The organism is Nitratireductor arenosus, assembly GCF_009742725.1.
GTDB classification, from domain to species: domain Bacteria; phylum Pseudomonadota; class Alphaproteobacteria; order Rhizobiales; family Rhizobiaceae; genus Mangrovimarina; species Mangrovimarina arenosa.
Genome location: NZ_WPHG01000004.1, coordinates 1 through 51545 on the forward strand (window position 1 = coordinate 1; position 51545 = coordinate 51545).

Genomic DNA, 51545 nt, shown 5'->3' on the forward strand with positions numbered 1-51545 from the left:
ACGGCAGAAAGCCGATTGCACTCTCCATTCTTGCCTCCCATGCTTTCCGTTAAGCATATAGGAGTTCGAGCCCCGGCGCGACAACCGCGTTCGCGGCGTCAGATTTCAAACTGAGACACTACCGGATCGCGCGGCCACTTGTTTCGCCCACCGAAAATCTGCTATTATAACGTGCATTCACGCCGACAGACACGCGCAAGCTTCTGTTTTGCTTCAGGTTCCATAGAAGGATCGTCGGCAGGGCATCCGTCGCTTCGGACGGCGGGACACTCAGACACGGTTGGGGCAAGTCCGGATTGAGCAGGGAGGAAATCATGCTCGCGGCGACACGCACAGACCAGATACGCTACCTGACTGCCCAATTGCGGGAAATGCGTAAAATCGCGCAATCTGCAAATCTCGAAATGACAGCCTACCTGATCGACATGGCCTGCGTCGAAACGCAGGACGCTATGCATGCAGAGGAAGACGCCAATAGGCAGGGCAATGGGAGTGCGACATCAATGCACCTCGTGCCGAAGAACTAGACAGCGGCGCTCGACCTCCTGCCGGACGGCGCTGGCAAACCGCTTGTTGCCGTCGCGCGCTTCCATTCGCCGCGCGTGATCGAGCGCGCGGCAAGGTTCGTCGCGACCATAGGCCTGCATGACGATATCCGCAGTGCGATTGATCTCGTCCAGATCGAGAGGCCCCACCATGATACCACTCCACCTTATCCATGCATGAGTAGACGGTAAAATAGCTGAAACATCAACATCGGCTTTGCTCCATTGGCGTGCTACGGCAGGGCTCGCCACGACCGAATTTCGCGGATAGTCTTCAGGAATGTGCAACCTTTATTCGATCGACAAGGGGCCGCAGGCCGTATTGGAGTTCACCCGGGCGATGATCAACCGGGCCGGCAATATGGAGCCTGGCCGGGTCTATCCGAACCAGTACGGCCCGATCGTGCGGGCCGGCGCCGATGGAAAGCGCGAGCTCGTGATGGCGCGCTGGGGCATGCCGTCGCCGCAATTCGCCCTCAAGGGCAAGGCATACGATTACGGCGTCACCAATGTCCGCAACACGGCTTCGCCCCACTGGCGGCGATGGCTCGGCCCGGAGAGCCGATGCGTGGTGCCGGTCACCCGCTTTGCCGAGCCTTCGCCGGTCAAGATCGACGGCAAGACGCCGAACGTCTGGTTCGCGCGTGACGAGGACGAGCCGCTGATCGTGTTCGCGGGGGTGTGGACGCCGTGGTCCGGCAAGCGCAAGGCCAAGGAAGACCCCGCAGACCATGAGCTTTTTGCCTTCCTGACAACCGAGCCCAACGCGATCGTCGGCCCGGTGCACAAAAAAGCGATGCCGGTGATCCTGACCGAGCCGGAGGAAATCGACGTGTGGATGCGCGCCCCCTGGGATGAGGCGAAAAAGCTGCAACGGCCGCTCGACGACGACAAATTGATGGTCGTCGAGGATCCGCGCGAGGCCGCATGACAATCCGCCCGCCTCGCCACGATAGCGACAGTCGCGACCGCTGGCTCGAATGCCAGGAGGCAATGGAGGCGGCGATTCAGGGCGTCATGGACGAAGCGGTCGCCGCTGGCTGGAGCGAGGCGGAGGTTGTGACGGCCGTGATGGAGCTCGCCAATTGCTGGGCATTCGCTCAGGCCGCCCGTCGCGACGTCGATGCTTCTATCGAGGCGGCGATGCTCGATGAACTCGAAAGCGGCACGAAACACTAGGTGGCCGTAGCGCAAATCTGAATCGAAAAAGCCCCGCCGGCACGTGGCCGACGGGGCTCGGATGCGGATCAGGTCCGCCGCGATTTTGGGATAACGACCGCCCGCCTGTCGGTCTATGGCGGGATCGCGCTACTGGACGCGCCGCCAGGCGGACAGCACAGCATCGTCATGGCCCTCGCATGCAGACTGATAGACCTCCTCGAACGCCGCGGCGATGCGTCCGACCAGTTCTGCTCCGCCATCGGTCAGCTTTAGCCGCTCGAAATATTCCGTGACGACCTGGTTCGCCGTCTCCTCGAACCGTAGGAGAGCAAGCCGGAATATCTGCCGTTCTTCCTCAGTCATCGCGCGCCCTCCTGACTGCCGGCACGCTACAGGCTGATCTCACAGCCTGCCAAGTCGCTATGGCGGCGGCCGGCCGGTCCAATAGGTGTAGAAGCCGACTATCCAGCCGGCCAGCGTGACGACACCGATGCCGACCCTGATCAGCCAACGGCCGAGCGTGCCCGCCCCCTGTGCCTGCGATCTGAGCTTGACGACATCGTCGGTGACCGACTGCATCTGATCGACCTTGTGCTTGGTCGTTTCGGTTTCACCCTCGAGGTGCGAAAGCCGATTGCTGACCTCGTCCAGGCGGCGATGGACCACGGCGCGGCTGTCGTCGGCGCGCTTCAAGCGGTCGTCGATGCCTTTCAGCTCGCCCAGGATTTGACCAAGCGTTCGCTCTACGCTCGCATCCGACATGCCGGTCAGTCCCGCGTCTGGCGCCCGTGACGGGCACACTCCGACCGGGTATAGACACCGCCGCCGCACAAGCCGGATATCGTGAGATCGATTTTCATCTGGTCGTCACCCGTCGCGCCGCGCGCGCCGATCAGGTCTGTCCCGACAACGCGCCGCAGCCCGTCACGGTCCACAGGAACCGGATTCGAAGTCGTACAGCCCGCCAGAAGCAACACAGCGACGATACTCAGTACGCCAGTCCTCAGCATTTTCGGCTGCATCGTCATTCTCCTGAGTGATCCGTTCCACGATTCTCGCCTGCTCTGCCGTGCGGCCGGCGCGATAGGCTGCGGTATGAGACCACGCCAGCCCCGCCAGAACGGCCAGGCCGACGCCGATCTTGACCCAAGTGCCGCGGCCGAACATCACTGCTTCCTCCGCTTGCGAATGGCGAGTAGCGCCACAGCCGCCGCGACGAGCACGCCGAAGCCAATCAGAAGCGGCCACGCCACGGTGCTGTCGTCGCGCGCCAAGGGCGGCTCGGCCGGGGCCGGTTCGGCGACCGGCGGTTTCGGATCGGGCAGCGGCGCCGGCGATTGCAGGCCAGCCAAGCAAAGCGCGAGTTCAGCCTTGCGGCGGTTGACCAACCCCTTGATGACTTTACCGCCAGCCTTGTTCCAGCGCGGTAGTTGACGGCAGGCCGCATCGAGATCGCCGGCATTCGCCAGTCGCGCCAGCGTCGATCGACAGAAGGCGCCGATGCCGACATTGTAGGTGAACGACACAAAGGACACGTACGTCTTTTCCGGGATCGCGTCGGGGGCTTTGAGGCACTTGCGCATGCCGGCTTCGTGCTCGGTCAGTGACCCGATGAACAGGGAATCGCACTGCTCTTTGGTGAACCTCATCCCCGGCTTGATGCTCTTGGTCTCGCCATAACAGGCGGTCCAGACGCCGACGACATCCTGATAGGCGTAGAGCCGCAGCCCTTCCCAGCCGCCGGTGAACTGGATCGCGAGCAGACCCGCGCCAGTAATCGCGCCGCCGATGCCGGCGACGAGGCGTGAACGCTTGGCCATCATTCCTCTCCAACCGTGTCTTGAGCGATGAAACGGGCGATCAGCGCCGCAGCGGTGGTCAGGCCCGAGAGCGCCGCGAAGGTCAGCGGCGGCACCGGCAGCACGCCCTGCAGAAGCGGCAAGGCGATCTCTGCCCCCGACAGCAGCGCAGCAAGAAGCATCAGGCGCACGCTCCACGCATGGCGGAGCACGCGGCGCCAGTTGGCGACGAGCGTCATCATCTTTCCTTTCGGATTGTCGAGAAATGCGATAGGCTGAGCGGATGCTGGATTACATCCGAAACGCGCTCCTGTTCGGCCTCACGATTGCGGTGGGCTACGAATTACTCACCCGCATCCCGCCGCCGCCCGAAAAAACAAGGGTCGAGCGCATGGCAGATATCGAGGCCTATTGCGAAGAAGTAAGGACCGGAATCCTTCGGACCTCGATTGTACAGCCAATGTGTGATTAAGCCGGGATATACTCCACGACCGCGTACCCGGTCATTTCCTCGTCGCTGACATTCGGCTCCGTCACCACCATGTTGAAGAACCGCGCGGCCTTGTTGGTGGGCTTCGTGACGGTGACGTTGGTGTGAACCGATCCCAGCGCAAGCGTGCCGCTATCCTCCGCGACAGACGTGGTGGAGCCACCGAAGCCGTATGTGATATTCCCGGTGAAGCCGGTGACGTAAAGTCGCTTGATCCTGACCCCAAACATTGTCGTTGCAGGGATTGAAAAAATCGTCTCGGTGGTGTTTTGCTCGACGCGCTTGTTGATCGACACGGCGATAGTCTCGGTCGGTCCGACGACGCCGGCAATCTCCGACCAATAGCGCCCATCGAGCATGTAATTTCGCGAGGGTGTCAGGCCGTCGCCTGCGGTCGTGTGGGCATCCGTCCCGACCGAAGGGGTGAACATGATGCAGTCGGCACCAATCTCCGAAATTCGAGTTTGCAGGAGGCGCGCGCTGGTTTCATAAGATGATGTTGAAACCGGGGTGTAATAGTCGTTGGTCCCGGCCATCATCAAGACGCGCCGGGGCGAATGCGCCTCGACATCGGCGGCAAAGCGGCCCAGAAGATCGCTCATCTTATTCCCGCCGACACCTTCCTGGATCAGTTTAGACGTGGGCTTTCTGGCAAGAATGCGGTCGGTGATGTGGCCGAAAGCCACCCATGAATCGCCGAGAGCGACGGTCAGCAGATTGCCGTAGTCCGGCGTCTGCTCTTCCACCGAGAGGATTTCGATTAACGCCACGGCGAAGCCGACGCCGATAGCCTGCGCTCCGATGCTGACCTGCAAAGTAGACAAATGCTTTGCGTTAAACGCCAGTTCAAAAACGGTCGGGTGGCGATGGGTTTTTTCCAGAAGGCTGATCGCAGAACCGCCCTGCAATACAGTGACTCGCGTTTTCGCACTATCAGCCGAGCCCGACTCGGTATTCGGTGTCATGACGACCCGGCAGACGTAATTGCCCGCTGGCAGGCTGAATGTCGGCGTTTTCATCCCGTCCAGTGCAATAGTCGCGACGAACTTCCGGGCGGCCTTCGTGGTCGAGCCCGGGTTGTCATACGACAGCGCGGACAGCGCGCTTTCAGTCGGCGAGCCCACCGGAATATAGTCGTCGCCCGTGACCCATCGATGCGCCAGGCGGTATCGCTTGCCGACATTTCGCAGCATGAAATCTGCGATGGCGTAGTAGCCCCATTTATTGGGGTGGGCCTGATCATTGTAGAAATTCGAGACATGCGCGCCGCTCGCGACCGCTGCTTCGAGTGGGCCTTTGAGATTGAGCGTCAGCGACGAGATCGACTTGATGACGGCGGTGTAACACAATCCGTCCGTACCAAGATACACAATGAGCTGGTTTTCGTAGAACTCAGCGGCAGCGGCGACGACCAACGCATAGGCGCCGGCTGAGGCTGACGCGCTCGTCGTGGTCGCATAAATGCCGCCATCTTCGGGGTCTGCGGAGTTCCAACCCGTGCCTTTCAGCACGCCATAATGCATGTCCACGATGGCCGGGAAAGCCGGAAGGACCAAGGGACGGTTCGGGACGACATCATACCATTGCGACCCGCTTGGATCGAGGCTGACCTCGATGTTCGCCCCGTTGCCGTCATCCGACCCTGCCTGCTCCATGACGAACAGATTTTCGTCGCCGGCCTCATCCCATCCAGACACCGCCACAAAGTCAGGGGCGACAGTCGGATTGTACGCTCCTACGGTCGCGATATCCGCAAAGACGTTCGGGACGACGCTCGACACGGCTGCCTGTGCGGCATCGCGCGCGGCCTCGGCATCGTCTCGCGCTGCTTCCGAAGCCGCCTGCGCCGCTTCGGCTGCCGCCTGGATAGCAGTACTCGCCTGATCGGAGAGCATCTGGAAGGTGGAACCGTCCTTGTAACCCGCGACCGCGGTTCCACCGACAAGCCCGCCAATCGCCGGGTTGTTGCCGGCCGCCGTCTTGATCGTCAGCGCACTGCCGCCGTTGAACGATACCGTGACCGGTGTGCCCGTATTGGTCAGATTGATCGGCAGGACGATCAGTTGGCTTTCGTTGATCGGCAAAGCGGTCGTTGCAGCGATGGCATTGGCCGAGCCGCCAGCATCTGTAGCGCGGATAAACGAGTACCCCGGTACGTCGCCGACGCGCGACCACGAGCCGGCGCCGCTCGCACCGCTTTTGACGTAAAGGCCGTCATTCGACGTGCTATCGCCAATCACCAGCGCGGCCGTACTCGCGTCATGGGCAAGATCGGCGTCGAGCGCGGCCTTGGTTTCGTAGATGAGGAAATTGCCAGCCGCTACCGCTGCATCAATGATGCGCTCTAGCTCAGTGCCCCACGTCTGGGCCTCGCCATTGACGACGCCGCGCGGCGTGCCACCGGCATCTTGGGGCGCAAAGATAGACGCTGCCAGTTTTGTAAAAACGGACATTCAAAGTCTCCGAATTTTCAGGGTAGTGGGGTCGGCTTACGAGCCGTCGTTTTCGATATTCGCGGTCGGCGTTCCGGCCGTGTCATCGGACGTGTAAGTGGTCACGCGGTAGTAAAGCGGCAGGTCTTCAACGGCGAAATCTGTGTCTTCGAAATTGTACGTCTGGCCGGGGCGTACCTTGATGTCCGACCCCTTTTGGACCCATCCGCCGGAACCCGTGTCCGAGCGCTCGACCCGCACGTATGACGCCCGGAGTTCCGGCACCTCGATATCGAAAGAAAAGCTCGGCATTACGGCCCGCCTCCCCCGCCAGCGTCGTAGACAATGTTGGAAATCGTTACCGGGCCGCAGGCCGTGTTATCGACGCCAAGGCCGGGAGTGTCGTCTATCTCCAAGGCCGCGCCATAATCGGACGGCTCGCCGCTGCCGCTGTTGTATGCCATGTAGCGAAAATCGAGCGGATCGCCCGCAAGGTCTTCCACCAGCCATCCGACCCTTGAGCCCGGATAGCAGTTCATCACCTGCCACCTCTCGGGCCGGTTGGGATACGCCGTGTACTCCCGCATGATCGGCGCATAGCGATCCGCGCCGCTCACAGTGCCCAAAGCAACGCGGACCTCCTTCGAGGCATCGGGATAGGTGATCTGCAAGGCTTCCGTCGGTGCGCTCGGCGTGGCAATCTCCGAATTGATCGGGATCGGCGGGACTTCCGGGGCGGGATCGGCGTAATCCGCCGCCTCCATGGCCTCAAGCGACGGGATGACCTTGAACGGGATCGTCACCTTGCCCGTTTTGCCATTGGCCACCGGAGCGCCGATCTCGCATCGCTGCGCAACGCCGCCTATCGTGATGTCCGCGTAAAGCAGGCGCAACGCCGCCCAGCCGGACATTTTCGTGACGATCTCGCCAACGTCCGCACACTCCATCGCGAATTTACGCCGACCAATCCTTTGAGCCTGATAGGCCGAAGGGCATAGACCCAATTCAAGGTCCAATGCCTTCTCGCCATAGGCGTCTATTTCGTCCTCGTTCCGCGACCAGTCGGCACCAGAATATGACCCACCCGAGATTTCATGCAGCGGGATTTCAGCGATCTTATAGCGGCGCTCCGACGAGTAATATTTGATGTTGACGATGTTCGGACGCTCGACCGCATCGGGGCCGGGTTTCCACGAAACCGAATAGATATCATCGTCGGTGAACGCGATTTCCGCTTCCGGTTCATCGTCAACAAGCTGGAACCAGTATTTATCGTCGGCCGACTTCCTGCGCTGCGCTCCGATGCTTTCCAGAAGGTCAATCAGGATATCGCCACGCGCGCCCTCAGCCGCCCATACGCCACCGGCCCTACTGCGCTGTTCCGTCCCGCCCGGTACCGTTACGGCGGCTTCGGCTCGGGTTGCCTCCGATGCAATCAGCGTCCAGTCGTAATCGGCCTGCGCTCGACCATACAGCCGCGCGTCCACCGCAACGGCATTCAGGATGCCATTCTGTGTCCATTCCCATGTGGATTTATCAGCGAAACGCTGCGAGCCGGACCCGCCATTGGTACTGTCCTGTCGCGGATCGTAGACAGGCGGCATTCGCATGAGCTTGATAAGCTCAAGCTCCGGGCCATTGGAAAACAGCTTCTGGTATTCCTCCGGGTCGTCCGCGATACCCGGAGAACTGATGATCATCAGCGTTTGCGCAATGCCAGGAACCGTATGATCGGAGGTCCAGAGCGTCGGGAATGCAGCGGTCAAATCCGACCATGCCGTGTCGGTGTCCGAGCCGTCCTTTTCTTTCAGCGTGACGCGCGAATTGACCGCGCTGATAATCCCGGTGCCGCCGTCGAAAGTCGGCGGGTCGCCAAACGGGGGCGTAAGGACTTTCCCGTCCGTATGAACCACAGCCTCTTGGCCGTTGATGTAATACGCCTCCACATAGTCGATTTCGCCGCGCACATGACCGAAAAGGCGATAGATCGTCTTGCCGCTCGAATTGCCGTAAAGCAGCACAGTCGGCGCTTCGGCCCGGCCAATGCCGTTGAACTCGCTGACTTCTTCGGCGCGGATCGTGGATTTCTGATCGCCGGGACGCGGCAGCTTTCGCCGGCCAAGAGCGGATGACAGCAGGCCCGCACCAATCGATGCAGCGGCAAGAACCGTAGACCCGATTGTAGCTGCCGAAACCGCTGGCAAAAGCGCGCCAAGACCGGTATTGAGAAAGCCCGTGATGATGAGCGACCCGAGCGATACGGGATCGGCCCACGCATGGACCGTCATGGCCAGCAGCGAAGCGCCAGCCAAAAGCAGTTTTTTGAGCATGGACTAAATTCGCCAGACAGCCGCGACACGCATGGGCGGGACCACGGCTATGCCGGTCTCAGCCTTGACGTATCCGAATTGGTGATTTGCAAAGATGATGCCGCGCCGGCAGTCCGACATATCCAGAATGCCGACATCGCCGCACGACACGTCTTCGATATCGATTTCATAGGCCCGCGTTTCGGCCAGAGCGGCCCGCCAGAGCGCGACAAGCCCGCCCGCCTTGGCAATGAGCCTCGCCGCCTCGCCGCGCGTCTCGTAGGCCGGCAGAGGGACTTTCTGCCCCGTCGCAACTTCGACCCAAAGCGCCGGCCATGCCGAACAATCCGACACGCCCCATACGCTCTCCTTGTCCTGCCATTCCTCGATGAAAGACATGAACAGGTCGCGGCGCTTCACTTGCGAATTTCCTTGATGTCCACGCCCATGAAATCGAGGCCCTTCACGTCCGCGCCGAAACGCTTGCGAATGCCGGCCGGCGACCATTTCTCAGCGGTGGAGAAGTTCTTGGCCTGATCTTCGCCTTCGATGGTGATCTGGATGGCCCTTTGAGCACCGCCACCTTTCTTGGCGACCTCAACGATGGTCGGCGCAGTCATGCGGCCGGCCATGACCTTCTTCCACATCACCACTTCAAAGGTGCCGGCCTTGAACAGCGCAAAGTAAACGTTCGCGGCCTTGCCCTCCAAGGTCCGCGCCGTGGATCGCATTTCTGCCAGGAACTCCGGCTGCGCGCCTGAAATGACGATACCGACCGCCGCCGCCTGACCAAGCCGTTGATCGTGGATCGCCTCAACGGCAACCATCTGCCGGCCATTGGGAGACGACACGCCCTTCCATGTTTCGCCGTTGACCGTTACCTCCCCGAGGCCGCCATGAAACCGCAGTATTCCGAGCGTCGGATGGTCAAGATCGACATGGATCGACTGAGCCGCGTGCGGGCTTCGCAGGATCGCAAGATCGGCGGACGAAAACAGATTGGCCATCGTCAGTCCGTGAAATACGTGCGAACGTCGTAGTCGAAGACCTCGAACAAGGTCACGGACGCCCCTGTGATCGCAAAGGCGTCACGCGGTGCCGAGCCGGCGTCTTCGCTCTCCATCCGCATTGCAAGAGTGGGGCGAAGCGTGGCGTGGTCGTCGGTCGTGATCGCCTTGCGCAGCGGAGGCCAGACGCGATACGTGCCCGGCACGATGACTTCGGTGATCATGTACATGCCGAGATGGAACGGCTGGAAACCGATCAGGTCGCCATAATCGAGGCCGTGGCCCCATGACGTTCCCGCCAACGAAACTTGCGTGGCATCCCGAGACGCATTCGATGCAACCGCGACGATAGGCGGAGAAGACGCCCAGTTCTTCCCGTTCGACCACGGCTGACCGTTCGACCACGGTTGACCTGCCCGCCATTCGTCAATCGTCGCATCAACGCCCATCTGTGCAAGCGACAGGCCATCCCAATCGCAGAACGGTACTCTCGTTGCATTCGCCCCGCCGTGCATGGACGTGATCCAGCCGCGATAACGCCTCGCCAGTTGGCCGCGAAGGTTTGGAAAGCCGAACTGGAATTTCCAACCGCCGAACGCCGATGACACGGTTTGGGTATACCCGCCCAACGTCGTGTTCGCCTCGGCGCCATCGGTGCGCGGGCCGGACAACGGAACGCGGCTGTTCGCCCGCAGCCCGTTCGGCCACCATACCAGTCGAGCCATTAGACGCCCCGCACCTGCTGAGTATGGATGATCGCCTTGACCTGACGGGGAAGATCACGCTTGAGGCCGCGAACCTCGTCGGTCAGTCTCGCGAGAGCCGGCGCATCGGCGTTGCGCGCATCGATGTTGATAGGCATGTTGAGCGACATGCCTTGCGCACCGGTGGCCTTCGGAAGGCGAAGGTCAACCGGGATGCGCCGCCCATCGGGAAGCGGAACCGCAGCCTCCGGGCCGGCCTCTCCGAAAATCGCCGCGGTGCGCGACACGCCGCCACCGGCATAGCGTTTCAATGGAGGGCCGTGCGGCCTGCCCCGCGATGCAATACCGCCATCGGCAAACCCGAAAATCCCGCCAAGAAGATTGCCGAAACCGCCACCGCCGAAGACCGACGAGAGCGCGATATCAAGGAGCTTATCAGCAACCCGGCTTAGCGCATTCGACAGCGCGTCGGCCGCCGATGCCCCGCTTTGCAGGTCACGAATGAACCCGCCGACGAAATCCTGACCGATGTCGCTGATTTCCTCCATCGTCTCTTTCGAGCGGCGGAGCGCGTCTTCCTCTTGCGCGATCTGCTCGACCAGTTCGGCGATCTTGGCCTTCTGTTCTTCGGTCGCAGCGGAACCGGCGCGGCGGAGCATGTTGGCCTTTTCGCGCTCAAGATCAGTCGCGCCGATCAGGTCAAGCTCGCGCTGAAGCTCGGAAATCAGTGCGGTAACGGCATCAGCTTCGCGGAGCACGGCCGCTGCGGAGGCATTTCGTGAACCACCACCACCTCCACCGCCGCCTCCACCCGATGGCCGGGTCGGGAGGACTGTCTTCTTAGCCGTGCCTCGCAATCCGGCGCGGGACGCCTCTTGGGCAAGCGCATTGGGATCGCCCGGAGTGCCGACAACATAGCTCCGCTGCGCTTCCGAGTTCATTACCTGAATCTGGCCGCGAAGCTGTGCGATCCGATCTTCGACCACACCTATCGCGGCCAGGGCCTCGGTATTGTCGAAGCCGAGTTCCGTGTTCTTCTCGATTGTCTGCTGAAGCTGAACAATGCGGCGCTCTAGGCTGTCGATCTCCTGTTCGACCGCATCAACCGTTTCTGGTGCATCCGAAAACAGATAGTCGGCCAGCCTGACCACCGGCAGATTGCTCAGGAAATCGCGGGCCTTGTCATCCAGCGTTTCGATGATCGGGATGACAGTGAGGATCGCGGACTTGGCCGAAATCTCGAAACGACGCCACGCCTTGGCCCACTCGTCATCAAGTTCTTCGGCCTTGCGGATCAGCTTTTCATCGATAGTGCCGCCGGCTTCTTCGGCATGACGCGCCATCTCATCAAAGCCGAGCGCCCCGTTCTTCAGTGCGTTGACGAACGCCGCACCGCCTCGACCGAAAGCCTCGGTGGCAAGCGTCATTTTTTCCTGCTCGGACGCCGCGTTTTGCACCAAGTCAGCATAAACCCGAAGCAGTTCCTCGGTCGATTTGAACCGACCGTTCACATCGCGGATCGAGACACCGTTGGCTTCAAGAATTTCGAACAGGCGCCCGGTGCCCATCGACGCTTCGCCGACGCGCTTGGCAAACTGTTCCATGCCCTTGGTGAATTCCGATTGGCTCACCCCGGCCAATTCGAACCCAAATCGCAGTTCCTGGAACGCCTTCGCCGACAGGCCAACGCGATCCATCTCCTTGCCCATCTGGGAAAGCTCGGAGACAACGCCCTTGATGTTGTTGACCAGCCCCACCGCGCCACCGGCAAAGATCGCGCCCGCAAACGCCCCGGCAAACGAACGGCCAATCCCCGCCGCGCTCGCCGAGACGCTCTTGTTCATCTTCTGGAAGCGCGTCTCGATCTGCCGGGCGCGACGATCTGCCGTCTGATTGGCCTTGGCCAACTGCCGTTCGAAGGTCCGCTGCGTCGCCTCAAGGCGGACCACCAATCTTTCAACGTCGACCGCCATTAGAACCCCGCAATACCCATCTCGGCCAACCGATCTTCGGAAATATCGCCGCCCTTCGGCTTGGCGCCGTTGGCAAGGAGATGGCCGTCAGCAGCAGCCATGAATTCCCACAGCGTCATGGTCCCGATAGGCTGGTGGATTATTCCGGCCCATCGGTAGAAGCTGGAGAAGCGCCATCGTCCGCGCGGGAGAGGTTCCGGCTCGTCGCCTCCCCCGCTTCCGATTCCCCCACCGGATCATCCTCAACGCCGTAAAGTGCCGCTGCCAGAACGGCATGGGCCGTCATGACGGAAGCGCCCAAAGGCTCGTCTTCGACGTGCTTCTTGACCATCTTGCGGGCCTCGGCCTTGTCCATGCCGCCGCCTTCGAGCCCGAGTCGGATAGGCTGGACCACGTCATCGACGGTCCATTGCCCGGTGGACAATCGTTTCAGCACGAATGCCGGGCCGGCATCGCATCGCTCCTGGAGCGCGCGAAGAAGTTCGATGGTGAGCAGAAAGGAGTTTTCCCCGCCGGCCCATGTCAGTTCCACGCCCTTGGACATTACGAACCCTTGGCGGTGCGGGTCGGAACGCCGTCGAACTGGATTTCGATCTCGGCAGTGACCCGCTGCCCCTTCTCGCGCGAGTTGCTCAGGCTCGCCAAGAGGGCGGGCCCACTCTCAATCGTGGTGTCGCCAGTCGAACCATCGGCGACAACCTTGGCGTTGCGGACGCGAACATTCAGGGTCGATCCGCCATACCACCAGTCCAGCATCTTTTCGTGGCTCTGGAGAGCCCAAACGCCGGTGCCGGAAATCGAAACCTCCTGAGACCGAACCTCCCGCTCAATGGCGAGCGGGAGCCCCTCGTTGTCGCAATACGGGATTTCCGAAGTGTCGATATTCGAGGTACGAGTGATGGTCGCCTGGATCATGCCGCATACGGCGGTGTAAGTGCCCGACGCGCCGACAGGATCGAACTCGACCTCGACAATCAGTTCTTCGAATTTAGCAGTGGTGGCTCGTGCCATTTTGGTTTCTCCGTGCGGGAATAGGCCGGTGAAGCACCAGCCGAATTGAGGGCTCCTTGCCCGTCTCAGGTGATGGGCGTTATCCCGCCCGCTTGGCGCGCTTGTAGGCGCGTTTCTGTTCCGGCTTCGGGCTTTCCACCCGCTCTGCCGCGCCGGCCTTCACGGCCGCGTCAATGACCCTGCCGGGAAACTCTTGTGGGGTGTGGCTCGGCCTGATCTCGATGCACACGGCGCGCTCCGGGCGGAAATCGAAATCGAACGTTTTGGTAAACCGGGCCCAAGGCATCAGCTTTCCTCCACCATGCATTCGACCGTCACAACGCCGTGCGCCGTGATGTTGTCGGGGTCCTTGAAAAACCGGAGGCCCGTCACGCGCATTTCAACCAGCGCATTGACCGTCATCTCACCGGCATATTCGTGCAGTGCAGCCTTGACCGCATCGGCAAGCGACTTCACTTCCTTCATGCGGCCCTGTTGGCGGGACCAGCAATCGAGTTGAACCGTCTCGATCCGACCCGTCATGCATTCGGCATCGTCCTCAACCACATCGGAGGGGCCGAACGTGACATACGGGAAATCCACGTTGCCCGGCACGTTGTCATATATCCGGTCTCCACAGACAGAATGGACGCCGGCATCCTCCACCAGGCGATCATAGATCAGGGATTGCAGTTCGTTCGACGCGCTCACTTCGCACCTTCCTTCAAGCCCTTCTTGATGGCCCTGTTGATGCGACCCTTGGCGCGGCGTTTATTCGCTCGATACGAGACAAAGAAAAATGGCGAAGGAAGCAACTTCACTGTCCCGAACTCCACCCACCGGGCATAGAACGCCTCGCTGTTGCCGGCAAAGATCGTGATGCTTTCGCCGCCCACGCTACTGGACTTCGCGAGCGTGACCGATCCTTTCGGGGCTTTTCCCCACGTCCAGCCTATGCTCGCCTTCAGATCGCCGCTATCGACCGGGACCAGACCCTTGGCCATAGCCACGATTTCATCGGCGCTCTTTTCCATCGCCGCCCGAACCGCGCGCCTCACGCGATCCGGGATGGTGCGGGTCAGCTTTCTTTCAAGCGACCTCAGACCCTTGACCATTACGCCGAGCGGGCGATGATGCCGATCTGATACGTCGCGGCCGCGCCCGAGGAATTGGTGACCCGCAGAATATCGGCCGTGGTCGCGGTGACCGTCCCGATACCTGCCGCGTCACCAGCACCGATCACGAAGAACCCGCCCGGCTTGATCGGGCCGACGGTCGGCGTCGTACCGCTCAGGAATCCAAGGAACGGCGCGGAACTGCCGCCAATGGTCAGGTCGGTGGTGTTTGCCGGTGTCCCGGCCTTCGGCGCATTGATGATGAAGATCGCCACGACTTCCGCCATGGTGATTGTCGATCCGAATGCATCAGAAAGCACGCCGGCAAGATCGATATCGTCATCCGCCCCGGTCGCTACGGTGCGCTCGTCGAAGAACGCGATATCGGCCTTGTTCGCCGTGGTCCCGTCCGTCAGGGCGAGCGCCTTTTCCATCTTCGGATTGAAGTTCGGCCCGCCGAAATCGTTTCCGCCCGTCTGCGAAGCGGTGAGGCGAAGCAGGATATCCGCTGTCAGTGCCATATCGTTCTCCTATGTGGCCACGCCGCTTTCGGCGAGAAACTGCACGAATTGCCGGTCCTTGGTGATTTCTCGGGACCGGATGTTGAAAATCTCCCCGGAGCGCTTGTCCACGATCCGCCACGCGGCATCGACGCCGCGCGTTTGAGAGGAAGACCGAACCGTGACGACGGTCGGCTGCCGCCCGGAAAGACGGGCCGCTTGAACAGGCTCGGAACCCCGAAGGCGTTGGTAGCCGGCGCGATAGACGAAACGTTCGGCCCAACCGTCTTCCGTCCCGCCCTGCCCATCGGAACCACTGACCGGTTCCTGAAACCCAATCCGCTCAATCAGATCGCCGGCGCCCATCAGAAGAACACCCGCCGATATGGGGTAATCAGCCGGTCGACCGACATTGGAACGCTCTGTACGCCCTTTTCCTCTGCCGCTTCCCGGTTTTCATACCAATGCGCGGCAAGCTGCATGATCGCGACCTTGATGGGAGCCGGCACGTCCGTCGCATTGGCCCCGAAGCCTGCCGTGAAGGTGACACGCACCGCATCGGATCGGTCAGTATCGAGGGCTGGTGAAGTGAATGCCTGGCGGTAGCGAACCAGTGAGCCTGTCGCGATCTCGACCAGTTCATAATGGGAGCTCGGCAAGGTCTGGTCCGCGCCATCGGCGTCGGTATACGCAACAGCCACAGCCGAGACATCGCCGAAGGGAAGTACAATCTGGCAGGCCGGCCAGCACGGCAAATCGATGCGCCAGTCCTGATTGATGATGGCCCGCCCGAGTATCCCCGTCCTGCCGTCCAGATGGCCGACCGCGGCAGCGAGGTACGATTGCAGGATTTCGTCATCATCGACAAAATCCACGCGCGCCGCCGCTTTGAACTCGGCAAGCGACACCGGATCGCTGGAAGGTGCGGAGACGCGGACAGGCTTCATCATGGGATCAGACCGTGACGAAATGGAAAGTGCCGGCCTTGGACGCGCCGCCATTCGCGATGACGATCTTGATCCGGCCAGCCACTGCAATCATGTCGTTGACCGCAACGCCGCCAGATGCATAGAGCGCGGCGACACCTGCCGTAGAATGCGTGGCCTGACGCGGCGCGACGGTTGCCGATGCGTTGACGTCGTTTTGGGTCCACAACGTCTCGCCGGTATCCTCAAGCGTGATCGCGAAATCAACGCCATCGGCGAAGTCGGTTTTGACGTAACGGATCCGCGACAGAAGCCCGTTGACCTGATCGGAATAGGCCGTAGCGCTCCCATCCGACGCGGTGGCGACCGCCACCGAATATCGCTGGACGTGCATGGCCTAACTCGACGCCACGATGCCGGCGTTGCGCAGCGCGGCAAGGATGCTGTTGACGGCCGTCTCAATGGCGTCGTCGTCGTTCGCGTAGGTGCCGGTCACCGTGATATCGGAGATGGCCGTGGCTTGCGTCCCGTTCGCGGGGGTAATGGTGCCCGCCACACGAATCTTGGAGCCGGCCGGCGCGACCAGATCGCCCGTGTTCTGCTCGAAATAAACACCGCCTTGCTGAGACATGGTGCTCTCCTGTCAGATTGAGGAAGGTGAGGACGGGCCGAAGCCCGCCCCATCAGTTCGACACGTAGGCCGTATCGCTGATCGTGGCGCCCTGCGTCACCGGAGTGCGGTAGGGCTTGAGGATGGCAATGACCTCGCCATAGGCGATGTTGGCCGCAGAAGACTTGCGGGTGGCCTGCACATACCGCTTGGCCGGCCGGCGAAGCTCAGCCACGAGGCCAGTACCGTTCAGGTCATCGTTGGTTGCGGAAGTCGCCGTAGCTGCCGCCCCGGTCACCGCCGTCATGTCGTCGTCGGAATCGGCGTCCGACTGCTGGATTTCGAGCGTGGCGACGCCGGTGGCAACGCTGTCCGTGATGGTGGTGTAGAACGTCACGGACTCGTAGCCCGTCATGTCGATGCGGATCGAGTTGCTGTCGATGGACGAACCGGCCGAAACCGCCGCGCCCATGTACCGAAATTCGAGATTGTCAGAAAGACCGCGCATGGCCCTTTTCCTTTCGTGAATGGGGATGAGGCGGCGGCCAAAACCGCCGCCGTTTCGCTTAGCTCGCCGCGATCTTCATGAGCTTGATGCTCTCGAAATTCGCCACGCCGCCGCCCACGCGCTTGGTGGTATAGAAATGCACGTAGGGCTTGTTGGTGAACGGGTCGCGAAGGACACGGATGCCCTGCCGATCCACGATCAGGTAGGAGCGGCGGAAGTCGGCGAACGCGATGGGGAACGCGTCCGTGTTGACATCCGGCATGTTGTCGTCGGTCGAGACCGGATAGCCGAAGATCGACGCCGGCTGGCCGACGCTCATTCCCGGCTGCCACAGATACTGACCCTGCCCGTCCTTCCATTTGCGAATGGTCGCCACGGTCAGGTCGTTCATGAGCCATCGCGCGTTCTGGCGATAGCCAGCCCGCAGGGCATGAACCATGTCGATCAGCTTGTCGGCCGGGTTCGACGAGGCGAAGGCGGAAGCGGCGCCCGACGCGATGTAGCCGATCTTGCCCCAGGCATAGGAAGCGTTGGCCACCTTGTCATAGGACAGGATGCCGCGAGGCTTCAGGATGCCGTTGCCCGAGACGAACGCCGCGCCTTCCTGATCGGCGAACTCCATCTGGACCTCGCTCGCCAGCCATCCGCCGATATCGATGGTGGCGTCATCGAGCACCGTCTGGGTAGCCGCAGGATTGGCGTAGATTTCGAATACCGGGAACTCAAGCGCCGAAAGCGTCGGGCCGGTGGTTTCGGGACGCGACTGCTCCTCGCCGACCCAGCCGGACGACGCGCCCTGCATATTGATCAGCTTTTTGTACATCTGCGCCGAAATCGTGATCGACGTGGACAGGGACCGGAGCGTGGAGACAGTGCGAAGAAGCTCGTTGATGCCCTGCTCGGTCTGGTCCGGGACCACGTAACCGCCATCCTCGTCATGGCTGGATCGCAGCGCCGCCTTGACCTCCAGATCGCGCAGGCCGGCTTCGGCGCCCTTGCGGAAAAACTGGTTGAACGCCTTGGCGTGCTCGGCGCGGGCCGGGTCATGATCGCCCTGCGACCCGCCGACCTTCACGGCGGCAAGTGCCGCGTTGACCTCATCCAGCGACTTCTGGAGATTGGTGATTTCCGCATTGATGCGGTCCACCTTCTCGGTCTGCACTACATCGGCGAACTTCGCCTCGATCCCCTTCAGCTCAGTTTCCCGCTCGGCCTTGAAGTCCTCGAAAGTCTTCTGCAGCTCGGCGAGAATTTTGGCGGCGTTGCCGGAATCCGCGCGCACGCCGACCAGCCCGCGGGCGCGGGTGTTGAGTGCCATGGTCATGGCTTTCTCCTGTTCAGGTTTTGATGGTTTCGATCAGCCGCTGGATCGCGGCTATGTCTACGCCTGCATCACGCGCGGCGGGGTTGCGGCTTGCATCACGCGGGGCCGCACTGGTGACGCCCATCTCCGAAAGCATTTCGGAACGGACCTCACGAGAAAATCCGGCTCTTGCCAGAGCCGCTTCGGTCTGTCGCCGGGCCATAAGCGCCCGGTCCATGTTCTTCGCGTCGCCCGAGGGCGGTTCAATGCCCTCGTCCAGAACATCGGCGAACCCGCGATCGATGGCTTCGGTCGGCCCCATGAACGTTTCCGCGTCCATCAGGGCCTCGATACCCTTGCGATTCATGCCGGTGCGGGCCTCGTAGATATCGACAATCGCACTGTCGAAGCCGTCGAACATCGCCGCGACTTCGCGCATTTCATGCTTGTTGCCGATCACCATGCCCCACGCGTTGTGGACCATCATGAACGTGCCGAGCCCCATCTTGATCTCATCACCGGCCATGGCAATGATCGACGCGGCGGAAGCGGCCCAGCCCATGACCTTCACGGTCACTTTTGCCGGATGCTCTCGCAGAAGGTTGTAGATGGCGATGCCTTCGAACATGTCGCCGCCCGGCGAATTGAGCTTCACGACGACATCGTTCTTGCCGATCTTCTGAAGCGCGGCGCGGATTCGGTTCGCGGTCACACCTCCACCGGTCCAGAAATCCTCGCCGATGAAATCGTACATCGAGATTGTGTTTTCCTCGCCATCGTCGGCGGCAAACGGGGTTTCGGCCCACCTCGCCAGCACGTCCGAAGGCGCGTCGAACTGGAAATTCTTCGGCCTCTGGAATGTCTTGGCCTCAGGAAGGTTACGCAGGCTCATCGCCATCTCCTTTGTCGGCGTCCTTGCCGCCTGCCGTGTTCGGCGGGTCGTAGTAGATATCCCCGCCCTCTCGCGGGTTTTCATCCTCAAGGGCGCGGACCTCGTTCGGGCTGTACACGCCCCATTGGAGCATCGAGACGTAGAAGCCCTGCCGGGCTTTCATGTCGGCGCGCACCAGAGCGTTCCGGTTAAACCGCGCGTAAATGTCCGGCTCGTCGACCAGATCGCGGTTGATCGTCTCTTCCCAGATCGTCAGATCGTCTTCGGCGCTGAAGGTCACAAAGCCTTGCGTTTGCGCCTCGATACCCGTCCCCCAGCTCGTCGACTTTTCGGTATCGCCGATCATGTGAGGCGGAACGCCGAAGAACATCGCGATGTCGGTGCGCGAGAATTTGCGGCTCTCGATCCACTGCGCGTCTTCGGCCGTCATGGAAAGGTTGGCCGGTGCCATGCCCTCCTCAAGGATCAGTGCTTTGCCGTCGCTCTCCCCACCGGCCCGGTATTCGTCGAGGCTCGCCTTGAGGAACTTCAGCCCTTCCGGCCCGAGCTTGCCTGGATGCGAAAGCGCCATCGACGGGCGCGCCCCGTTCCTGAATACCGCTGCACCGTGATTTTCCATGGCAAGGGAAAGGCCGATGGTCTCCCGCGCATAGGCGATCACCGAAACGCCGGTCACGCCATTGAGCGTCAGCCCCACGAGATGGAACACCTCGTCCTGTGCCAGTTCGATCTTCTGCCGATCCTTCCTCGTGTAGGTGTACCTGATCGACAGATCGTCCCTCTGCTCAACCGTCACGTGGTCCGGGTGGAGCGGGATCAGTTCCTTCACGACGCCACGCGACCGCACGATCATGGCGTAGGCATTTCCGCGAAGCAGAAGATGGGCTTCCATCATCCGCTTGAACTGCGCCGGGGTCTGCCAACGGTTCGGCCGGCGCCGGAAAATCTCCCACAACGGATTGCCGGACGCGTCTTCTCGCGTCCTGTCGTCGACCCTGCGCTTGATGTGGAGCGGCAGATTGGCGACGACACCGGACCTGATGCGGACGCATGCATAGACGGCCGCGACACGCATGGCTCGGTTCGGCGTAACCGGAACGCCAGAGCCCGACACTTCCCCCGCCAGCATAGCGGCTGCCAGCTCGTCAGGCGTATTGATGACAACGCCGCCGCCCTTGCTCTGGTAGGACGCGCGCGGCTGACTGGCCGAGGACGACGCCCCGAACCATCGGTTCCAAAATGCCATATCGCTTCCTAAAGGACGAGGACGCCGCGTTCGCTGTAGACGGACGGGCCTCGGGACTCCATTTCGCTCGTGGCCGATCCGACCGCCATTGCGATAGTCACCATGCCGTCTATCCGCCCTCGCGACTGCTTCTTGTCGAACCACTTGTTCTTCTGCGCGTCGTGGTTGAGAAACGTATTAGCGGCGCAGATCGTCGTCATACGGTTGCGCTCGATCGTCAACGTGCCCTTCAAGATGTGATCTTCAAGATGCCGGATCGACACCGGCATGCAGAGCATCTTGTCTTCGAAGACCACCTTGCCGCCCTGACCGTGACGGATGATCTTGAGACCCTGACCTTCCGGCTCGTCATCGCCCTCGAACAGCCAGACCGCGAAACCGATATCGTCGCACGCCCGGATGAAGTCCTGGATGAACGCGGAATCCACGACCAATTGAACAACATCATGGCTGGCGCAAAGCTGCTTCACCCGATCCGCGACGAACGTGAAATCAATCGTCGTGCTCGGGGTGATTTCCAACTGTCCAGCTTCCGCGATCTCGCGGTAGTTCACCTTGTCCGCGACGGCCCGTTCCGCCAATCCGTACTGGCAGGTCCAGTACCAGGTTTTCACCGCAAGGCTTTCGCCTTCCCAGCAACCCGACAGCGCGGTCAGATCGTTCTTTTGCGACAGGTCGAGTGACAGATGCAGGCGCCGGCCGCGCATCTCGTTTTCGTCGACGGCGCCTTGTGTGCTTTCCCATGCGTCTTCCGAAATCCAGAACCCGGCCGTTCCGACAGGGATACCGAAATAGAGACGCTTCGTCGTCAGCGCGGTCGAAAGCATCTGCTTCGAGGTCTCTACCTCCTTGCGGACATTCTCAATCGGATACGTGATGCCGAGCGCCGGGAGCGACTTCACCCAGCACGATTCATCGTTGAAAGGATCGTCGGTCTTGTCCGTCCGCGCGATGTAGGCGAACGCCCCGTCGTCGGTATATTCGCCCTTTAGAACCTTCTGAAAATATTCGCTGTACTCGGTGCCCACGATCTGATCGATGGACGGCGTATTCGTTCCAAGCACCATCATCGGATCGCCGCTCATTTTCGCAATGGCGGCGCGCCAAATCTGAATGCCCTTCGTGGTCTTCATCTCGTGAACTTCATCACCGAGCACCAGCGTCGGCTTCGGACCCGATATCGCGTCGGAGTTCGCTACCGGCTCGAATTTCGATGACGATGCCGGGTGCTCGATCTTCCATGCGTTGTCGCCAACGCCGCGAATGATCACCCGGCCAGAACTTTCCAGCGTCTCGCCGCCCTTGCCTGGGATCGCAGCCCGGCACATCGCAACTGCGTCCCGGAACATGACCTTGGCCGTGTCCCGGTTTTCCCCGATGCAATAAACCTCAGCGCGAGACTTCTTCCGGCCAACCGTTTCGTATATGCCGAGCCCGGCCATTAAAGGCGATTTGGCCTGCCCTTTGCCCGTTTCCATCCACACGAAACGGAAGCGCCGAAGCCCGTTCTTGTCTCGCCATCCGTAGATAGACCCGACCACGAATACGTGCCACGGCAGGAGGTGGAACGGCTGGTCTTCCTTCGCCCCTTCCGTAATCGTCAGGACAGCCGGGAAGAAATCAATCGCTCGCTCTGCCTGCTCGACATCCCATTTCAGACCGCGCTTTTGGCCGTACTTGATATCTGAAAGGTGACGACGCGCAGCGAGCCTGACGAACTCCCCAGCAACGATTTTTCCCGCCACGACATCCTGCGCATAGCCCGTCGTGCGGTCAGTCGAGATAGTCATCTGCTTTCGTTGGATTTGCCGGCGCAGGCTTTTCCGACACGTCGCTATGCCTCAGATCGAGCCGAAGCTGGTCCTCGAATTTCGCCATCCGGTCATTGAGTTTTTCACAAGCAGACCAGTTGAAGTTGAAAACGTCTCCGCCGTTCGGTCCGGTCTTCACCGGCCCCTCCGATGCAGCGATAGGGTAGAGCACGGCATATTCCGCACACGCTCGGGCATATCGATCCGCGATCTTCAGGCGCGTCTCGGTTATCAGCCCCTTTTCATCAAGCTCGCCGACAACCTCGTGCCAGACCGCTTTGGCCTCCGCCTCTTTCTCCGCATCGCCTCTGAAAATGTCCGCGTATCGCGGTTGACGGGGCTTGTTCATGTTATGTTATAACACCCGTACCCTAGTTCGAAACTGCTCTCAGTGAATTTGGAGTGGGGGCGCGGGTCTATTCCGGAAAGGCCCCAGACTTTCAGATACCCCCCCTTGGCGGCTCTAGCGCTCACCAAGACGGACGAACCCTATCGGCTGTCGGTCGACCGTGCGGAATACCTTCCTGCCGTCGTGGCCCAGAAGTCCTGTATCGACCGGCTTTTGCTCATCTTCGTGAACCGTGCGAGCAAGGCTGTCACTGCCGTTGTGCCATTCCCAGTACAATTCCGAGTTGGCCGGCATCGAAACGTAGCGAGGCATTAGGCGCTCCTATTCCACGGATGGTTCGGGCTTGTGGGGCGACCATCGGCATCGTGGCCAGCCACGACATAGTTCAGCTTCTCAGCCTTAATCCGGCTCGGATCGTTGTGCCGTGCCTCAATGCTCGCGCATGGGCCGTCGTGACAGCCCTTGCATACAGACCAGAGATTGGATTGATCGAAGAACAGGCTTGGCGAGAGATAGGCCGGCTCCAGATGGTCGACCACAGCCGAGCGGGGCGATTGTCTGCCCTCCGACAAGAGCACGCCGCACATCCTGCACGTGAACAGGTCGCGCACCAGCACCTCGCGCCGGAGCGCTATCCAGCGTGCGGTCTTGTATTTGTGGGTGTGGGGATGGTTGGTCTGCTTGAATTTCGGCAATAGGAATCCAGGCGCGGATTGGTGAGACATCCGCATGCGCTCGGCGAGTATTCCCGTTTCTGACGCTAAGGTCCGCCCGACAGCCGCAAATCACCTTGCCGAGAATATAAACCTACCCTTGCTTGAGCGCAACAATCTCTGCCGGCTTCACCCACGGAGAGCCGAGCGGGCCAAGGTCGATCTGAATGCGGTCCTCGCCATTGGTGCGAACCACAGTGGCCGAAACCCCGTGAAGGATATTCTCCAGCTTATTGACCAATACCGTCGCCCCGGACGGGAATTGCCGGTCGAGCGATACGGCCCTGTGCTTTGAGGCGGCGCGTGTGTCGTCAAACTGCATGTCGACTTCGGCGAGATAGATGGCCTCAACGTCTTTGGCGTCCACGGCGATTGGATGGTCCGCCTCGTCGCCAAGCAGGCGCTCTACTCCATTACATGCACGGACGAACCCAAAATGCTGGGCTGCGGGCGGCAAACCGACAAATAGATAGCGCAGGAGAAGGGGCCGCTCGATCAGTCGGTATGTGTTGGACCTCTTGTTCCATCTTTCGATGCGCTGCCGGGGCAGATAGACCGCAAAACCGGATTTACGCAGGTTGTCGGCCGCGATCTGCTCGCCCTTGATAGCTGTTCGGACAGCATACCAGACCATCGTCAGGTCAATCACAGCCTTCACGTCTGGTCCTTCCCGATCCGGGTTTCGTCAAGCATCGCCACCTACCGGGCGCCCAGTGCGCTTGTCGTCGCTCGCGTTCGGAATACTCGCCAAGACCTCCGGCGTCATGCCGTACCGGGCTCGGATAGAGGCGCGCGCCACCTCCTGCTCTTCGATCTTCGATTGATCGTATCGGGCGATGAAACGCTGGTACGCCGACCTGACCTTGGCGCGGGCATCGGATGTCTTGGCCTCGTGAGAGGCGTCAAGATCGGCATTGAGACGCGTCTGGTCCGATCTCCTTTGCGCCCGGCGCGCCTCCTGCCGGTACCAATCCATGGCCTTGTCGCATTGACCGCGAAGCTCGGGCGGGCTTGGGAAGAACGGATGCCCCAGCGCGTTTTTCAGGATCGCCTCCACCGCCTTGACCAGCCCGTGCCGCGTCACGCCGTCCAGCGCCATGTGATAGGCCGCCTTATCCAAGCTTCCCGAGGATGTCGCCCGAGACGGCAAAGACCCGAGCGCCGCCAGAGCCTGCGTCTTGTCGGCTTCCGTCGCCGGCTTCCAGATATCCTGTCGGTTTGTCGGTAGTGTCATCGGGGATCAGCCTTTGTCGCATGGCGTCTTCGCGGAAAAATTCACCGAGGGTTTGGCGAGGCGGGGAATGGCCGCGAGCGGGTGTTCGCCTGTCGTCGGCAGCCTTGCGGCACCAATTGCGCCAAGTCGCCGGCCAATCGAGCTTCACGCCCTTCTGGCCGGACACACCTCGCCAATAGTCGCGAAACTTCGCAGCCTCGCGCTGTGCATTGGCGTCGGATAACCCCTCGGCCCTTGCGGCCTGCATGTCGGGCTGGAAATCGTCAGGAAGGCGTGAGCCGCGCTTTTTGGAAGAACCGTTAGGTTCTTCTTTTTCTATCTTCTCTGTCTCTGTATCTGGGGCCGTCACCTTGGCGTCACGTGACGTTACTGTGACGTCACCGTTATGGTCACAACGCGCCCCGGAAACGTCACCTTCAAGCTTTCGCTTGCGATAACGGCGCTGGCGCTCTGCTGCTCCGTCACTCGCAAACTGACGGTCGCCCCATTTTGCCACCACCCCACCAGCGATGCGGCCAGCACTTTCCAACTCATCTTGAATAGCAAGAATCCCAGCATCGTCGCATCGAAGAAAGTAAGCCGCCTCGGCGGCGTCGAGGTCGAATTTTCCACCATCATTAATCTCCGCTGCGCTTTCCAGAATGGCGCCCCAAACCCACACGACCCTTTCGACGGGTTGCTTGGATCGCACGGCCACGCCGACAAGTTTTTCGTCGCGCATCATTCCCGCGTAATGGCGAAACCACCGGCTCACTGCCGCCCCTCATAATCCCCGGCAATCGCCTTGATCACCGCCAATTCCTGCTTCATGCCGCTGCCTTCCTGTCCTGCGACCTGTCGACCAGACGGGCAGCACAGTGCTCGCATGTGGATTTTCCGGGTTCAGTCAGAATCCCGCAGCACACCATGTCCGGCCCGCCCTTCTGACCTTGTGGAGACAGATCGACAGGCATTCGACAGCGTGACGGGGTGAACCGGTCGGGAACGCAATCGATGAAGCGCATACCGACCCGGTGGGGCTCTTCATCGGTGCGCCGTGGCTTTGGCGCTGGCACCTTGAAGGAAAACCGGTCGCTGCCGTCGAAGACGTTCAGCGCTTTCTTGGCGAGGCTGCCGGGAAGCTCATAGGGCGCGGCGGGCTTCTTGACGCGCGGTGCGTTGCTTTTGCGCGACCACGCCCCACCGGGAGGATTTGCCGAGAGGTAGAGTCCCATGCGGCGAACCTTGCCAATCACCGCGTTGCGCGTGACCTGGCAGTCGTGGTCGCGGCCGCGATTGACCTGATGGGCGATCTGCGAGGCCGAAAGCTTCCGCTCCGCCACGAGACGGCGAATGAGGGTTTCTTCCTCGGGTGAGTATTTGGAAAGGGGGTGACTGGTCATTCGGCGGCCATCGCCTTCGACACCTTCGCCAGCGCCTTGACCTCGATCTGCCGGATGCGCTCACGGGAAACCCCGATCACCGGGCTAAGATCGGCCAGCGTGACCTTCTCATCCGAGAGGTATCGGGCTTCGATGATGGCGCGCTCGCGCTTCTTGAGCCGGCCAAGCGCCCTGTCCAAAGCAGCGCTTCGCCGCTCCCCATCGATCACGGTTTCGGCCAGTTCGTCGGGTCTAGGGTTGGCGCACACCAGTGTGTCGCCCACGGTCAAGTCACCACCGACACGGGCCTCCATCGACATGGACATGACGGGCCGCTCGCCCCGGAAAAACCGCATCTTGGCGGCGGCGGAACTCGGGCCGCGCACGACGCCAACCTGCCGGAAGACGTAATCGAGGATTTGCGCGCGGACCCACCATTGCGCATAGGTGTAGAAGCGGTTCCCCCGGTCGGGATCGAACTTGTCCAGCGCGGTCAGGAGTCCGATAATGCCCTCCGACACCAGATCCTCGACCGGCACGCCGAATGTGCGGTATTTCCTCGCGATGGAGACGGCCAGCCGCGAAAACGCCAGGACGATACGGTCGCGGGCATGATCGTCGCCGGCCTTGGCCTTGCGGATCAGCGCGGATTCCTCGACGGGGGAGAGATAGGCTTGCGAGACGCGCATCAGAACGACCTCGGCGGCACGAATAGGCAGATCGTCTTGCCGTCGTCCTTGCCGGCTACGGTGCACCAATGAAAAAGCCCATCGGGTGAATGGCGAACGCGCTTGTCGGTCATCGGCACGATTTCGCCCGACGGCACGACGTATCCCTCGGGCCGCTCCTTGACGGCGTCGACGGCTCTACAGTCAAAATTTGAGCAGCAGGCGAATGGATATTTCCATCCGTTGGGCTGGGCCGCCGTCGGCAGCGCGTCATGCGCCCGGCTGGCCTGTACCGCGGCAAAAACCAGCCCGGCCGACAGCATCCCCGCAAGGGCGATCGTCTCACGCCTCATTACCACCCTCCCGGCCCTTCTGGATGATGGTTTGAGCAGCCTCGTAGGCCGCGATGGCGATTTCCGTCTGTCGCAGTTCTTCCGTGCGGCTGGCGATATCGGCTTCAAGCCGTAGCTTTGCCCCGTTGAGCCCGTCCAGAAACCGCGCCACGGCGTCGGTGTTGCGGGACAGCAGATCGGGCAGCGGGATCGGGTCGGCTGTGAACTCGGCATCCAGCCCGCTTGCCAAATCCTTTGAAATTGCCGCGTCGGTGGAGCGGATCAACTGCATGATTTTTGCCATGACGGTCCTCTCAAATTCGGGTTTAGAGGCGCGGCGGCTAGATGCGCATCGGCATCAGGACGGTGCGCAGCGGGTCGTCGTCGGACGTGAATATGCTGGGAGATGATCCAATTCCGCCGGCTTCCGCAGATAGCGTGACGCCATCACCGCTGAGCGCCGAAAGCACGTCGAGCAGATATCGGCCATTGAAGCCGACCTTGAATCCGCCTGTATCGAAGGTTTTGCAGGACAGGGTTTCGCGACCGGAATACGCGCCGCCGTCCCGCGTGATGGAAACGCGGCCATCGGCCCCGGTCAGGATGACTGCGCAGTCATTCCCGAGAGCATCCAGAGACGAAAGCCTTAGCAGCACCGCAACAGCCTCGCGTCGGTCGAGATGGGCATAGGGAGCCGGTGGTTCCGGCAGGGCGCGCGCGATATCGGGATACGTCCCGTCGATGCATTTCGTCGTGAACACCAGCCCGTCATATTCGAACCGCGCCGACAGGCTGTCGGTGGAGAATACCGCTGCTTTCGGCTCAAGCTTCCGCTTCACCAGAAACGCCACGGCTTCGCTTGGCAGGATTGCGCCCTCCGCCCCGACCGGTATGAACGGGATGGGCATCCACGCCATGCGACGGCCGTCGGTCGCCACGACAACGGGCTCTCCGTTGAGGTAAACGGTCGCTACGCCGTTGAGGTAATAGCGGAATTCATCGGTTGAGGCAGCGAACATCACCCGCTTGATCGCGGCGATAAATCCGACATTGTCCAATGCGGTGCGGTGGCCCTCGTTTTTCTCAAGAAGGTTGCTTGGAAAGTCGGACGCGGCATAGGATGGAAGCTGGTATTCGCTGCCGTTGAATTTGATCGTGGCCAGCGAGTGGTCATCGGTGATTTCGATTGCTTCGTTGCCTGGAATATGCGCGAGCAGACCCGCCAATGAGTGGCAGTCGATAGCAGCCGAGCCCCGCGACTTACCGACGGTCGGCAGCGCAACCTCAACACGCATGTCCACACCGCCCATCGCCGAAAGCCTGCCATCCGACAGCTTCACTGCCGACAGGACGGGGATGGAATTCCGGCGATGGACGACGCCTTTGGCGATATGGAGCGCCGATGCGAGGCTCCGGGCTGTGGTTTCCATTTTCATTGACGGTCCTCGGGTTTGAGAACTATTCAGCGGCCTCGGCGAGCGCCGAAAGCTCGCGTGCGATTTCAGCCAGACGCGACCGCGCGATAAGCGGCGCGGTCCACTGGCGGGTTGAAGGGAATGCGGCCGAAACGAACGCCGGCCCGAACGCGTCCACCATTGCGCCAAGATGATCGCCGGACGGCTTCGCCCGGCCACGCAACCAGTTCTCCACCGTGCCGCTCGAAACGCCCGTCACGGCCTCGGTGTGCTGCGCCGTGGCGCGCGGAAAGGCTGCGAACAGAAAGCGGACGACGCCCTCCATATCGAGATTTGCAACTTTGCAAGATTTGCTGGCGGACATGCTGGAAGCTCCCATGCTGATCTGTTGACCAGCGTTGGGGAGCGGCGCATGGCGCGTCCGGCTCCAGGAAGGATCGAAAAGCATGGGAGACGCCTCCACAGACGAGATACAAGACATTGGATGGCAGTCGGCAGGTGACGCCGCGCGCAGGCTCTTGGCGGAACTGGACGCGCGGAAGAAATCTCGGGAATGGGTGCTGGCGAACGACAATCATGCCGGCTCCCCCGCTTCCCCAAGGGCCTTGGTGCATGAATGACAGTGCTTTGAGCCCGTGCCGGCGCACAGGCCGGGATTGAGGCAATGAGGCCGCAGCGGACGCGCCGGCTTCGCAAACGGCTTCTTCACGAAATCGGGGATTTCATCGTCGGAAATCGTGGCCGATGCGCCCGGAGCCGGAGAAGGCGCATCGGCCTCCGCGCTAGCCGGAGAGGATTGCGGCTCGTGCGCGGAATTGGTTTCAGCCGGGGAAGCGGGGGAATGGCTTACCGCCTCCCCGGCCTTTTCCTCGTCCACAGTGGGGACGGGACGAGGATTTTCGGATTCGGTGATCTCACCGGTGGCGGGGTCGTGGTCGACGGCGCTCCGGTCTTGCGTGGCCGTCGAGCCGTTCCCCGCACGCGCATACGCGTGCGACCCGTCCCCCATGCCAGACGCGCGCTCATAGGCGTCGCGGTACAGGTCGAGCATGTCGTTGCGGTCGCGGAATTTCTCCGGGTTCTTGTCGGCGTCGCGAATTTCGCGCACCAATGCTCCGGCAGCGGCCTTGTCGTAGCCGGCCGCTTTCATTTCGGCGTAGACGGCCTTGGTATCTTCCTTCGCCGCGTCTTCGGTTTCACGGCAGCGAAGCACGCGGTCGATGAAAGCCTTGAATTGCCGTTGAGCGAATTGGTCAGCGTTCATGCCCTACTCCCAATCGCCCATGCGGGCCTTGCCCGGATCGCGGGGAGCGCGGCGGAAGGCATGCAGCGCCAAAAGCAGCGCGCCGCCCACAGCGGCTATCGGGGCGATCATGATGGCGAGGCTGACGAGAGCGTCGGTCATGCGGCGCTCTCCTTGTTGGGGGTGTTGAGGGCGGAGTGGGACATGCCGGCCAAAACCCGCTCGCGCGTCGCCTCGCGCGGCTCCCGACCGTCCCGAAGCTGAAACACAAACAGGGGGTCGCCGGCGAAACGCTTGCCGAATGCAGTAGGCGCGATCTCGTTTTCCGAGATGAAGGTTTCGACCCGCGACTTGAATTCGTCCAGCGTCATCGTTCCTACCTATAGGACTATTCCTTTCTCAATAGGTACTTTCCTATTGGACCGGTGTCAAGCGAGGTGACAAACATTCCGCATGGACGCTGTGAGAAAACGAATTGCCGGGGCGATTGCCGACCGAGGGCTGACCTACAAACAGGTCTCAATCGAACTCGGGAAGAACCATGCCTACATGCAGCAATATCTGGATCGGGGAATCCCCGCGAAGCTCAGCGAAGACGTGCGCGGCCGGCTTTCCGAAATCCTGGATATCCCCGAAAGCGAACTGGGCGCGAAAGCCGGTCGATCTTCACGCCCTCCTGCCGGCGACGTAGCAAGCCTTGCGATTCGCGGGGGCGCAGGGATCGGCAGCCCGGAAGGCGTCCTGTCCCATGACAATGGCGAGGTTTATGCAGACCACATCAACGGCTTCTGGAGCTTCCCAGAGCCGGTAAAGGCCGGCTGGCGGAATATGCCACAGGTCTATTCGCTACCGGTCACGGGCGACAGCATGGAGCCTACCCTGGCATCAGGCAGCTACGTGTTCGTCGACATGACGCACACCGTGCCGCAACCGGAAGATATCTACGCCTGCGACTTCGGAGACGGCCTATCCATCAAGCGCCTTCAACTCGTTCCGCGAACTGACAAGATCAAGGTGATGTCCGACAACGAACGCTACGACGACCACGAGCTTAGGCGCGACGAGGTTCGGGTTTACGGTCGAGTGGTCGCGTGGTTCCAGTGGCGCGGTTAAGCGGGGCCATCAAGAACATAGCAGGAACATATTCCTTTTGCCAGAACCGTCAATGAAGATCGAAACCTATATGAAGGGCGGCTTGTGGGCCAGCGTCGCTCTAGGCGGCGCCGCGCTTGGCTTGGGGCACCTGCCCTTCGCAATGATCTGCCTTGGTGCTGCCTTCGCCTCCGTGGGCGAGTGGATGCACTACCGGAAGCGCTTCGACGTGGTTCCGGCTACCATGAACACTCCCGGAGGGGTAAAGCATCAATACATCCGCGTGCGACATAAGCCGGGCGATGCGCTCATAGCCATCGGCTTCCTGTTCGGCGTCGTCGGTCTGGCCGGCGTCATCCGAACGATGTTCTTCCAGTAGCCGGCTGGCCCGAGCGGCCCTGATCCCGAACACAGCCGAAGCGGCGACCATCCACGACATGCTCCCCAGAGCAAGCGGAAGGTTTTCAGTCGCCAGACCGACAATCGCCACGGCCACGCCGAACGAATATGTCCCGATGCTGAATCCCGTCCAGTAACCATTCGGCCCGAAGCCCTTGGGCCATGTGTGGATTTCCATTCCGGCCTCCTGATCCCTCCAAACCAGGCCCGCCTCGCGCGGGCTTTTTCGTGCTCCGAACCTATCAATAAGATTTTTCCTACACAATAGGCAAAAACCTATTGACACTATGATAGGACTAATCCTATTTTCTCCCAACACCACGGGAGATCACCGATGTCCGCATACGCCACCACATTCTCCGACCTGACCGCCACGCTGGCCGGGTGCGCGTCTCCGATCACGGTTGTTCGCGACGGGCAGTTCGAGCGCGCCATCTGCGACGGTGAGCGCATCGGCTGGTTCGTCGAGAGCAATGTCTATCCGGGCGAATGGAAATGGAGCGCCTGCGGCACCAGCGGATACGAGACGAGCCGCGCGGCCTGCATCAAGGCCATTGAGCGGCGGGTGGCGGAATGGCGCGCCCATCGCGCTTCCGATGAAGCCTATCGAGCCGGGATCGACGCCATGGGCGAACCGCTGCGCGGCCTCGCAATCGAACGCGACAGGGCGGCGCTCCGGCTTGAAATCGAGCGCGCCCGCACCGTGCGCCGGCCCGATGATCTTCTGGCAGCCGAGGAAGCCTATCGCAACGCCGTGATGGCGTTCGACGCCGCGGAACGGGCGAAAGCGGAGGCGGCGTGATGAGGCCGACTTACGTGTACCTCGTCTGGAATAAGTCCAGGAGTGAATGCGTCGGCTTTGACGAAAAAGCAGACGCGATCTGGACCTCCAAAGGCTGTTATCCGCGCGGGCATAACGCGTTCGGCACACCAACAATCGGAGAAGTGTTCCGCGATTGTTACGCCAAAGAAGGCGGAGAACTCTTCATGCAGAAGGTGAAGGTGTCGTGATGCGTGACCTCTCCAAAGCCACTGGAGGCGAGTGACATGGACAAATTCCTCTGGTCCCTCGCCGCCGAGCCGGAAGAACCGGAACCCATGCGCAACGTCCTCGCCATGCTCGCCATCATGGCGTTGGTGATTGGCTCAGGGATGGTTTTGACGGGGGTGTTCGGATGAGCAATTCCAATCTCGTCGACCTGACGATTCAGGTTCACCACATGACGGATCGCGCCGACTTGGTTTCCGACACCGGCGAGACGGACGACGCGGTTTGGCTTCCGCTTTCGCAGTGCGAAGTGCTGCAACGGCCGAACTGCATGGCCGTCGTCACAATGCCGGAATGGCTGGCCGTCGAACGAGGGCTGGTCTGATGAGCGCCCCATTTGGTTACACCGGTCGATCCGGAATCCGCTCCATCGCTCCGATGAACGAGCCGTTCCGGTTTTTCTCCGAGAAGGTCGACGAGTGCCTTTCCCTGCCCGGCGCTGCCGGTCTGGACGCGCTTCGCGACCTGATCATGGAGGCTCAGTCCGACAAGGAAGCCGGCTACGGCCCGCCGCAGGATGATTTGAACCGCGCCCGCCGCCGCTGGCTGGACCGCTACGACGCGGTCTACGTCCGCGCGGGCAACGACAACACCGACGAGATGAGGAAGGCAGGCCACTGATGAATGTGCATGTAGAGGCCCAGGACATCGCCACGATTGTCGAGACAGACCCCGCGTCCGTCCTCGTTGACGAGGATATTTATAGTCGATTCCTCGATCACCTGAAAGCGAAGGTCGAGGCATTCGAGCCCGATCTTTCGACGGCGACCAGCCGCAAGGAAATTGCATCGCTCGCCTATGGCGTGACGCGCGCCAAGACCACCATCGACGCCGCCGGCAAGAAGCTCAATGAAGAAGCCCGCGCGAAGATCAACGCGGTAGATGCAAAGAGGCGCGCCGTTCGCGAAGACCTGGACGCGCTTGCAGAGCGCGCCCGCCAGCCGCTCACCAATTGGGAGAAGCAGGAAGATGCCCGCATCGACTACTGCAAGTCCATCCTCCAAGCGATCGAGGATTGCGGCAACGGCCTGATCGGCGGCGAGCCCCAGCCTTTCCCCGTTCTGTTGCACGAGCTTGAAGAAAAGATCGTCATCAACAAGGAACTCGGCGAGTTCGAGGAACAGGCGCGTGTGGCTCACAAGCTCGCGCTCGATAAGGTCAAGGCCGCCTATGCGGCGCACCAGCGCGCCGAGGCCGACCGGATCGAACTGGAAAAGCTGCGCGCCGAAAAGGCGGAACGCGACCGGATCGAAGCGGAACGCGCCGAGAAGGAGCGGCTTGCCGCCGAAGCGGCCGAGCGTGAGCGCGCCGAAGCGGAGCGCAAAGCCAAGGAAGAAGCTGAGTACAAGGCCAATGTCGCCCGCGCGGCGGAAGAAGCGCGCCTTGCTGAAATCGCGAAGGCGAAAGCCGAGCAAGACCGCATCGAACGGGAAGCGGCCGCCAAGGTTGCCGCCGCCGAAGCCGAAGCGAAGGCCGCGCGAGAAAAGGCCGAACGCGACGAGCGCGAGCGGCAGGAGGCGATTGAACGCACCAAGCGCGAAGAAGAAGCGCGCGCCGCCGACCGCGAGCATCGTTCCGCAGTCATGGGCGAAGTCAAGGCCGCGCTGATGGCGCAGGGCGCGGGCGAGGCTACGGCCAAGAAAATCGTGCTGGCGATCATCGCCGGCGAAATCCCTCACTGCCGCTTGGAGTTTTGAGCATGAACACCGCAGTCGATATCCGCAAGGAAGACAGCACCGTCCAGCGCTATGACGACGACCAGCGCGCGGACCCCTTTGTGCAGATGATCGAGCGCGTCGTGCTGGACCCGAATGCGTCCGTCGACAAGCTGGAGCGCATGCTGGCGCTGCGCAACGAGGAAGTCGAAAACACTCGTCGGCGAGATCGCGAGGATGCCGAGATTGCGGCGAAGCGCTCCTATTTTGCGGCCATGTCGAAGTGCCAGGCCGAATTGCCGGTCGTCACCAAGAACCGCAACAACACGCACACCAAGTCGACATATGCCGATCTGGCGGCAATCGAAGAACAGGCCATGCCGATCATCCATCGGTACGGTTTTGCGGTGTCCTTCCAGCCCGACGGCTACAACGACAAGGGCGAACTGCGCATCTTGTGGGAAATCTCCCACGAGGAAGGCCACGTTCGCAACGGCCTCGGAGAAATCCCGCTGGACGCCGCCGGCTCGCAGGGCAAGGTCAACAAGACCGGCACCCAAGCATTCGGCAGCACCGCCACCTATGGCCGGCGATACCTGCTTTGCATGCTGTTCAACATTTCGACGGGCGACGACAGGGACGGGAACGCCATCGCAGACGGTAAAGCAGGCGACCTGATCACGGATGATCAGGCCCGCATCATCCGAACCCTGATTGAAGAAACAAACTCCGACATTGAACAGTTCTGCCGTCTTGGCGGGATTAGCGCGATCCCTGACATGTGCATCGTCGACTTTGACGACGCGGTTCGCCTTCTCCGGGCCAAGAAATCCCGAATGGAAGCAAGCGGAGGGCAGAGATGATGGCGATGGAGATTTTCGATTTCGAACAGGGCACGCCCGAGTGGTTCGAATGCCGCGCCGGCATCCCCACGGCCAGCATGTTTGCCACCGTGATGGCGTCCGGTCGCGGCGGCGGCGAGAGCAAGACCCGCGCCAAGTACATGCGTCAGGTCGCCGGCGAGATCATCACCGGCAGGCCGATGGAGACATACTCCAACCCTCACATGGATCGCGGCCATGAAATGGAGCCGGAAGCGCGCAAGCGCTACGCCTTCCTGACGGACGCCGAGATCAAGCAAGTCGGCTTCATCCGCAATGGCCAGAAGGGGTGCTCGCCGGATTCTCTCGTCGGCGGCAGTGGAATGCTTGAGATCAAGTCCAAGCTGCCGGACCTTCTAATCGAATGTATCGAGCGCGACGGCTTCCCGCCAGAGCACAAGGCTCAATGCCAGGGCGGCTTGTGGGTCGCTGAACGCGAATGGATCGATATCGTCGTCTACTGGCCGGGCATGCCGATCTTCATCAAGCGCGCCTATCGCGACGAGGCGTACATCGCGGAAATGTCCCGAGCCGTTTCGAGGTTCAACGAGGAACTGGCCGAACTGGTCGAGCGCATCCGCGACTACGAGCCCGAGCCCGCGCCACGGGAAGAACTGCCCGAAATCGTCGCGAACATGATGGCCGGCTAACCCCTCCCAAGCCGCCCACCTGCCCCGGTTCGCGCCTGTGTGCCGAGTAGCGCGACCGGGGATTTTCGAAAGGGAAAGACCGATGGCCGAAGCACCGATCCTCTACCAATGGGATGGCGAAGCGATGATCCCCGCCGCGCAGCATTGGGCGCGGCAGGCGGACAGGCAATTCGTCGTCGGCGAGCGCTACCGGATGGTCGAGCACCACGACCGCTCCGCGAACTCGCACCGGCATTTCTTCGCCTGCATCCATGACGCATGGCAGAACCTGCCCGACCGCATGCTTGAGCAGTACCCGACTTCCGAGCACCTGCGCAAGAAAGCGCTGATCTGGAAAGGGTATCGGGACGAGCGCTCCATCGTATGCGCCAGCGCGGCGGAGGCGCAGCGCGTGGCCGCGTTCGTCAAGCCGATGGATGATTTCGCCGTCGTCACGGTCAAGGACGCCGTGGTCCGCGTCTGGACCGCCAAGAGCCAATCCGTCAAAGCCATGGGCCGGAAGGAATTTCAGGACAGCAAGAGCGACGTTCTGGATTTCGTCGACGATCTTCTTGGCGTTGAGCGTGGCGATACGGCGCGTACCGGGAGGGACGCGGCATGACGCTCAAGGATATCCGCCGCTGGTTGCGTCCCTTTCTCCATTGGAGGTCGAAGAAAGCGCAGGCCAGAACGCCGAAGCCCCGCGACGTACTTGCCGCCGGCATTCCAGAATTTGCCGCGGCGTCGAAGCAGGAAACCGAAGCCCTGTCACGCGGCTGGACGCAAGGTGTGTCCCGAGCCCGTGCAGAGATGCAGCGCGCCGTGCTGGTCGACCTGGCGAGAGGCAAGCCCCGTGTGCGGGTGAAGGCCCGGTGGGCGGCATGAGCGTTTCAGCATATCCACTTCAATGGCCTGTCGGCCGGCCTCGCACGGAACCCGGCAAGCGCCAGTATGGGCGCTTCAACAAGAAGATGCACAACGGCCGCTGGAACGAAACCCGAAGCCTCAGCGTGGCTGACGCATTGTCCCGGCTCCAGGACGAGCTGGACCGGCTTGGCGCTCGATATCCTGTCGTATCGAGCAATCTCGAACCCCGTCTTGACGGCCTGCCGCGCTCCGGCCAGCGCGAGCCTGACGACCCCGGCGTAGCGCTGTATTTCGACTTGAAGGGCAAGCCCCACTGCATGCCATGTGACACATACCTGCGGACTGCGGATAACATCGCCGCCATAGCCGCGCACATCAATGCGACACGTGCAATCGAGCGTCACGGTGTAGCCACCGTTGATGAGATGTTCGCCGGATTCCAGGCCCTCCCCGCCCCCGGCGCGGCCGACAGTCAGCTTTGGTGGAAGGTGCTGGGGGTATCCTCTGACGCCACGAGGGCCGAGATAAATGCCGCCTATCGAAAGCGCGCGGCTGAGGCTCATCCCGACCGGGCGGGAGGTTCGGCGAGCGCCATGGCGGAGATCAACGCGGCCCGAGACGCTGCGCTCAAATCGCTCGGAGGTGCTTGATGGCATCCCGCGTCGCTCGCCCTGTCACGGCCTTCTCGGAAGACCCGTCGGGTAAGGACCAGAAGCGCATCGTCGACGAGCGGCACTTGTCGTTCATCCGGTCCCTGCCCTCGATCATCTCCGGCGCCGGCCCGTGCGAGGCGTGCCACATCCGGTACGGCGATCCGCTGTACCGAAAAAAATCGACGGGCAAAGCGCAAAAGCCGGACGACGCGTGGGCCGTTCCCATGACGCCGGAAGAGCACCGAGCCCAGCACGCCATGAGCGAAGTGCAGTTCTGGAACATGCATCGCATCGATCCGCTGGCCGTGGCGCGCGACCTCTACGCGCATACCGGAGATCGAGAGGCTGCGGTGAAGATCATTGCGAACGCGAGGAAAACGAAATGACGAATGAGCATCAGAAGCAAGACGGCCGCACGCCCGATCTGGTTGAACGGCTGCGCACCATGACGGCCATGATCAATATGGGCGAGAAAGTGTCCATGGTCTACGAAACCGAACTGCGCCACCGCGCAGCCGCCGAAATTGAGCGCCTGCGCGCCAAGCTGGCAGAAGCGAGGGTGGTGATTGAGCCGTTTGCGCGGCGTGCTGGGAAATTGGACGGGCACTGGCGAGAAGGAGACACCAACTGGTCTCCGGCGTACGGCTACACGGCAATCACTATAGGACACCTCCGCGCCGCTGCCGAATGGATGGGTGACGGCGACGGGCCAGACGATATGCGGGCACCCCTCGGCGCGCGGTTCAGCATCGACCATGACGGCTTTGTCGGAACCGTGATCGGCTACTACCGCCGCCATGACGGCAAGCGCGGTGTTGTGCTCCAGCAGGACGGGACCAAGGTCGTTCACGTTTACGGCGAGAAGTGGCTTAAAGCGGAGCGGAACCGATGACCCACGATCTAGAATTGAAGCCCTGCCCGTTCTGTGGAAGCGCGAACCTTAATTCGGGCGGCGACGACAAATACGTCGGATACGCATGTCTTGATTGCGGTGCCCTCGGACCAAACCACTACGATAGCCGGTTCGATTGGAACACCCGCGCCGCCCTCTCCCATGAAGGAGACGCAAGGGCAACCGACTGCGAAGACGAGACCGACCGCAAACTACAAACTGTCGTCGCGCCAGACAACGGCACAGTCCCGGAGGTTATGGCCGCAATCCTGGAATGCGCTCGCGCATGGGTTCCAGAAGCACGCATCATTGGAAATGTCCGCGCCGGAGACATAGCGCGAGCCGTCGAGTCCGCCCTCTCTACCCCCAAGGCAGAGGTAAGAGGGGGCACACTCAATCTCCATCTTGGCTCGAACAATACCGTCGATTGCGGGGGTGCGGACATCTCCGACCCCCTCCACGGTAAGAAAATAACGATACGAGATGCAAACACCTCCCCCGCCCCCACCATCACCGACGAGGCGGTGGAGCGGGCCGCCGCTTCAGATCAGATCATCGGTCAGATCGAAGATCGCTTTCCGAACTGGCAATCCTATCGCGATTTGCTCGATTGCATCGACTGCACAATGGCCGAGCTTCGGAGGGATGTGAGATGACTTACATAACGCTAAAGCTGACTCCCTATCAAGCGCGCGTCCTTTGGGGCGTGGCAGACGGGGCAGCGGACGCCGGCGCGTGCTCGGGTGGATTGGAGCCAAAAGAAGCGGAGGCGCTGGATGCGATAGTCGACAAACTTCTTTCGTCGCACGCAAAATGGAAACACGCTTTCCCCAGCAAGGGAGAGGGCGAATGAGCATGGAGTGGATTCGCAGCAACTATGGTGTCCCAGCCAAACGAGGCGGGCGCGTTGAATACACCCCATGCGAGGGCAGTAAGGACGAGCCCGGAAGATTGGGGACGATCTCGGGGACGCGCGGCCCGTATCTCCTTGTCCGTCTCGACGGCGATAAGAACTCGCGACCGTACCACCCGACATGGCAATTGCGATACCTGCCCGAAGCCGGCCGGCGCGCACTGGAGGGCAAATCGTGAGCGCGGAATTCAAAGCAATCACGCCAGAATACATGGAACGGATTATCCAAGAGGCATGCGACCGGCTCGGCTACCGCATCCTCGCGCCCGGTGAACTCGACGGGGAGACGCTGGAAGCTGCGGCGAAGGTCGCCGACAAACGCGCGGCCATGGCCGGGACCGTATCGCATGAAGCCGCCCGCGCGTTGCTGGAGGCGCTCCCTGACGCCATCCGCGCCCTGAAAGACGCGCCGGCCGGCAAAACGGATGGGGCCAAGCAGGAATGACGCGCGCGTTGCCGCTCACCCAGCGCGAAGGACAGTCGTCGCACCGGCGACGGGTCAGCGCGTCCGCAGTGCGCGAAACGCTCAAGGCGATACAGGACACCGGCCTGATTGTGGACAAGGTGTGCATTGCCGGTGGACAGGTGGAAATCACATGTCACCCGATTGAGAACCACCCGACACCGGAAAACGATGGAGGTCTCAAGGAATGGTGAGACCTGCCATGAAGATCGACTATCCGGGGCTGCTGGTTGAGCCCCTTCCGTCCGGGAACAAGCGATACCGTGTGAGGCCCGAGGGTGAGCGGGCAAGGCGCATTCGCATCTATTGCGGGCCGGACCATGATGATTTCCATCGCCAGTACCTTGCCGCCCGCCGGGGAGAAAAACCGGAGCCGATGAAGGTGGCGTCCGACTACGCCAAGCGCGGGTCGATCGGTTGGCTGGTGAATCGGTACTTCGAGTTTCTGGGTCAGCGGGTTGAAGCCGGCACGACCAGTCCAAAGACGCTGAAAAAGAAGCGAAACCTTCTGACCCGGCTGTTGGCCGAGCCTGACAAACGACTGTTCATCCCGCAGGAAAAGCTCATCGAAATGCACGACGCGATGGTCAGCACGCCGGCGCAGGCCGACGCATTCATCGAAGCCGTGGCTGTTATGTACGATTGGGCCATCTATCGCGGGCATGTCAAGTCGAACCCGGCGCGTGGCATAGACCGTGTCTATGAAAAGGGCGACGGCGCTACGCCGTGGAACGCCGAGAACGTCAGGCAATTCCTGGCGCATCACAAGATCGGCACCAAGCCACACGTCGCAATTTCCCTGCTTCTATGGACCGGTTGCCGCATCGAAGACACGACGGTTCTAGGCCGCAAGCATGAATGCGTGATCGACGGCATCGAGGCTATCCGCTGGCAGCCTTCAAAGAAGGGGTCAAGCGAAGTGACGGTTCCCTTGTTCCCTGCCCTCAAGGACGCCACCAGAGCGCCCAAAGTGCAGGGAGAGACCTATCTGCTGGGCTGGCGCGGGGAGCCCTACTCCAGCGGCGACAGCGCATCGAACATGTTCATCCGGTGGTGTCGCGCTGCTGGTCTAAAGGACCGATCTGCGCACGGCGTCCGCAAGGGGCTGGGCGAACTGCTGGCAGAGCTGGGGTGCACGCCCTACGAGGTCATGGCAATTCTGGGCCATTCCGAGGTTCGGACGAGCGAGGTCTACACGCGCCGATTCGAACGGTGGAAGCTGGCAGTTGGCGCTATGGAGCGGGTCAGGGTGTCCCATGCATGGTTCTGACGTGGGACCAAAAGAGCCGCAACCCCTTGGGAATCAAGGGCCGGACGTGCTACGTTGGTGCGGTCGAGAAGACTCGAACTTCCACGGGTTGCCCCACAGCGACCTCAACGCTGCGCGTCTACCAATTCCGCCACGACCGCACGTGGTAGAAGCCGGTTGCGACCGGCTCGGCGCGTGTAGCAAATCGCCTGTCGGGAAACAAGTGCCGCGGGGCGGCATTTTGCGGGCTTCGGCGACGGGACGGAGGCAAGGCCGGGCGCCGGCTTTACCGTGTCCGCATTTGCCGCCATATCCGGGGGCCGGGATACCGGGTTCGGCGCCGGATACAGCACACGAAAGCGTGCGGCGATCTTTCGGATTCGCTCGGTGCGCATTAGGCTCCTAAATGGACGCATGGTGCCGACGCCGGTTGGCTCGATCGGCAGACACGCTTTATCGCGGCAAGGATTCCGTCATGGCCGAACGCCAAAGCCTCGACACCACTTTTCTGCCCCTGCCCGGTGCGGGGCCGGTGACCTGGGAGATCGCGCCCGGCCTGGTCTCCTATCCAGACGCGCTCGCCTTCATGGAAGAGCGCGCGGCGGCAATTCGCGCCGGCCGGGAAAGCGAGCTGGTGTGGCTGGTCGAGCACGCGGCCCTCTACACCGCCGGCACCAGCGCCAAGCGCCAGGATCTGCTCGAACCGGGGCGGTTTCCGGTTTTCGACGCCGGTCGGGGCGGCGAATACACTTATCACGGTCCCGGCCAGCGGGTCGCCTATGTGATGCTCGACCTGAAGCGCCGGCGGCCGGACGTGCGCGTGTTCGTCGGCGCGCTGGAGGAGTGGATCATCCGCACGCTGGCACGTTTCAACGTGCGCGGCGAACGTCGCGAGGACCGGGTCGGGGTGTGGGTGACACGTCCCGACCGGCCGCCGCTCGCCGACGGATCGCCGGCCGAGGACAAGATCGCCGCGATCGGCATTCGCCTGCGCAAATGGGTCAGCTTTCACGGCATCGCCATCAATGTGGAGCCGGATCTGTCGCATTTTTCCGGCATCGTGCCGTGCGGGATTGCCGGCCACGGCGTCACCAGCCTGGTCGATCTCGGCCTGCCGGTGACGATGGCCGACCTCGACATCGCTCTGAAGGGCGCCTTTGCCGAGATTTTCGGGCCGGTGGAGACGGCGGCGGCCGAAGCCGAGACCAGGAGCGCGTAGATGAAACGACACCTCGCCGGATTTTTCCTCGCCCTGGCCATGACCGCCGCGCCCGGCGCAGCCATCGCCCAGCAGGCGGCCGACGCGGTCGCCCCGGAAATCGCCAGCGGCACCAAGGCGCGCGAAGCGGTGATGGCCGGACGGCGCATGGTGGCCGCCGCCAATCCGCTGGCCGCCGAAGCGGGGCTTGCGGTGCTGCGCGCGGGCGGCACCGCCGCCGACGCCATGGTCGCGGTGCAGACCGTGCTCGGCCTGGTCGAACCGCAATCCTCGGGCATCGGCGGCGGCGCCTTCCTGGTCTGGTACGACGCGGCAAGCGGCACGGTGACGACGTTCGACGGGCGCGAGACGGCGCCGCAGGCGGCCGCCGAGACGCTGTTCCTGACGCCGGACGGCGCGCCGATGGGGTTTTTCGAGGCCGTGGTCGGCGGCCGCTCGGTCGGCGTGCCCGGCGTGGTGCGGCTGATGGAGACCGTGCACGGCCGCTATGGCCGCAGGGACTGGGCCGACCTGTTCGAACCGGCCGCGGCGCTCGCCGAACAGGGGTTTGCCGTCTCGCCGCGGCTTGCGGCGCTGATCGCCGACGATGCCGACCGGCTCGCCGGCCAGCCGTCGACCCAGGCCTATTTCTTCCGAGACGACGGCGCGCCGCTCAAGGCCGGCGAAAAATTGGCCAATCCCGCCTATGCGCGCACGCTGCGCCGGATCGGGCGCCAGGGCGCGGACGCCTTCTACGAAGGCGCGATCGGCGAGGCGATCGTGGCGGCGGTAACCGGTCATGCCGACAATCCGGGCACGCTGACGCGCGCCGACCTTGCCGCCTACCGTGCCAGGGAGCGGGCGCCGGTGTGCCTGTCCTATCGCGGCCACGAGGTTTGCGGCATGGGTCCGCCCTCTTCCGGCGCGCTCGCGCTCGGCCAGATTCTCGGCCTGCTTGAAGGGTTCAACCTGCCCGCGCTCGGGCCCGACGCGCCCGAAAGCTGGCGCCTGATCGGCGACGCCACCCGGCTCGCCTTCGCCGATCGCGGCCGCTACGTTGCCGACAGCGACTTCACCCGCATTCCGGAGGGGCTGCTCGACCGGGCCTATCTGGCAGCGCGCGCGGCGCTGTTGCGGCGGCCGACCGCCCTGCCGGCGGCCGACGTCGTGCCCGGCGAGCCGCCGTGGAAAAAGGCGGCGCTGCGCCTCGACGGTTTTGCGCTCGAAATGCCGTCGACATCGCATTTCGTCATCGTCGACGACGACGGCAACGTCGCCTCGATGACCAGTTCGATCGAAAACGCCTTCGGCGCGCGGCTGATGGTGGAAGGGTTCCTGCTCAACAACCAGCTCACCGATTTTTCCTTCGTGCCGCAGCGCGACGGCGCGGCGGTCGCCAACCGTGCGCAGGGCGGCAAGCGGCCGCGCTCGTCGATGTCGCCGACCATCGTGCTGCGCGACGGCAGGCCGGTTCACGCGCTCGGCTCGCCGGGCGGCAGCAACATCATCGCCTATGTCGCCAAGACGCTGATCGCGCTGATCGACTGGGAGATGGACATGCAGCAGGCGGTGGCGCTACCGCATCTGACCAACCGGTTCGGCACCTATCAGCTCGAGGCCGGCACGGCGGCAGAAGATTTCGCCCGCCCGCTGGAGGCGCTCGGCTACACGGTCGAGCTCCGCGCGCTGAATTCAGGCCTGCACGGCATTACCTTCAGCGAGGACGGCACGCTCGTGGGCGGCGCCGACCCGCGCCGCGAGGGTGTCGCGGTCGGCGACTGAGACCACCGCGACCACCGGTGCCCGGCCGCTCCGGTAGCGCCGATATTCGTCCCAGGCCCACAACAGCGCCGATGCGTGGATGACGAAGGTCGCCACCAGCGCCGCGCCGAGCGCAAGGGCTTCGAGACGCCCGACCGACTTCAAGGCATGGCGAGGCCGTACCGCCCCGCCGGCCGTCAGCAGGCTCAAAACGGCAAACACCGCCCCGACGACCAGAATGATGCCGGGGTCGAAACCGGCGAAGAGGCCGAGCCACAGGAACGCGCCAAGCACCGTGAAGGCCGCCAACGCCAGCGAAAATTTGCCGCCGCAGATCTGGCGCAACACCTGTCCGCCATCGAAGCGCCAGACTGGAATCAGATTGGCGAGGTTGAAAAAGGCGATGAAGGCGGCGAGCACGGCGAGAAGCGCGGCCGCATAGTAGTATCCCGCCGCCCCGGCAACGGTGCTGGCGAGCACCGCAACCGGGACCAGGAAGGCGGAAAAACCGGCGCCCATCAGAGCAACGAAGGCGACCTCGAAACGGCTGTCATAGGGCCTGCCGCCGATCGCGATGCCGCCCAGGATCGGCACGAAGATCATCCTGACCTTTTTGTGGCCCATCAGCCGAAAGGCGGCGAGATGGCCAAGCTCGTGCAGCGCGACCGTGAGCGTCAGGCAGCTCGACAGCACGAAACCCTGCACGGTCAGGCCGAAGAACGGCCACAGCAGAAAGGTCGACAGAACCGCGAAGCCGAGCTGGGTCACAGGATGCTCGAATAGTCCGCCGACCGGCTTGCGACCGGTTTCGGCCCAGCGCTTCAGGCCGCGCGCATGCCGGCGCAGCCGAAAATACCGAAAGGCGAGGAAGGCAAGCCCGCGATAGCGGTCCGACTGGGTCAGCGACAGCCGGGTGACGCCGTCGCGCTCCGACAGCTCGATCCGTTCGCGAAAATTCTCCCAGAAAACATCGTCGAGCGCGCTGTCGCTTTCGACCCGCAGACAAAAACCCTCGCCCGGCCTGACCGCTTCCAACCGTACCGTGCGCTCGATCGGCTTGCCGTCCCGGCCTTCATGGGAGAGCCCGATGCGGACGCGGGCGTTTTCCTCGCCGATCGGTTCGGCCGACAGGATCTCGCCCGACCAGCCGGCGTCCGGGCCCAACGGCCACACGGCATTCCAGACCCGCTCCATCCCGGCGTCGATCGATACCGACGCCACAAGCCTGCGCCGGCCCAGCGGGGCGGCCAGAAGAAGGAAGATCAGGCCAAGATTGACACCGATCACAGCGGCAATGACGATCGCGGACAAGGGCACGCTCCACATTGGTCGCGCAGACTAGACCGTGTCCGTCGAAGAAAGATTTAACGGCGGGGCGTCCCCGCCGCCATGCCGCTTGCTCAATAGGCGCCGATCCACATCGCCAGCGACACGACAAACACACTGACGGAAACCAGGGCGGCCACATCCTGAAGCATATCGGTCATCACGATCCCTCCTATTCGGCTTATGTTTGTGTTATGTTCCTTTTTTGTTCCTTTTGCAATCGCCAAACGACGCCGCAGCGCCCTTGCTGCCGGCTGCTGCCAGTTTGGGTGAATCAACGGTAAACGGACGAATGAAAAGGATTCCGGCCCAACGGACCGCCGGCGCGCGGGCGGGCTCTCAGGCGTCCAACCCGTGCGGCCGGGGTTCAATGCCGGCTCGGCGCGGGCTCGCCACGCAGCGCCCGGTGCCGTCCGTGCCGGTCCGGCTCACCGCCGGAAATACCGCAGGGATCAAAGCGGCGCGATCTTGCCGTCGACCAGGGTGACGCGGCGGTCCATGCGCGCGGCGAGATCGTGGTTGTGGGTGGCGATCATCGCCGACAGGCCGGAATGGCGCACCAGCGCCTCGAGCGCGTCGAAGACATAAGACGCCGTGGTCGGGTCGAGATTGCCGGTCGGCTCGTCGGCGAGCAAGAGCAACGGCGCGTTGGCGACCGCGCGGGCGATCGCCACGCGCTGCTGTTCGCCGCCCGACAGTTCCGACGGGCGATGATGGGCGCGCTTGCCGATCTTCATATAGTCGAGAAGCTGCAGGGCGCGTTCCTCGGCCTGGCTGGGCAGAAGACCATGCACGAGCTGCGGCATCATGACGTTTTCCAGCGCGGAAAACTCCGGCAGCAGATGATGGAACTGGTAGACGAAGCCGACATCGTTGCGCCGGATCGCGGTGCGGTCGTCGTCGCCGAGGCGCCCGCAGGCGCGTCCGTTCAAGAAGACCTCGCCGGCATCGGGCCGCTCGAGCAGGCCGGCCGTGTGCAACAGCGTGGATTTGCCGGCGCCCGACGGCGCCACCAGCGCCACCGTCTCGCCGCGCTTCAGCTCGAACTCGGCCCCGTTGAGGATGACGAGCGTCTTCGATCCCTGCTGGTAGCGCCGTTCGACGCCCTTCAGCACAAGCACGGCGGATTGTGCCATCATTCGTACCTCAACGCTTCGACGGGATCGAGGCGGGCCGCCCGCCAGGCCGGAAACAGCGTCGCGAAAAACGACAGCACCAGCGCCATGACGACCACCGATACCGTTTCGCCGACATCCATCTTGGCCGGGAGCTGGCTCAGGAAATAGAGTTCGGGGTTGAACAAGGTCGTGCCCGACAGCCAGGAAAAGAACTGCCGGATCGATTCGACATTGAGGCAGATGACGACGCCCAGCACCACGCCGGCGAGCGTGCCGGTGATGCCGATCGCCGCGCCGGTCATGACGAAGATGCGCAGGATGGCGTTGCGCGTCGCGCCCATCGTGCGCAGGATCGCAATGTCGTGGCCCTTGTCCTTCACCAGCATGATCAGGCCGGAGATGATGTTGAGCGCGGCGACCAAAACGATCAGCGTCAGGATCATGAACATGACGTTGCGCTCGACCTCGAGCGCGGAAAAGAAGGTTTCGTTGCGCTGTCGCCAGTCGATCAGAAACAGCGGACGCCGCGCGGCCGCCTCGATCGCCGGCTTGAGCGCGTCGATCGCGTCGGGGTCGTCGACAAACACCTCGATGGTCTGGGCCCGGCCTTCGGCGTTGAAATAAAGCTGCGCCTCCGACAAGGCCATAAACACGATGGTGGCGTCATATTCGGACATGCCGACCTGGAAGATCGCGGTGACGGGATAGGCTTTTTGGCGTGCGACCGTACCGAACGGGGTAACGTCGCCTTCCGGCGAGGTCAGCGTGATCACGTCGCCGACGGCAAGCCCCAGCGTCTCGGCCATGCGCACGCCGATCGCCACGCCCTCGCCCGCGTCGAAGCCGTCGAGCGTGCCGTTGCGCACATTGCCGGCCACCAGATCGATCCTCGCCAGATCCTCCTCGCGCAAGCCGCGCACGAGCGCGCCGGTGCCGCGCCCGACATTGCCCGAGGCCAGCACCTGGCCTTCCACCAGCGGGATGGCGTAGCGCACGCCGTCGACGTCGTTGAGCCGCGCGGCTACCTCGGCGTAATCGTCGAGCGGCCGGTCGATCGGCTGGACGACGACATGGCCGTTGACGCCCAGAATACGGGTCAGGAGTTCGGCGCGGAAGCCGTTCATCACCGCCATGACGATGATCAGCGTGGCCACGCCGAGCATGATGCCGACGAAGGATATGGAGGCGATCACCGAAATGAAGGCCTCCTTGCGCCGCGAGCGCAGATAACGCCACGCCACCATCCGCTCGAAGGGCGAGAACGGCCCCGCGCCCGCCTTGATGTCCTCGGCGCTGCTCATTGACGCGTACCGAACCTCGCCAACGCCTCGGCGATGGCGACCGACTGGCGTTCGCCGCTCTTGCGGTTCTTGACCTCGACCTCGCCGGCGGCGACCCCGCGCGGGCCGACGATCACCTGCCAGGGCAAGCCGATCAGGTCGGCGGTGGCGAACTTGCCGCCGGCGCGCTGGTCGGTGTCGTCGTACAGCACGTCCCGGCCCGCCGCCCGCAGCTTGTCGTAGAGTTCCTCGCAGACGCTGTCGCAGGCCTCGTCGCCCACCTTCATGTTGATCAGCGCGATGTCGAACGGGGCCACGCTTTCGGGCCAGACGATGCCGTTCTCGTCATGGCTCGCCTCGATGATCGCCGCCAGAAGGCGGCTCGGGCCGATGCCGTAGGAGCCCATCGAGACGAAATGCTCCTTACCGTCCGGGCCGGTGACGCTCGCCTTCATGGGCTCGGAATATTTGGTGCCGAAGTGGAAGATGTGGCCGACCTCGATGCCGCGCGCGGACACCTTGTCGTCCTCGGCGATGGCGTCCCAGGCGGCCTCGTCGTGCATCTCGTCGGTCGCCGCATAAGGCGTCGTCCAGGTGGCGACGATATCGGCGATCTGCGCGTCATCGCCGAAATCGACATCCGCGCCCGGCACCTCGAACTCGAGGAAATCCTTGCGGCAGAACACCTCGCTCTCGCCGGTCGACGCCAAAATGATGAACTCGTGGCTCAGATCGCCGCCGATCGGACCGGTGTCGGCGCGCATCGGGATCGCCTGCAGCCCCATACGCGCGAAGGTGCGCAGATAGGCGACGAACATGCGGTTATAGGCGGCCTTGGCGCCGTCGAAATCGAGATCGAAGGAATAGGCGTCCTTCATCAGGAATTCTCTGCTGCGCATGACGCCGAAGCGCGGGCGGACCTCGTCGCGATATTTCCACTGGATATGGTAGAGGTTGAGCGGCAGATCCTTGTAGGACCTGACATAGGAGCGGAAAATGTCGGTGACCATCTCTTCGTTGGTCGGGCCGTACAGCATGTTGCGCTCGTGCCGGTCGGTGATGCGCAGCATCTCCTTGCCGTAATCCTCGTAACGGCCGCTCTCGATCCACAGATCGGCCGACTGGATGGTCGGCATCAGGATTTCCTGCGCGCCGGCGCGGTCCTGCTCCTCGCGGATGATGCGATTGACCTTGTCGAGCACGCGCTTGCCGAGCGGCAGCCAGGAAAAGCTGCCCTGGCCCTGCTGGCGGATCATGCCGGCACGCAGCATCAGGCGGTGCGAAACGATTTCCGCCTCGCGCGGGTTCTCTTTGAGGATGGGCAGGAAAAAGCGCGACAATCGCATGAAATCTTCCACTGGATGGAATGGACACAGGCGCCGGAATCGGCCGCATGACGCTGGCTCGTCTGCACGCGTTTCATAGCCATTTCAAGGCAGGTTGGGAACCCGACGCGACAGGCTCAAGATCGCCGCATGTAACGCCGGTTGATAAGCGCCTTTCCATTGTGCGATGCAGCAAAGGATTGATCGTTTCAGTGCAAAAAATATCGTGACATCGCAAACATCGTTGGGTTAGTGTGCGGCCGCATAAAGAGGAGCGGAAATTCAACCGCTTTCCTGCGCGGTCAAAGTCTTGGGAGGATGCGATCTAGGCGCGATTTTCCGCTGCCGCCGAACACCGGAAACAGATCGGACGCGTGATAAAATTGCAAGGCTTCGGCCTTGCATTTTTTTTGGAAAAACAAAGGTTTGACTGCCGACATTACTGCGGCGCGCGAAACTTGACCTACTGAAATTCGGGAACGACGGACGGAATATCGTCGAACGTGAAACCCAATTGCCGGGTGAGCAGATAAAGCAGCCCGAAAACGAGCAGGGAAATCAGCGTGGCGCGCAAGGCGGCGCGGCGCATATGGGGGCCCTTGGGGGCGCTCGCGGTGGTGCCCAAAGTGACGTCACCGTCCTCGTCCTGGGTATGCAGGCCGAACGGCAGGACGACAAACAGCGTCACCCACCAGATGATGAAATAGACCGCGAATCCGGAGATCCAGCTCATCGTCAAAATTCCCTTTCAGCGCCCTGCGGCTCAGGCCTGCTCCAGCTCGACCAGCGTTCCGGCGAAATCCTTCGGGTGCAGGAACAGCACCGGTTTGCCGTGGGCGCCGATCTTCGGCTCGCCGTCGCCCAAGACGCGTGCGCCCTTTGCTTTCAGCCGGTCGCGCGCGGCCAGGATGTCGTCGACCTCGTAACACAGATGATGCATGCCGCCGGCGGGATTCTTGGCGAGAAAGCCGGAGATCGGCGACGCCGCGTCGAGCGGCTCGAGCAATTCCACCTTGGTGTTGCCGAGATCGACGAAGACGACCGTGACGCCATGGTCCGGCAATGCCTGCGGCTTTGACAGTTTCGCGCCGAGCGTATCGCGATAGACCGCGCTTGCCGCGGCAAGGTCGGGAACCGCGATGGCGACGTGATTGAGCCTTCCGAGCATCCGCTTTTTCCTTTCCGTGCCGCACGGCCGCCCCACGAGGGCGGCGACCGCATTTCGCGAGTCATTGCTTAGCGCGTGACGAACACCGTCACGACGGGCTTTTTGCCCCAGCCGTCACGGGCTGCGTTGCGCACCGCGCGGCGGACCGATTCCTGAAGCTGGTCGAGGTTTTTGCGCCGCACGCGCGGGATCGACTCCACCGCCCCGGCCGCCGCGTCGAGCATCAAATCCTCCAGGAGCTCGCCATTGCGATCCTCGCTCGGCACGCCGTAGGAGACGATGTCGGGATCGCCGGCAAGTTCGTAACGCTCGTCGAGCACCACATTGATGGCGACATGGCCGACATAGGACAGCTTACGCCGCGCGCGGATGCCGACCGCCTCCTCGCTGCCCAGCAGATAACCGTCCTTGTAGATGCGGCCGGCCTTGACCTCATCGACGATCTCGGCCGGTCCCGGCGCCAGCCGCAGCATGTCGCCATTGCGGATCTGCGACACGGAGGGAACCCCGGCCATGGCCGCGAGCGAACCCTGGGCCACCAGATGCGCGGCCTCGCCGTGCACGGGCACCAGGTTCTGCGGGCGCACCCACTCATACATGCGCTTGAGCTCGCTGCGCCGGGGGTGGCCCGACACATGCACGAGCGCGTCGTCGTCCTCGATGATGCGGATGCCCTGGTCGATCAGCCGGTTCTTGATGTCCAAAATGGCCTTTTCGTTGCCGGGGATCGTGCGCGAGGAATAGATCACGGTATCGCCGGGCGCGAGCGTGACATTGCGCATTTCCTCGCGTGCGAGCTTGGCCAGCACGGCGCGCGGCTCGCCCTGGCTGCCGGTGCACAGAATGACCAGCCTGTCGCGCGCGATCTGGGCGTATTCCTCTTCGTCGGCGAATTCGGGCAGGCCGTCGAGATAGCCCAGTTCGGTGGCGACGTTGATGACGCGCTTCATCGAGGAGCCCATCACGATGACGCGGCGGCCGGCCTCGTGGGCGGCCTCGGCGACCGAGCGGATACGCCCGACATTGGAGGAGAAGCTGGTGACGGCGACACGCCCCTCGGCCTTGACGATCAGGTCGCGCAGACTGTCGCCGACAGCCTCCTCGGACGGAGATTCGCCTTCGCGCATGGCATTGGTCGAATCGCAGATCAGCGCCAGAACGCCGGCATCGCCGAGCGCCCTGAAACGCGCCTCGTCGGTCTTTTCGCCGATGGTCGGCGCGGGATCGATCTTCCAGTCGCCGGTATGGACCACCGTGCCGAGCGGCGAGGTGATGGCGAGCGAGACCGGTTCGGGGATCGAATGGGTGACGGCCACCGCCTCGATGTCGAACGGGCCGACGCTAAAACGTTCGCCGGCACGGTAGATCTCGACCGGAATTTTCGGCTGCCGGCCCGGCTCGTATTCGCGCTTGGCTTCCAGCAGGCCGGCCGCGAACGGCGTCATCCACACCTTTGCGCCGAGCCGCGGCCACAGATCGAGCAGCGCGCCGTAATGGTCTTCGTGCGCATGGGTGATGACGATGCCGCGCAGCCGGTCCTTCTGACCCTCCAGAAAGCCGATATCGGGCAGAACCAGATCGGCGCCGGGAAGGTCCGGGCCTGGAAAGGTGACGCCGCAATCGACCACGATCCACTCGCGTGCATGCGGCGGCCCGTAGCCGTAGAGGCCGAAATTCATGCCGATCTCGCCAACACCGCCGAGAGGCAGGAAGACGAGCTCGTTCTTGTCGTTTTTCGCCATGCGTGTCTTCCTTCCGCTTAATCCGCAGCGGCCGAGGCGATCACTCCAAAATGGACGTCGCCGGCCGCGATCTTCCAGTGTTTACCGTGCCGGTCGCGCACCACAAAGCGGCACTCGGCATCGATGGTCTCAAAGACGCCGCGCACGATTTCGCCATCGACGCGAACCGCCACCTCGCTGCCGAGCCCGGCGGCGCGCTTGAGCCAGGTCCGGCGCACGGCGTCGAGCCCCCTGCCCCCGTCCCATATCC

Annotated in this window: 75 protein-coding genes and 1 tRNA gene (1 of these 76 running past the window's edge); 25 read left to right on the top strand and 51 right to left on the bottom strand. The window is 62.4% G+C overall.

Annotation, left to right across the window (positions count from 1 at the left end):
- The first annotated feature begins 314 nt into the window (after positions 1–314).
- On the top strand, positions 315–527 hold the full coding sequence (locus tag GN330_RS16380; protein WP_156713807.1) for a hypothetical protein: 213 nt from the start codon (positions 315–317) through the stop codon (positions 525–527).
- Here the strand turns inward: GN330_RS16380 and GN330_RS16385 are convergent.
- Positions 501–698 (bottom strand): hypothetical protein, encoded by a 198-nt coding sequence (locus GN330_RS16385; protein ID WP_156713808.1) that lies wholly within the window; start codon positions 696–698, stop codon positions 501–503. The genes GN330_RS16380 and GN330_RS16385 overlap by 27 nt on opposite strands.
- 127 nt (positions 699–825) lie before the next feature.
- Here GN330_RS16385 and GN330_RS16390 point away from each other — a divergent pair, with 127 nt between their 5' ends.
- Both GN330_RS16390 and GN330_RS16395 read left to right on the top strand, forming a co-directional pair.
- The gene (locus GN330_RS16390) at positions 826–1476 is read left to right on the top strand and encodes an SOS response-associated peptidase (RefSeq protein WP_156713809.1); all 651 of its coding nucleotides are present in this window, start codon (positions 826–828) and stop codon (positions 1474–1476) included.
- Positions 1473–1724: a hypothetical protein gene (locus GN330_RS16395; protein WP_156713810.1), complete on the top strand. Its 252-nt coding sequence runs from the start codon at positions 1473–1475 to the stop codon at positions 1722–1724. Before GN330_RS16390 ends, GN330_RS16395 begins: the two co-directional genes overlap by 4 nt.
- Before the next feature lie 129 nt (positions 1725–1853).
- Here the strand turns inward: GN330_RS16395 and GN330_RS16400 are convergent, their stop codons facing one another.
- The 5 genes from GN330_RS16400 to GN330_RS16420 form a co-directional block, all read right to left on the bottom strand.
- Positions 1854–2069, bottom strand: coding sequence for a hypothetical protein (locus GN330_RS16400; RefSeq protein ID WP_156713811.1), 216 nt, complete (start codon positions 2067–2069; stop codon positions 1854–1856).
- A 57-nt stretch (positions 2070–2126) separates the two neighbouring features.
- A complete protein-coding gene (locus GN330_RS16405; RefSeq protein ID WP_156713812.1) occupies positions 2127–2468 on the bottom strand; it encodes a DUF1515 family protein in 342 nt (113 codons plus the stop codon).
- A 162-nt stretch (positions 2469–2630) separates the two neighbouring features.
- Positions 2631–2873, bottom strand: coding sequence for a hypothetical protein (locus tag GN330_RS16410; protein ID WP_156713813.1), 243 nt, complete (start codon positions 2871–2873; stop codon positions 2631–2633).
- A complete protein-coding gene (locus tag GN330_RS16415) occupies positions 2873–3526 on the bottom strand; it encodes a lysozyme (RefSeq protein ID WP_156713814.1) in 654 nt (217 codons plus the stop codon). The genes GN330_RS16410 and GN330_RS16415 overlap by 1 nt, the downstream gene beginning before the upstream one ends.
- A complete protein-coding gene (locus tag GN330_RS16420; protein WP_156713815.1) occupies positions 3526–3744 on the bottom strand; it encodes a DUF7940 domain-containing protein in 219 nt (72 codons plus the stop codon). The genes GN330_RS16415 and GN330_RS16420 overlap by 1 nt, the downstream gene beginning before the upstream one ends.
- A 44-nt stretch (positions 3745–3788) precedes the next feature.
- On the opposite strand from GN330_RS16420, the gene GN330_RS16425 reads away from it, so the two are divergent.
- Positions 3789–3977: a hypothetical protein gene (locus tag GN330_RS16425; protein WP_156713816.1), complete on the top strand. Its 189-nt coding sequence runs from the start codon at positions 3789–3791 to the stop codon at positions 3975–3977.
- Here GN330_RS16425 and GN330_RS16430 read toward each other — a convergent pair.
- The 36 genes from GN330_RS16430 to GN330_RS16605 form a co-directional block, all read right to left on the bottom strand.
- Positions 3974–6448 carry an SGNH/GDSL hydrolase family protein gene (locus GN330_RS16430; protein ID WP_156713817.1) on the bottom strand — a complete coding sequence of 825 codons (2475 nt, stop codon included), beginning with the start codon at positions 6446–6448 and terminating at the stop codon, positions 3974–3976. The genes GN330_RS16425 and GN330_RS16430 overlap by 4 nt on opposite strands.
- A 36-nt stretch (positions 6449–6484) precedes the next feature.
- Positions 6485–6739 carry a hypothetical protein gene (locus GN330_RS16435; RefSeq protein ID WP_156713818.1) on the bottom strand — a complete coding sequence of 85 codons (255 nt, stop codon included), beginning with the start codon at positions 6737–6739 and terminating at the stop codon, positions 6485–6487.
- Positions 6739–8757 carry a hypothetical protein gene (locus tag GN330_RS16440; RefSeq protein ID WP_156713819.1) on the bottom strand — a complete coding sequence of 673 codons (2019 nt, stop codon included), beginning with the start codon at positions 8755–8757 and terminating at the stop codon, positions 6739–6741. Before GN330_RS16440 ends, GN330_RS16435 begins: the two co-directional genes overlap by 1 nt.
- Before the next feature lie 3 nt (positions 8758–8760).
- Positions 8761–9156 carry a DUF6950 family protein gene (locus GN330_RS16445; RefSeq protein WP_156713820.1) on the bottom strand — a complete coding sequence of 132 codons (396 nt, stop codon included), beginning with the start codon at positions 9154–9156 and terminating at the stop codon, positions 8761–8763.
- Entirely contained in the window at positions 9153–9743 is a 591-nt protein-coding gene (locus GN330_RS16450; protein ID WP_156713821.1) for a transcriptional regulator, read from the bottom strand. Before GN330_RS16450 ends, GN330_RS16445 begins: the two co-directional genes overlap by 4 nt.
- A gap of 2 nt (positions 9744–9745) precedes the next feature.
- On the bottom strand, positions 9746–10468 hold the full coding sequence (locus GN330_RS16455; protein ID WP_156713822.1) for a hypothetical protein: 723 nt from the start codon (positions 10466–10468) through the stop codon (positions 9746–9748).
- The gene (locus GN330_RS16460) at positions 10468–12420 is read right to left on the bottom strand and encodes a hypothetical protein (protein WP_156713823.1); all 1953 of its coding nucleotides are present in this window, start codon (positions 12418–12420) and stop codon (positions 10468–10470) included. Before GN330_RS16460 ends, GN330_RS16455 begins: the two co-directional genes overlap by 1 nt.
- 139 nt (positions 12421–12559) lie before the next feature.
- Complete coding sequence (locus GN330_RS16465) at positions 12560–12964, bottom strand: gene transfer agent family protein (protein WP_156713824.1); 405 nt, start codon at positions 12962–12964, stop codon at positions 12560–12562.
- Positions 12964–13431: a phage tail tube protein gene (locus tag GN330_RS16470; RefSeq protein WP_156713825.1), complete on the bottom strand. Its 468-nt coding sequence runs from the start codon at positions 13429–13431 to the stop codon at positions 12964–12966. Before GN330_RS16470 ends, GN330_RS16465 begins: the two co-directional genes overlap by 1 nt.
- Positions 13432–13510: 79 nt before the next feature.
- Complete coding sequence (locus GN330_RS16475) at positions 13511–13717, bottom strand: hypothetical protein (RefSeq protein WP_156713826.1); 207 nt, start codon at positions 13715–13717, stop codon at positions 13511–13513.
- Positions 13717–14121, bottom strand: coding sequence for a DUF3168 domain-containing protein (locus GN330_RS16480; protein ID WP_343040789.1), 405 nt, complete (start codon positions 14119–14121; stop codon positions 13717–13719). Before GN330_RS16480 ends, GN330_RS16475 begins: the two co-directional genes overlap by 1 nt.
- Positions 14118–14525, bottom strand: a complete 408-nt coding sequence (locus GN330_RS16485) for an HK97-gp10 family putative phage morphogenesis protein (RefSeq protein WP_156713827.1) — start codon at positions 14523–14525, stop codon at positions 14118–14120. The genes GN330_RS16480 and GN330_RS16485 overlap by 4 nt, the downstream gene beginning before the upstream one ends.
- Positions 14525–15046 (bottom strand): hypothetical protein, encoded by a 522-nt coding sequence (locus GN330_RS16490; RefSeq protein WP_156713828.1) that lies wholly within the window; start codon positions 15044–15046, stop codon positions 14525–14527. Before GN330_RS16490 ends, GN330_RS16485 begins: the two co-directional genes overlap by 1 nt.
- A gap of 9 nt (positions 15047–15055) precedes the next feature.
- Positions 15056–15391 (bottom strand): head-tail adaptor protein, encoded by a 336-nt coding sequence (locus GN330_RS16495; RefSeq protein ID WP_156713829.1) that lies wholly within the window; start codon positions 15389–15391, stop codon positions 15056–15058.
- Positions 15391–15975, bottom strand: a complete 585-nt coding sequence (locus GN330_RS16500; RefSeq protein WP_197435209.1) for a head-tail connector protein — start codon at positions 15973–15975, stop codon at positions 15391–15393. The genes GN330_RS16495 and GN330_RS16500 overlap by 1 nt, the downstream gene beginning before the upstream one ends.
- A gap of 4 nt (positions 15976–15979) precedes the next feature.
- Positions 15980–16345, bottom strand: a complete 366-nt coding sequence (locus GN330_RS16505; protein ID WP_156713831.1) for a hypothetical protein — start codon at positions 16343–16345, stop codon at positions 15980–15982.
- Positions 16346–16348: 3 nt separating this feature from the next.
- Positions 16349–16582, bottom strand: coding sequence for a hypothetical protein (locus GN330_RS16510; RefSeq protein ID WP_156713832.1), 234 nt, complete (start codon positions 16580–16582; stop codon positions 16349–16351).
- 52 nt (positions 16583–16634) lie between these two features.
- The gene (locus GN330_RS16515) at positions 16635–17069 is read right to left on the bottom strand and encodes a hypothetical protein (RefSeq protein ID WP_156713833.1); all 435 of its coding nucleotides are present in this window, start codon (positions 17067–17069) and stop codon (positions 16635–16637) included.
- 58 nt (positions 17070–17127) lie between these two features.
- A complete protein-coding gene (locus GN330_RS16520) occupies positions 17128–18393 on the bottom strand; it encodes a phage major capsid protein (protein WP_156713834.1) in 1266 nt (421 codons plus the stop codon).
- Between the two features lie 13 nt (positions 18394–18406).
- On the bottom strand, positions 18407–19270 hold the full coding sequence (locus GN330_RS16525; protein WP_343040791.1) for a head maturation protease, ClpP-related: 864 nt from the start codon (positions 19268–19270) through the stop codon (positions 18407–18409).
- Complete coding sequence (locus tag GN330_RS16530) at positions 19251–20510, bottom strand: phage portal protein (protein ID WP_156714246.1); 1260 nt, start codon at positions 20508–20510, stop codon at positions 19251–19253. The genes GN330_RS16525 and GN330_RS16530 overlap by 20 nt, the downstream gene beginning before the upstream one ends.
- 8 nt (positions 20511–20518) lie before the next feature.
- Positions 20519–22300 (bottom strand): terminase large subunit, encoded by a 1782-nt coding sequence (locus GN330_RS16535; protein ID WP_156713835.1) that lies wholly within the window; start codon positions 22298–22300, stop codon positions 20519–20521.
- A complete protein-coding gene (locus GN330_RS16540; RefSeq protein WP_156713836.1) occupies positions 22284–22670 on the bottom strand; it encodes a P27 family phage terminase small subunit in 387 nt (128 codons plus the stop codon). Before GN330_RS16540 ends, GN330_RS16535 begins: the two co-directional genes overlap by 17 nt.
- Positions 22671–22981: 311 nt before the next feature.
- Positions 22982–23395 carry an HNH endonuclease gene (locus tag GN330_RS16545; protein ID WP_156713837.1) on the bottom strand — a complete coding sequence of 138 codons (414 nt, stop codon included), beginning with the start codon at positions 23393–23395 and terminating at the stop codon, positions 22982–22984.
- 82 nt (positions 23396–23477) lie between these two features.
- On the bottom strand, positions 23478–24041 hold the full coding sequence (gene nusG / locus GN330_RS16550; protein ID WP_156713838.1) for a transcription termination/antitermination NusG family protein: 564 nt from the start codon (positions 24039–24041) through the stop codon (positions 23478–23480).
- A 27-nt stretch (positions 24042–24068) separates the two neighbouring features.
- Entirely contained in the window at positions 24069–24482 is a 414-nt protein-coding gene (locus GN330_RS16555) for a hypothetical protein (protein ID WP_156713839.1), read from the bottom strand.
- Between the two features lie 13 nt (positions 24483–24495).
- The gene (locus tag GN330_RS16560) at positions 24496–25338 is read right to left on the bottom strand and encodes a hypothetical protein (protein WP_156713840.1); all 843 of its coding nucleotides are present in this window, start codon (positions 25336–25338) and stop codon (positions 24496–24498) included.
- A gap of 85 nt (positions 25339–25423) precedes the next feature.
- The gene (locus GN330_RS16565) at positions 25424–25999 is read right to left on the bottom strand and encodes a GcrA family cell cycle regulator (RefSeq protein WP_156713841.1); all 576 of its coding nucleotides are present in this window, start codon (positions 25997–25999) and stop codon (positions 25424–25426) included.
- The gene (locus GN330_RS16570; protein ID WP_156713842.1) at positions 25996–26667 is read right to left on the bottom strand and encodes a sigma-70 family RNA polymerase sigma factor; all 672 of its coding nucleotides are present in this window, start codon (positions 26665–26667) and stop codon (positions 25996–25998) included. Before GN330_RS16570 ends, GN330_RS16565 begins: the two co-directional genes overlap by 4 nt.
- The gene (locus tag GN330_RS16575; protein ID WP_425487177.1) at positions 26667–26999 is read right to left on the bottom strand and encodes a hypothetical protein; all 333 of its coding nucleotides are present in this window, start codon (positions 26997–26999) and stop codon (positions 26667–26669) included. Before GN330_RS16575 ends, GN330_RS16570 begins: the two co-directional genes overlap by 1 nt.
- The gene (locus GN330_RS16580; protein WP_156713843.1) at positions 26989–27282 is read right to left on the bottom strand and encodes a hypothetical protein; all 294 of its coding nucleotides are present in this window, start codon (positions 27280–27282) and stop codon (positions 26989–26991) included. The genes GN330_RS16575 and GN330_RS16580 overlap by 11 nt, the downstream gene beginning before the upstream one ends.
- A 37-nt stretch (positions 27283–27319) precedes the next feature.
- Positions 27320–28414 (bottom strand): DNA polymerase III subunit beta, encoded by a 1095-nt coding sequence (dnaN, locus tag GN330_RS16585; protein WP_156713844.1) that lies wholly within the window; start codon positions 28412–28414, stop codon positions 27320–27322.
- Between the two features lie 22 nt (positions 28415–28436).
- A complete protein-coding gene (locus tag GN330_RS16590) occupies positions 28437–28841 on the bottom strand; it encodes a helix-turn-helix domain-containing protein (protein ID WP_156713845.1) in 405 nt (134 codons plus the stop codon).
- A 126-nt stretch (positions 28842–28967) separates the two neighbouring features.
- Entirely contained in the window at positions 28968–29657 is a 690-nt protein-coding gene (locus GN330_RS16595) for a GapR family DNA-binding domain-containing protein (RefSeq protein WP_156713846.1), read from the bottom strand.
- A gap of 3 nt (positions 29658–29660) precedes the next feature.
- Positions 29661–29798, bottom strand: a complete 138-nt coding sequence (locus GN330_RS16600; RefSeq protein ID WP_156713847.1) for a hypothetical protein — start codon at positions 29796–29798, stop codon at positions 29661–29663.
- Positions 29795–30007, bottom strand: a complete 213-nt coding sequence (locus tag GN330_RS16605) for a hypothetical protein (protein WP_156713848.1) — start codon at positions 30005–30007, stop codon at positions 29795–29797. Before GN330_RS16605 ends, GN330_RS16600 begins: the two co-directional genes overlap by 4 nt.
- An 82-nt stretch (positions 30008–30089) precedes the next feature.
- On the opposite strand from GN330_RS16605, the gene GN330_RS16610 reads away from it, so the two are divergent.
- The 19 genes from GN330_RS16610 to GN330_RS16695 all read left to right on the top strand — a co-directional run bounded on the left by GN330_RS16610 (position 30090) and on the right by GN330_RS16695 (position 40398).
- Entirely contained in the window at positions 30090–30749 is a 660-nt protein-coding gene (locus GN330_RS16610) for a S24 family peptidase (RefSeq protein ID WP_156713849.1), read from the top strand.
- A gap of 52 nt (positions 30750–30801) precedes the next feature.
- Positions 30802–31107, top strand: coding sequence for a hypothetical protein (locus GN330_RS16615; RefSeq protein WP_156713850.1), 306 nt, complete (start codon positions 30802–30804; stop codon positions 31105–31107).
- Between the two features lie 354 nt (positions 31108–31461).
- Positions 31462–31929, top strand: a complete 468-nt coding sequence (locus GN330_RS16620) for a hypothetical protein (protein ID WP_156713851.1) — start codon at positions 31462–31464, stop codon at positions 31927–31929.
- Positions 31929–32138 (top strand): hypothetical protein, encoded by a 210-nt coding sequence (locus tag GN330_RS16625; RefSeq protein ID WP_156713852.1) that lies wholly within the window; start codon positions 31929–31931, stop codon positions 32136–32138. Before GN330_RS16620 ends, GN330_RS16625 begins: the two co-directional genes overlap by 1 nt.
- Positions 32139–32174: 36 nt before the next feature.
- Complete coding sequence (locus GN330_RS24030; protein WP_281349439.1) at positions 32175–32306, top strand: hypothetical protein; 132 nt, start codon at positions 32175–32177, stop codon at positions 32304–32306.
- Positions 32303–32500, top strand: coding sequence for a hypothetical protein (locus GN330_RS16630; protein WP_156713853.1), 198 nt, complete (start codon positions 32303–32305; stop codon positions 32498–32500). Before GN330_RS24030 ends, GN330_RS16630 begins: the two co-directional genes overlap by 4 nt.
- Entirely contained in the window at positions 32500–32796 is a 297-nt protein-coding gene (locus tag GN330_RS16635; RefSeq protein ID WP_156713854.1) for a hypothetical protein, read from the top strand. The genes GN330_RS16630 and GN330_RS16635 overlap by 1 nt, the downstream gene beginning before the upstream one ends.
- Positions 32796–33872 (top strand): hypothetical protein, encoded by a 1077-nt coding sequence (locus GN330_RS16640; protein WP_156713855.1) that lies wholly within the window; start codon positions 32796–32798, stop codon positions 33870–33872. The genes GN330_RS16635 and GN330_RS16640 overlap by 1 nt, the downstream gene beginning before the upstream one ends.
- Before the next feature lie 2 nt (positions 33873–33874).
- On the top strand, positions 33875–34693 hold the full coding sequence (locus tag GN330_RS16645) for an ERF family protein (protein ID WP_156713856.1): 819 nt from the start codon (positions 33875–33877) through the stop codon (positions 34691–34693).
- A complete protein-coding gene (locus GN330_RS16650) occupies positions 34693–35361 on the top strand; it encodes a lambda exonuclease family protein (RefSeq protein WP_156714253.1) in 669 nt (222 codons plus the stop codon). The genes GN330_RS16645 and GN330_RS16650 overlap by 1 nt, the downstream gene beginning before the upstream one ends.
- An 82-nt stretch (positions 35362–35443) precedes the next feature.
- On the top strand, positions 35444–35962 hold the full coding sequence (locus tag GN330_RS16655) for a hypothetical protein (RefSeq protein WP_156713857.1): 519 nt from the start codon (positions 35444–35446) through the stop codon (positions 35960–35962).
- Positions 35959–36225 (top strand): hypothetical protein, encoded by a 267-nt coding sequence (locus GN330_RS16660; protein ID WP_156713858.1) that lies wholly within the window; start codon positions 35959–35961, stop codon positions 36223–36225. The genes GN330_RS16655 and GN330_RS16660 overlap by 4 nt, the downstream gene beginning before the upstream one ends.
- Entirely contained in the window at positions 36222–36857 is a 636-nt protein-coding gene (locus tag GN330_RS16665) for a J domain-containing protein (protein WP_156713859.1), read from the top strand. The genes GN330_RS16660 and GN330_RS16665 overlap by 4 nt, the downstream gene beginning before the upstream one ends.
- The gene (locus tag GN330_RS16670; RefSeq protein WP_156713860.1) at positions 36857–37246 is read left to right on the top strand and encodes a DUF968 domain-containing protein; all 390 of its coding nucleotides are present in this window, start codon (positions 36857–36859) and stop codon (positions 37244–37246) included. The genes GN330_RS16665 and GN330_RS16670 overlap by 1 nt, the downstream gene beginning before the upstream one ends.
- Entirely contained in the window at positions 37243–37752 is a 510-nt protein-coding gene (locus tag GN330_RS16675; protein ID WP_156713861.1) for a hypothetical protein, read from the top strand. The genes GN330_RS16670 and GN330_RS16675 overlap by 4 nt, the downstream gene beginning before the upstream one ends.
- The gene (locus tag GN330_RS16680; protein ID WP_156713862.1) at positions 37749–38408 is read left to right on the top strand and encodes a Lar family restriction alleviation protein; all 660 of its coding nucleotides are present in this window, start codon (positions 37749–37751) and stop codon (positions 38406–38408) included. Before GN330_RS16675 ends, GN330_RS16680 begins: the two co-directional genes overlap by 4 nt.
- Positions 38409–38840: 432 nt before the next feature.
- The gene (locus GN330_RS16685) at positions 38841–39110 is read left to right on the top strand and encodes a hypothetical protein (RefSeq protein WP_156713863.1); all 270 of its coding nucleotides are present in this window, start codon (positions 38841–38843) and stop codon (positions 39108–39110) included.
- Positions 39107–39322, top strand: a complete 216-nt coding sequence (locus tag GN330_RS16690) for a hypothetical protein (RefSeq protein WP_156713864.1) — start codon at positions 39107–39109, stop codon at positions 39320–39322. Before GN330_RS16685 ends, GN330_RS16690 begins: the two co-directional genes overlap by 4 nt.
- An 8-nt stretch (positions 39323–39330) precedes the next feature.
- Positions 39331–40398 (top strand): tyrosine-type recombinase/integrase, encoded by a 1068-nt coding sequence (locus tag GN330_RS16695; RefSeq protein ID WP_246188729.1) that lies wholly within the window; start codon positions 39331–39333, stop codon positions 40396–40398.
- A gap of 55 nt (positions 40399–40453) precedes the next feature.
- Here the strand turns inward: GN330_RS16695 and GN330_RS16700 are convergent.
- A tRNA-Leu gene (locus tag GN330_RS16700) sits at positions 40454–40538 on the bottom strand.
- Between the two features lie 314 nt (positions 40539–40852).
- Here GN330_RS16700 and lipB point away from each other — a divergent pair.
- Positions 40853–41596 carry a lipoyl(octanoyl) transferase LipB gene (gene lipB / locus GN330_RS16705; RefSeq protein WP_156713866.1) on the top strand — a complete coding sequence of 248 codons (744 nt, stop codon included), beginning with the start codon at positions 40853–40855 and terminating at the stop codon, positions 41594–41596.
- Entirely contained in the window at positions 41597–43357 is a 1761-nt protein-coding gene (ggt, locus tag GN330_RS16710) for a gamma-glutamyltransferase (RefSeq protein WP_156713867.1), read from the top strand.
- Here ggt and GN330_RS16715 read toward each other — a convergent pair.
- The 8 genes from GN330_RS16715 to GN330_RS16750 form a co-directional block, all read right to left on the bottom strand.
- The gene (locus GN330_RS16715; protein WP_246188730.1) at positions 43268–44647 is read right to left on the bottom strand and encodes a site-2 protease family protein; all 1380 of its coding nucleotides are present in this window, start codon (positions 44645–44647) and stop codon (positions 43268–43270) included. The two genes, ggt and GN330_RS16715, sit on opposite strands and share 90 nt — an antisense overlap.
- Positions 44648–45114: 467 nt before the next feature.
- The gene (locus GN330_RS16720) at positions 45115–45798 is read right to left on the bottom strand and encodes an ABC transporter ATP-binding protein (protein ID WP_156714255.1); all 684 of its coding nucleotides are present in this window, start codon (positions 45796–45798) and stop codon (positions 45115–45117) included.
- Positions 45798–47081 carry a lipoprotein-releasing ABC transporter permease subunit gene (locus GN330_RS16725; protein WP_156713868.1) on the bottom strand — a complete coding sequence of 428 codons (1284 nt, stop codon included), beginning with the start codon at positions 47079–47081 and terminating at the stop codon, positions 45798–45800. The genes GN330_RS16720 and GN330_RS16725 overlap by 1 nt, the downstream gene beginning before the upstream one ends.
- Positions 47078–48406, bottom strand: a complete 1329-nt coding sequence (gene proS, locus GN330_RS16730; RefSeq protein ID WP_156713869.1) for a proline--tRNA ligase — start codon at positions 48404–48406, stop codon at positions 47078–47080. The genes GN330_RS16725 and proS overlap by 4 nt, the downstream gene beginning before the upstream one ends.
- A 442-nt stretch (positions 48407–48848) precedes the next feature.
- Positions 48849–49118, bottom strand: a complete 270-nt coding sequence (locus tag GN330_RS16735; protein ID WP_156713870.1) for a DUF1467 family protein — start codon at positions 49116–49118, stop codon at positions 48849–48851.
- 30 nt (positions 49119–49148) lie between these two features.
- Positions 49149–49553: a methylmalonyl-CoA epimerase gene (gene mce / locus GN330_RS16740; protein WP_156713871.1), complete on the bottom strand. Its 405-nt coding sequence runs from the start codon at positions 49551–49553 to the stop codon at positions 49149–49151.
- 68 nt (positions 49554–49621) lie between these two features.
- Positions 49622–51295, bottom strand: coding sequence for a ribonuclease J (locus GN330_RS16745; protein WP_156713872.1), 1674 nt, complete (start codon positions 51293–51295; stop codon positions 49622–49624).
- A 17-nt stretch (positions 51296–51312) separates the two neighbouring features.
- A protein-coding gene (locus GN330_RS16750; RefSeq protein WP_156713873.1) for a biotin--[acetyl-CoA-carboxylase] ligase crosses the window boundary here: on the bottom strand, positions 51313–51545 show its final stretch. The gene runs 601 nt beyond the window's last position; the window shows 233 of its 834 coding nt (coding positions 602–834); the start codon falls outside the window, past its right edge; it ends in the stop codon at positions 51313–51315.

Excerpts from the sequence above, each read along its gene's own strand:
- GN330_RS16390 (WP_156713809.1), top strand. The coding sequence starts at position 826 with ATGTGCAACCTTTATTCGATCGACAAGGGGCCGCAGGCCGTATTGGAG.
- GN330_RS16415 (WP_156713814.1), bottom strand. The coding sequence starts at position 3,526 with ATGGCCAAGCGTTCACGCCTCGTCGCCGGCATCGGCGGCGCGATTACT.
- GN330_RS16435 (WP_156713818.1), bottom strand. The coding sequence starts at position 6,739 with ATGCCGAGCTTTTCTTTCGATATCGAGGTGCCGGAACTCCGGGCGTCA.
- GN330_RS16450 (WP_156713821.1), bottom strand. The coding sequence starts at position 9,743 with ATGGCCAATCTGTTTTCGTCCGCCGATCTTGCGATCCTGCGAAGCCCG.
- GN330_RS16500 (WP_197435209.1), bottom strand. The coding sequence starts at position 15,975 with ATGATGAAGCCTGTCCGCGTCTCCGCACCTTCCAGCGATCCGGTGTCG.
- ggt (WP_156713867.1), top strand. The coding sequence starts at position 41,597 with ATGAAACGACACCTCGCCGGATTTTTCCTCGCCCTGGCCATGACCGCC.
- GN330_RS16495 (WP_156713829.1), bottom strand. The coding sequence starts at position 15,391 with ATGGGCGCCGGCGATCTGATTGAGCGGATTGGGTTTCAGGAACCGGTC.
- GN330_RS16405 (WP_156713812.1), bottom strand. The coding sequence starts at position 2,468 with ATGTCGGATGCGAGCGTAGAGCGAACGCTTGGTCAAATCCTGGGCGAG.
- GN330_RS16690 (WP_156713864.1), top strand. The coding sequence starts at position 39,107 with ATGACGCGCGCGTTGCCGCTCACCCAGCGCGAAGGACAGTCGTCGCAC.
- GN330_RS16410 (WP_156713813.1), bottom strand. The coding sequence starts at position 2,873 with ATGTTCGGCCGCGGCACTTGGGTCAAGATCGGCGTCGGCCTGGCCGTT.
- GN330_RS16620 (WP_156713851.1), top strand. The coding sequence starts at position 31,462 with ATGTCCGCATACGCCACCACATTCTCCGACCTGACCGCCACGCTGGCC.
- GN330_RS16525 (WP_343040791.1), bottom strand. The coding sequence starts at position 19,270 with ATGGCGATGAGCCTGCGTAACCTTCCTGAGGCCAAGACATTCCAGAGG.
- GN330_RS16720 (WP_156714255.1), bottom strand. The coding sequence starts at position 45,798 with ATGGCACAATCCGCCGTGCTTGTGCTGAAGGGCGTCGAACGGCGCTAC.
- GN330_RS16655 (WP_156713857.1), top strand. The coding sequence starts at position 35,444 with ATGGCCGAAGCACCGATCCTCTACCAATGGGATGGCGAAGCGATGATC.
- GN330_RS24030 (WP_281349439.1), top strand. The coding sequence starts at position 32,175 with ATGGACAAATTCCTCTGGTCCCTCGCCGCCGAGCCGGAAGAACCGGAA.
- GN330_RS16645 (WP_156713856.1), top strand. The coding sequence starts at position 33,875 with ATGAACACCGCAGTCGATATCCGCAAGGAAGACAGCACCGTCCAGCGC.
- dnaN (WP_156713844.1), bottom strand. The coding sequence starts at position 28,414 with ATGAAAATGGAAACCACAGCCCGGAGCCTCGCATCGGCGCTCCATATC.
- GN330_RS16635 (WP_156713854.1), top strand. The coding sequence starts at position 32,500 with ATGAGCGCCCCATTTGGTTACACCGGTCGATCCGGAATCCGCTCCATC.
- GN330_RS16465 (WP_156713824.1), bottom strand. The coding sequence starts at position 12,964 with ATGTCCAAGGGCGTGGAACTGACATGGGCCGGCGGGGAAAACTCCTTT.
- GN330_RS16460 (WP_156713823.1), bottom strand. The coding sequence starts at position 12,420 with ATGGCGGTCGACGTTGAAAGATTGGTGGTCCGCCTTGAGGCGACGCAG.
- GN330_RS16430 (WP_156713817.1), bottom strand. The coding sequence starts at position 6,448 with ATGTCCGTTTTTACAAAACTGGCAGCGTCTATCTTTGCGCCCCAAGAT.
- GN330_RS16650 (WP_156714253.1), top strand. The coding sequence starts at position 34,693 with ATGGCGATGGAGATTTTCGATTTCGAACAGGGCACGCCCGAGTGGTTC.
- GN330_RS16680 (WP_156713862.1), top strand. The coding sequence starts at position 37,749 with ATGACCCACGATCTAGAATTGAAGCCCTGCCCGTTCTGTGGAAGCGCG.
- GN330_RS16475 (WP_156713826.1), bottom strand. The coding sequence starts at position 13,717 with ATGCCTTGGGCCCGGTTTACCAAAACGTTCGATTTCGATTTCCGCCCG.
- GN330_RS16580 (WP_156713843.1), bottom strand. The coding sequence starts at position 27,282 with ATGGCAAAAATCATGCAGTTGATCCGCTCCACCGACGCGGCAATTTCA.
- GN330_RS16505 (WP_156713831.1), bottom strand. The coding sequence starts at position 16,345 with ATGCACGTCCAGCGATATTCGGTGGCGGTCGCCACCGCGTCGGATGGG.
- GN330_RS16400 (WP_156713811.1), bottom strand. The coding sequence starts at position 2,069 with ATGACTGAGGAAGAACGGCAGATATTCCGGCTTGCTCTCCTACGGTTC.
- GN330_RS16660 (WP_156713858.1), top strand. The coding sequence starts at position 35,959 with ATGACGCTCAAGGATATCCGCCGCTGGTTGCGTCCCTTTCTCCATTGG.
- mce (WP_156713871.1), bottom strand. The coding sequence starts at position 49,553 with ATGCTCGGAAGGCTCAATCACGTCGCCATCGCGGTTCCCGACCTTGCC.
- GN330_RS16665 (WP_156713859.1), top strand. The coding sequence starts at position 36,222 with ATGAGCGTTTCAGCATATCCACTTCAATGGCCTGTCGGCCGGCCTCGC.
- GN330_RS16420 (WP_156713815.1), bottom strand. The coding sequence starts at position 3,744 with ATGACGCTCGTCGCCAACTGGCGCCGCGTGCTCCGCCATGCGTGGAGC.
- GN330_RS16490 (WP_156713828.1), bottom strand. The coding sequence starts at position 15,046 with ATGGCACTGACAGCGGATATCCTGCTTCGCCTCACCGCTTCGCAGACG.
- GN330_RS16610 (WP_156713849.1), top strand. The coding sequence starts at position 30,090 with ATGGACGCTGTGAGAAAACGAATTGCCGGGGCGATTGCCGACCGAGGG.
- GN330_RS16515 (WP_156713833.1), bottom strand. The coding sequence starts at position 17,069 with ATGCGCGGTCTTTCTGACAATCTCGAATTTCGGTACATGGGCGCGGCG.
- GN330_RS16595 (WP_156713846.1), bottom strand. The coding sequence starts at position 29,657 with ATGAACGCTGACCAATTCGCTCAACGGCAATTCAAGGCTTTCATCGAC.
- GN330_RS16575 (WP_425487177.1), bottom strand. The coding sequence starts at position 26,999 with ATGAGGCGTGAGACGATCGCCCTTGCGGGGATGCTGTCGGCCGGGCTG.
- GN330_RS16560 (WP_156713840.1), bottom strand. The coding sequence starts at position 25,338 with ATGCGCGACGAAAAACTTGTCGGCGTGGCCGTGCGATCCAAGCAACCC.
- GN330_RS16675 (WP_156713861.1), top strand. The coding sequence starts at position 37,243 with ATGACGAATGAGCATCAGAAGCAAGACGGCCGCACGCCCGATCTGGTT.
- GN330_RS16520 (WP_156713834.1), bottom strand. The coding sequence starts at position 18,393 with ATGACCATGGCACTCAACACCCGCGCCCGCGGGCTGGTCGGCGTGCGC.
- GN330_RS16485 (WP_156713827.1), bottom strand. The coding sequence starts at position 14,525 with ATGGTCAAGGGTCTGAGGTCGCTTGAAAGAAAGCTGACCCGCACCATC.
- GN330_RS16695 (WP_246188729.1), top strand. The coding sequence starts at position 39,331 with ATGAAGATCGACTATCCGGGGCTGCTGGTTGAGCCCCTTCCGTCCGGG.
- GN330_RS16470 (WP_156713825.1), bottom strand. The coding sequence starts at position 13,431 with ATGGCACGAGCCACCACTGCTAAATTCGAAGAACTGATTGTCGAGGTC.
- proS (WP_156713869.1), bottom strand. The coding sequence starts at position 48,406 with ATGCGATTGTCGCGCTTTTTCCTGCCCATCCTCAAAGAGAACCCGCGC.
- GN330_RS16725 (WP_156713868.1), bottom strand. The coding sequence starts at position 47,081 with ATGAGCAGCGCCGAGGACATCAAGGCGGGCGCGGGGCCGTTCTCGCCC.
- GN330_RS16425 (WP_156713816.1), top strand. The coding sequence starts at position 3,789 with ATGCTGGATTACATCCGAAACGCGCTCCTGTTCGGCCTCACGATTGCG.
- GN330_RS16535 (WP_156713835.1), bottom strand. The coding sequence starts at position 22,300 with ATGACTATCTCGACTGACCGCACGACGGGCTATGCGCAGGATGTCGTG.
- GN330_RS16385 (WP_156713808.1), bottom strand. The coding sequence starts at position 698 with ATGGTGGGGCCTCTCGATCTGGACGAGATCAATCGCACTGCGGATATC.
- GN330_RS16600 (WP_156713847.1), bottom strand. The coding sequence starts at position 29,798 with ATGACCGACGCTCTCGTCAGCCTCGCCATCATGATCGCCCCGATAGCC.
- GN330_RS16625 (WP_156713852.1), top strand. The coding sequence starts at position 31,929 with ATGAGGCCGACTTACGTGTACCTCGTCTGGAATAAGTCCAGGAGTGAA.
- GN330_RS16735 (WP_156713870.1), bottom strand. The coding sequence starts at position 49,118 with ATGAGCTGGATCTCCGGATTCGCGGTCTATTTCATCATCTGGTGGGTG.
- GN330_RS16395 (WP_156713810.1), top strand. The coding sequence starts at position 1,473 with ATGACAATCCGCCCGCCTCGCCACGATAGCGACAGTCGCGACCGCTGG.
- GN330_RS16640 (WP_156713855.1), top strand. The coding sequence starts at position 32,796 with ATGAATGTGCATGTAGAGGCCCAGGACATCGCCACGATTGTCGAGACA.
- GN330_RS16745 (WP_156713872.1), bottom strand. The coding sequence starts at position 51,295 with ATGGCGAAAAACGACAAGAACGAGCTCGTCTTCCTGCCTCTCGGCGGT.
- GN330_RS16510 (WP_156713832.1), bottom strand. The coding sequence starts at position 16,582 with ATGTCTCAGCAAGGCGGTGTTTATTTCGAGCAGAACACGGGCGATCTG.
- lipB (WP_156713866.1), top strand. The coding sequence starts at position 40,853 with ATGGCCGAACGCCAAAGCCTCGACACCACTTTTCTGCCCCTGCCCGGT.
- GN330_RS16630 (WP_156713853.1), top strand. The coding sequence starts at position 32,303 with ATGAGCAATTCCAATCTCGTCGACCTGACGATTCAGGTTCACCACATG.
- GN330_RS16590 (WP_156713845.1), bottom strand. The coding sequence starts at position 28,841 with ATGCTTTTCGATCCTTCCTGGAGCCGGACGCGCCATGCGCCGCTCCCC.
- GN330_RS16455 (WP_156713822.1), bottom strand. The coding sequence starts at position 10,468 with ATGGCTCGACTGGTATGGTGGCCGAACGGGCTGCGGGCGAACAGCCGC.
- GN330_RS16440 (WP_156713819.1), bottom strand. The coding sequence starts at position 8,757 with ATGCTCAAAAAACTGCTTTTGGCTGGCGCTTCGCTGCTGGCCATGACG.
- GN330_RS16615 (WP_156713850.1), top strand. The coding sequence starts at position 30,802 with ATGAAGATCGAAACCTATATGAAGGGCGGCTTGTGGGCCAGCGTCGCT.
- GN330_RS16530 (WP_156714246.1), bottom strand. The coding sequence starts at position 20,510 with ATGGCATTTTGGAACCGATGGTTCGGGGCGTCGTCCTCGGCCAGTCAG.
- GN330_RS16670 (WP_156713860.1), top strand. The coding sequence starts at position 36,857 with ATGGCATCCCGCGTCGCTCGCCCTGTCACGGCCTTCTCGGAAGACCCG.
- GN330_RS16570 (WP_156713842.1), bottom strand. The coding sequence starts at position 26,667 with ATGCGCGTCTCGCAAGCCTATCTCTCCCCCGTCGAGGAATCCGCGCTG.
- GN330_RS16605 (WP_156713848.1), bottom strand. The coding sequence starts at position 30,007 with ATGACGCTGGACGAATTCAAGTCGCGGGTCGAAACCTTCATCTCGGAA.
- GN330_RS16555 (WP_156713839.1), bottom strand. The coding sequence starts at position 24,482 with ATGGCGCTGGACGGCGTGACGCGGCACGGGCTGGTCAAGGCGGTGGAG.
- GN330_RS16380 (WP_156713807.1), top strand. The coding sequence starts at position 315 with ATGCTCGCGGCGACACGCACAGACCAGATACGCTACCTGACTGCCCAA.
- GN330_RS16540 (WP_156713836.1), bottom strand. The coding sequence starts at position 22,670 with ATGAACAAGCCCCGTCAACCGCGATACGCGGACATTTTCAGAGGCGAT.
- GN330_RS16565 (WP_156713841.1), bottom strand. The coding sequence starts at position 25,999 with ATGACCAGTCACCCCCTTTCCAAATACTCACCCGAGGAAGAAACCCTC.
- GN330_RS16545 (WP_156713837.1), bottom strand. The coding sequence starts at position 23,395 with ATGTCTCACCAATCCGCGCCTGGATTCCTATTGCCGAAATTCAAGCAG.